Genomic DNA, 57,671 nt, shown 5'->3' with positions numbered 1-57,671 from the left:
GGGCGCCGGAGGCGTTGCGGGCACTGACTTCGCGCTCGAGGACCGCGGCGAGATAGTCCTCATAGGTCCAGCCTGCATCACGGGCCTGGTCGGCCAACCGGGCGGCGGCCTCGGTGATCCGTGGTGCCTTCAATGCAGCAGCGAGGTAGGTGATCTGCTTGACCGCCTCCGTGGGCCTCGGAGTGTTCTTGGTGGCGCCCATCAGCTGATCCCGTCTTGGTCGTTGAGCCCGAATGCGCGGTCGTAGTCGCTCAGATCCCGCGCGAGATCGTCTGCTGCGCCATCACCTGCGGCACCCGCAGCTGCGGCGGGGCGTGGCTGCTGGAACTGCTTGCGCAGCCAGGCGGCTGTCTCGACATGGACCGGGTCGGTGATGGTGGTTCCTCTGGCCCAGACGCGGGGGGTGCTCGGCCACGACGCGGCCCTCGCAGCGGACCCGGACCCGGTCGAGGTCTGCGGCGACGTCGACCATCCGGCCGATCACGGTCGGGTCGACGGAATAGTCGTTGGTGTCCAGGCGGACGTAGTAGTCGCGGCCCAGCCGGATCTTGTTGCGCCAGCCCAGGTGCAGCTGGATCGGCGGCAACGCCAGCATCGCCGCCCGGTCGGCGTCGACCAGGTCGGCCGGTGCGGCCTTGATGGTGCGCACCACCCGCGCGTTGGCCTTCGACAACCAGTCGGTGAACTGGGCGTTGAAGTCCGCCGGCGACGTGAACCTGCGGCCGGGCATGAACGAGGTCTCGAACCAGCCGTTGCGGCGCTCCACCACACCCTTGGACTCCGGGTCCCTCGGCGCAAGCAGCAGTACCAGATTGGTGGCCAGAGAGTGCCCATGAACGACGCGACGCCCTCGGCCCGGCGCCGGCCGCGGCCGATGCCGGGCTCGTTATCCCACAGCAGCCGTCGTGGGACTCGTCCGAGCTGCTGGATCAGCTCCCACGTGCCCAGCAGCAGGTCCTCGGTCTTCCGGGTCGGGATCATCAGCCCCGTCACGAACCGCGAGTGCGCCGCGGTGATCACCAGCACCGGCAACAGCTTCGCGGTGCCATCCTCGAGCGGGATCTTGCGCGGCGGGAACCACAGATCGCACTGCGCGGCGTCGCCGGGCGCCCACGCGATCCGGTCAGCCGGATCGACCGGCCGATGCTCGGGCCGCAGCCGCTTCACGTTCTCGCGGAACCACCGAATCGACCCCGTCCAGCCCACCCGCTCAGCCAGCACCGTCGCAGGCATGGCCGCGACCTCCGCCAGCAACGCCCGCACCGCCGGCTCGAACACCGTGAACGACGTCGGACCCGGTGACCGCTCATACTTCGGCGGCGAATCAGAGTTCACCGCCTTGATGACCGTGGTCCGCGAGATCCCCCGCCGCTCAGCGATCCGCGCCTTCGGCACACCCTCAGCCGCCAGCCTCCGGATCAGCGCCCAGTCCTCCAAAGTGATCACACTCCAATCGTCGAGTGCCCACTTTTCACCGCCGAAAGTGTTCAGGTTTCGAGCGCCGCCGACAGACGCTGGCCGGCGGTCAGCGGCTGCAGCCGCCCTCACTCCAGATCTCGACGCCACGTCGTGAACCGGCGCGCGAGTGAACCGCGAGAACCTCCGAACCGAGAAACCCGAAGCGTCGGATCAGTGCGTCTGGACGCCCGGGCGGAGCGCCTTGATCGGGCGGACTCGTCGGACGCGGACCCACAACCTGCGGATCAAGTCCGCACGATGGCGTCTCGTCTGCCCTGTCCAAGCGACACTGCTATCGCGCACCTCGCTGGACGCCTTCTCCACCACCAGTTGACTCCAGTTCACGTCACGAACCGTGGCACGTGGCCGAGGGCACCGCCGAGACTGCCAGAGGGGATCAGGAACGCTCTACGTCACTCTCGGTGGTCGTCACGGCCCGCAGTCGGGGCGAGGTGACGCCTCGTTGAGCCAGTACGGTAGCTTCAGACCCACAACCGGTGCTTCAGGAATGCCTTGTGGCGCCATGCTGCCTGCCCTTAACTCGAGTCTTTGGGCCAGAGGCTGGGTCAGTCCCGAGGAATGCCGAGCTCCCGCTTTACGGCAATTTGCAGTTCAGCCCAGATGTCTACCTGGTCCTCGCGATCAACGTTGTCGTACACGAATCTGTTGAAGTCATCCTGAACCTCGCTGCTCGCCAGGACGTAGGCTTCCGCAGCTAGGCTTGTCAAATTGGAATCATCCTCGGGCCGCTCCGATTTCACAGCGCCCGGGTCCTCCACGCGGCTGCGCACGGCTTCCAGCATGCGAGTGTACAGATCGGCCCTTCGCGTCCAGAGACGCTCCTCCCTGGCCATCGCAAGCGCGCTCTCGTGCTCGGCAAGCGCGAGTTTCTCAGCGTGTTGACGGCCTTCGCGACTCTCAGTCGCCTGCGCCTCCAAGGCCCTACGATTCGAGTGCCACTGAATAACCAGCGCGAACACGGCCACCGCCAGTCCAGCCCCACCGATCCAGTCCATGAGCACAGAGTTTACGTACCTGACGGCCGAGAGTGGCGCACCAATTGCCAGTCGTGGTGGGCTGCCCCACCCGGTGAGGACTGCTTAGGTTCCTCCAAGCGAGCTTCAGGCCAGGGCCACTCGATTCCTCGTTGCCTGACAAGTTTCTCTAGGTCTTCAAGACGTGCCCTCCTAGGCGCGAAAGCGCGCCGCCACCACAGGACCGGGAGCGCGGGCTCCCTCCGGCTCCTGCTTAAGCTAAGGGCTCGGATGCCCGCCTCCCGTTGGCTCGGCGCGCTCGCAGCCATGGGTGCCGGGTCGAACACACCAGAACTCGCCATCATCGATCGACACCCTGTCCACGTGGTTCCTCACTCTAACCTGACTTGTGCCAAGTTAGTGCGCACTGTCGTGGCCGTGGATCGTTCGCAGGATCTCGTGCAGGTCGTTGGGTAGCGGGTCGGCCGCGGTGATGGTGTGGGCGCCGGCCTGGATTTGGATGGTGCGGTAGCGGCGGGTGGTGCGGACGAACTTCTTGATCGACCAGCCGGTGGTGTCCTCGATCCAGCGTGAGACCGCGAGGGCGGCGAACACGATCGTCAGGTGGGCGTCGATCGAGTCGCGTTTGTGGTGGTAGATCGGCCGCGCGGCGAGGTCGCTCTTGGACATCCGGAAGGATTTCTCGACGTTGAACAGCCGGTGGTAGGCGTCGATCACGAACTCAGGCCCGGCGTCGAGGTTGGTCACGTAGCCCTTGATCCCGGCCAGCGCCCGGGCCTTGGCTTCGAGCTCACGGTTCACCTTCTTCGTCCCGCCGGTGAGGTTGACGAATCTGTTGCGCTTCACTGAGGCCAAGCCCTGGACGGCCCTCTCGGCCTTGGCGACTTGTTCGTCGATGCCACGCAGGGTTCGCCGGGCTCGGTCGGCGCGGTACTGGTAGTAGAAGATCTGGTTGCGGCGCTTGTCGCTGCGCGCGGCTGGCCATGGCTGGGTGAACACGTGCCCGTCCGGGATCTCGGAGTCGGGGTGGTTCTGTCGCCACTTCTTCACCACGTAAGGGATGTCGGGGACCCGTGCTCCAATGATGAACGACAAACCTTCGGTCTCCAGGGCACGTTTGTTCGCATCGGAGACCATGCCCGCGTCGGCCACGATCGTGACATCCGCCAGGTCGTGGGCTTTCATGAACTCGCGGATCACCGGCAGCATCGTGGTCGTCTCGGCGCGGTTGCCCTCGAACGCGTTCACCATCAACGGGAACCCGCATTCGTTGGTCAGCAGCCCGATAGTGATTTGCGGCTCCAGCCGACGTTCCTTGGAGTTATGCCGACGTCGGCATAACTCCAATTACGCCGAGGTCCCGGTTATGCCGAGGTTGTGGCGTCGATGGTGGTGTTCGTGCTGGTCAGCGGGTTCGGCGGGGGTGGCCGACGCGGCATAACCCGGTGCGGTGGGGCTCGGTTGTCATAGTTGTTCGAGGAAGGCGATGAGGTTATCGCCGGGCCGGTAGCGGCCTGGGGTTGTGTTGGTCGTGGGGACGCGGGCGAGGGCGCGCTCCTTGGTGCTCATGTCGGCGTGCAGGTAGATGTGGGTGGTCACCGCGCTCTTGTGACCGAGCCACAGGGCGATGACGGAGGTGTCGACGCCCGCGTTCATCAGCGCCATCGCCGCGGTGTGCCGCAGGGTGTGCGGGGTGACGTGCTTGGACGTGATCGACGGGCAGGCGAGCGCGGCGGTCGCAGCGTGTAGGGCGACGAGCCGTTGGACGGCGTCGGCAGACATCGGGGTTCCGCGGCGGGTCGGAAAGGCTGGGCCGCTGGGCGAAGGTCCGGCCTCAGGCAACCAGGTGCGTAGAACGTCCACGGTCTGCCGGGTCAGCGGGGTGGCGCGTTCCCTTCGGCCTTTGCCGGTGGTGTGAACGGCAGCGCCGGGCATGGCGGTGGTGACGTCCTGGATGGTCAGCCCGGTCATTTCCGAGAGACGGAGCCCAGTCTGAACAGTGGTGAGGAGCAGCGCGTGGTCCCGCCGCCCGTGCCAGGTCGTGCGGTCTGGCGCTGCGAGGAGGGCGTCGGTCTCAGGGCCGGTCAGGTAGGACACGATTGCCCGGTCGTGGCGGCGTTGCGGGATCGCCAGGACCTGGCTCGCGGTGTGGGCTCGGTCGGGGATGAGCGGCAGCGCATAGCGGTAGAAGGAATGGATCGCAGCCAGGCGCGCGTTGCGGGTCGCCGTGCTGTTGTGCCGTTCGTTGTCGAGGTGATCGAGAAACGCGCCCACGGTGAGAGCGTCGAGATCGTCGATCGTGAGGCCGGATGGGGCCTTGTTCGTCTTCTGTCCGGCGAACAGCAGCAGGAGCTTGATCGTGTCCCGGTAGGCCGAGACCGTCTGTGGGCTGGCCTGCAACTGCCTGCCCAGCCGTTGGGTGAAGAAACCTTGGAGCAGTGAGGTCACGGTCGGCGCGGTCATGACACCGACTCCGTCGTGGGACCGCCCGCTCGGGCCTCGAGGCGGCGCGTGGCGAGGGCGAGCAGTTCGGGCACTGCGTGCAGGTACCAGTAGGTCGAGGCGGGATCGACGTGCCCGAGCCAGGTCGACAACTGCGGCAGCCGCGCTTGAACGTCATGGCCATCGCGGTACCAATCGAGCATCGTGGTCACGGCGAAGGTGTGCCTCACATCATGCAGCCTGGGCGGCCTGTGACCGGGCGTGGTGGTGATGCCGGCAGCGGCCACGATCTGTCTGAAGGTGACGCCCAGCCTGTCCGGGTTGATCGCCTCACGCCGGCTGTTGACGAAGACGGCCGGGCAGGCACGTGCCGTGGTCCCGACCCAGTCGTGTCGAACCTGCAGATAGTGGCCCAGAACCGTGGCAGTGGTCGGGTGAATGAACACCAGCCTGGACTTGTCGAACTTCGTCTGCAGAACCTGCACCACGCCGTTGGCCAGGTCGATGTCGCCGATCGTGAGGCGGCACGCCTCACCGGGGCGCATCCCCGTCGCGGCGAGCAGGCCGATCAGCGTTCGCCATGTCACCGCCTTGAACAGTGGGGACAAGGTGTCGGTGGCTGCCAGGAGCGCGAGAACCTCCGCCTCGCTGAACACATTCGGTTCCTTGGGTCGGTATCGCCGGTTGCAGATCGACTCGGGAGGGACCTGGGTGGCCGGGTCCAACGCGTGCTGATACCGGGCGAAGATCCTCACCGCGTCCATCCTGCGGGCGAACAATGCGTCATTGACGGGAACCTTGATCGCCGCGGTGGCCCACCGCACCGCGAGGTCGTTCTGGACGCGGGTGGCTCCGCGGTCCTCGCAGAACGCCACGAAGCTCAACAGCAGCTTGCTCAGGCCTTCGACCTTGAAGCCCATCGCCCGGCGCGTGGCGAGGTAATCCGTGACGTTCTCGCGCAGCGTGCTCATGATCGAGCACCCGGCCACGGTCGAGCCAGACTCCGAGCAGCAAGATCACCACCGGTGACCCCAGGTGTCGTGCCTGGCCAGGGCCGGGCGAGTGGTCGCAGAGCCGCCTCATCGACCTTGGCATAGATCGCCGTCGACCTCGCGCCTTCGGTGGCGCAGCACCTGCCCCACCTCCGGCAGCGATGCCCCGGCGCGCAGCATGGCCGTGGCCAGCGTGTGTCGCAGACGGTGCGCGCCGATTCGATCAAGCCCCGTGTTCTCGCATGCGGTGCCCACGACATGGCCGATTGCCCCGGACGTCAGCGGCCGACCGGGTGACCTGAGGGTGGTGAACACCGAGCGCGTCTTGCACTCGGGTCGCCCATCGGTCAGCCACGCGACGATCGCTTCTCCCGGCTCGGCCGGCAGGGGCAGTCGTTCGACCCGGTTGCCCTTGCCGACCACGGTCAGTTCACCGGCACGCCAGTCGATGTCGTCCAAGCGCAGGCTTGCGACCTCGCCTCGACGCAGCCCGAGCCGAGCCAGCAGCAGCAACATCGCGTAGTTGCGCCGGCCCGTGGCCGTGAACCGCGAACGCGCGGCGCCCGCCAGCAGTCGCTCAAGGTCGGCCGCTGGCACCGACCTCGGCAGCGAAGCGAGATGCCAGGCCGCGGGCGACGGCACCGCCCCCCACAGTTCGGCCGCCGTCCGCCCCGTTGCGTGCGCGAACCGCAGGAACGAACGCACCGACCTCGCCATCGACTTCGCTGTGTTCGTGTTGCGATCTCGGCAGTACTCGACCATGAACGCTGTTACAGTCCCCGCGTCCAAAAGATTTACCGACACCTGCGTGGGCTGGGGCAGCGTGGTCAGGAACTGCTCGGCGTGCCAGCAGTAGTTGTGGACGGTGATCGGCGCCAGACCCCGTTGGCGGTCCAGCCACCCGCCAAACTCGACAAGCAGGTCGCTCACCGAAGTCGTGTCCTCGCGGGCATCCGTGATGGTTACCGGGTCCATGTGTTCCTCCTCTGATGGGCATACGACAGCACCACCAGACAGACACATCAGCGCACACGCCGCACCGGTTATGCCGCGTCGGCCACCCCCGCCGAACCCGCTGACCAGCACGAACACCACCATCGACGCCACAACCTCGGCATAACCGGCACCACGGCGTAATTGGAGTTATGCCGACGTCGGCATAACTCCAAAGAACGCCGAGTCGACCCGCAAGTGGTTGTTGGGCTGTTGGTCGACCGGCACGGGTTTCCACTCGAGATCGGCTGCTTCGAGGCCACCTTGACAGAGACGCTAACGATTGTCCCGATCATCAAGGCCTTCCAGGAACGCCACGGCCTGGCCGACATGGTCGTCGTGGCCGACGCCGGGATGTTGTCAGCGGGCAACCTCAAGGAGCTCGACGAGGCTGGCCTGCGGTTCATCGTCGGCTCCTGGGTCACGAAGGCACCCAAGGACCTGGAGTCCCACTTCCGGTGGCACGGTGACGCGTTCGTCGACGGGCAGGTGATCGACACCATCACCCCGAAGGACCAGCGCGGGACAGCGAGCAACGCGAGTGACCCCAAGGTGAAAGCCGAGCCGGTCTGGGACCCCCAGACCCATCCTCGATCATGGCGCGCAGTCTGGGCGTACTCCACGAAACGGGCGGTGCGCGACAACAAGACCCTGACCCTGCAGGAGAACAAGGCCCGAGCCGTCGTCGCGGGCGAGAAAACCGCGAGGACACCCCGGTTCGTCAAGACCCGCAACGGCGCCGCCGAGCTCGACGAGGCATCACTCGCGCGGGCACGCCGGCTGGTCGGATTGAAGGGCTACGTCACCAACATCGAAGCCAGCATCATGCCCGCGCCCGAGGTCATCGCCAGCTACCACGACCTGTGGCACGTCGAGCAGTCCTTCCGGATGTCCAAGACCGACCTACGCGCCCGGCCGATGTTCGCCCGCACCCGCGACGCGATCGAGGCCCACCTGACCATCGTGTTCACCGCACTGGCAGTGTCCCGCACCGTGCAGAACCGAACCGGCCTATCGCTGCGACGGTTCCTGCGCACCCTCAAGCCACTTCGCTCAGCCACCGTCGAGATCAACGGCGTGATCACCACGATCCCGCCCGCCCTCAATCCCGACCAAGAGGCGATCCTCGACGCACTGGATCGCCCGATCCCAAGGCACTAACCCTGGTCTTTCAGTAAGCGGTTGATTCTGCGCGGCGATGGTATCGGGGTGGCCGGGTGGGTGTCGGGCGTGATGGGTCGGCCGGCTTGCCGGCTGTTTCCTAGGTCCTTTGATCGTGGGTGGTCAGGGGGTGTCGGTGTTCAGTTGCGTAGCGGGTGTGGGATCAGGGCGAGGCGGGCGAACGCGGCGGCCAGGTCGCGGGCCCAGTGCCAGTGCTCCGCGAGACGGACGAAGATCTTGCGTTGGCCGCGGGTGATGCGGGCCGCGGCGTGGAGCAGCCGGTAGCGCAGCGCTTTGGGTTCGCACTTGGCCAGGTCGCCGTCCAGGAGCAGGTGTTGGGTCCAGGCGAGCAGGTCGATCCCGGTCAGGGCGAGTTCCAGCCAGGCGGCGTTGAGCGCGAACAGTCTGGAGGGGAACCGGCCGATGCCGGTGTCTTTGCCGCAGCGGATCCGGTCCTCGACGCGGGCATGGGCACGGTGTCTGGCTTCGAGGTGGGCGAGCTGGCCGTGGGTGGTGTCGGTCGCGAACGCCTGGTAGCGCAGCCCGTGGTGTTGATCGAACAGGCATAGTTGCGCGCCAGGATGGGGTCGTTCGCGACGCACGATGACCCGCATCGCGGCTGGCCAGCCCGCCGCGGTCAGGCCGTCCAGCAGGCCGGTGATCTCCGCGACATCAGCCCCGTGTCTGACTGACCCGTCGGCCTCGATCGCCGGTGTCCAGGCCTGGCGCGGTAGCGCGTCGATCGCGGCTTGGACTGCTTTGGTCATGGTGAACCCGACCGAGAACTCCAGGTCCAGGCCGTTGGTCTCCCGCAGGCCGTGCAGGTGCCTCAGCCAGTCTCTGGTGGCGCCGGCGCCGTCGGCGCGGATCAGGATCGGGCGGTCGTAGCGATCAGTCTCGGGGATCTGGGCCAGAGCCAACTCGGTGACGGTGATGTGGTCGGCCGCGGTGTTGCTGCCGGCGTTCCCGGGTCGGAGCAGCCCGGCCAGCGCTTCACCGGTGTTGTCGAGGAACGCCAGCAGCGGGTGATATCCAAACCCACCCTTGAACGTCGCCGCCGCAGACTCCTTCTCGCTGTGACAAGTCACCAGCGAGGCATCGACATCGATCACCAGCCCGGCCAGTTCACGCCCGCCAGCGGTCGCCGCGGGCACGTCTCGCCCGAGTTCGGCCCGGGCCATCCAGGCCCGATCCCGCGCCAGCGCACGCGCTTGCCGCAATCCGGCCAGCACAACGTCGTCGACACTGTCCAAGACCCGCCACGCCGTGGCGGTTGAGGCGACCGGTCCGAACAGGTCGGGCTGGTCGCGCAGCACGGCCAGATCCGAGATCGTTTCACCGCCGTCGGCCAGCATGACCGCTACATCGACCAGCACCCTGCCCGGGTCATGCCTCGACCGGCGCTCCCGCAGCCCCGCCAATCCGTCACTGAACGCTGCGGCCAGACCGGTGACCTCGGCCAGATCTGCCAGCAACCGCGACCCGGCATGCGAGGCGACACCCCACCCATCTGCCGTCACCGTGACCACCGGACGCGTCGTTGTATTCTGCACCTACGAAGTGCCTTCCCTCTCGGGTCATTCTGAGCTCTAGACAAGTCCAGAATCCCTTGCAGGTAAGGCACTTCGCTGCATCCAGGCCGAGCATCGACCCCTCGGGATCACATCGTTACCGCAAAGCCCGGGCTAACCCGATTGACCCAACTCAGGTCAAGGGCGCCGCCTTCGGCGTCGCACGGGATCGAGCAAGCTCGCCCTTGACCCGCGCCGAACCGAACCTGAGGTCGGCAGCTGTCGGGGCGATGCAATGCGGGGAATGCCCGCGCGCCTTGACACGTAGCAGTCAAGGCGCCTCAAACAGTTCTGGAATGCTGGGCTCTTCTCACGATGCTATCCAGCAGGCTTCGTTTGCGCCCCTCCATATCACCGCGACCTTCGTCGCTCAGACTGGCCCTACTCGTCAAGGTCTCGGAGATACGTGATACCGAAGGCCTTGAGCTCGCGGTACTTCTGGTACTTCGTGGCGAGGTCGAACGGGCTGTCCGACATGCGCTGGAAGATGTCGAGGCCGCGTCCGAGCAGAATCCTCCAGCCGGTGTCTGTCGTGATCGACCGGTCGTGGATCGTGTGCGGCTCGGCGAACTCGACATCGAAGACGATACCGAGCACGGCCGCGCTCTTCTTGATCTGCAGGAGGTACTCGTACTGCTTCTGCAGCTTCTCCGGGCCGTCCTGGTTCTCGACAGTGACGAGCTTCAGCGCGACCTCGTCGGCGGGGTCTTTGCGACGAGCTATCCCCTCGATGAGCTCCATAAGGTTCCTGGCCTGGTGGAACATGCGCACGTAGGGGTCGACGATCGTGATCTGCGAGGCGCCACGCAAGTACGGAACGAGCAGAGCGTCGTATGAGACACCGCGCTGGCCGCCTCGGTACTCCAGGTGTCCGTGGAACAGCTCGGGCTCAGGCGCCGGCTCTGCGACCTTGTCGGCACCTGCCGCGTCACTCGACGCTGCACGGCCTCCAAGCGGGTCGGTGTCTGCCGGCGCCTCCTCTGGTTCGGCATCCTTGTGCACGCGGTGGTAGTACGCGGGGTACTCGTCTTCCTCAAGCGTGGCGACAGCGTGCCAGCTGCCGTCCTTGTCGAGGTAGCCGAACTTGACCTCGGCCATAGTCGAGTCGATGCGCAGGATCTGGTCCTTAACGCGCTTCCGGCCCTCGATCGCGAACCGCAGGATCTCCTCGAGCTCCTCGCGGGTGGCCTCGCCGCCTGGGTAGAGAATCTTCATCAGACCGGAGAATGTCTTGTGGACTCCGTCGCGATCGCGGGTTGAGATGTCGGGCGACAGTGTGAAGTACTGCAGGTAGCGGTCGGAGTAGTCCTGCGATCGCATCGACTTGAGGACCTCGGCGATGTAGTCGACGACGAACCCGTAGCCGTCGGAGAACATCTCGCCCCGGATGATGTCGACTTCCCAGCCGGGGATGTAGTGGTGCAGACGGTCCAGGAAGGCGGGGTCATGGTAGGCCTCGGGCAGCTCGTCGAACAGGTCGGAGTTCTTGAGCATGTACGGCACGGTGTGCGAGGTGTTGCCCACGAAGACCATCGAGGCCTCGGCGCCGAGCGTCTCGACACCACGGGAGAACGACTTGTTCGCCATGTAGTTCTTCATGATGTCGACGAGCGCCTTATCGGTGCGCTTCTTCTTGCCGGCGAACTCGTCGAACGCGACGACGTCCCAGTACCCGACCAGGCCGATCCGCCCGTTGGAGTTGTTGACGAAAAGCTTTGGGACCGTGACCTCGCCACCGGAGATCAGCATCCCATGGGGCGAGAACTCCGAGAAGATGTGGGACTTGCCGGTGCCCTTGGGGCCGAGCTCAACGAGGTTGTAGTTGCGCTCGACGAACGGGATGAGGCGCATGAGCTGGAAGAACTTCCCTCGCCTGCTGAACATCTCGGGGTTGAACCCGATGGACTGCATGAGCAGGTCGACCCACTCCTCGGTGTTGAATCCACGACGGGCTTCGAGGTACTGGTCGGCGTCGAACTTCGACAGCTGGATGGGCTTGATCGAGCCGAGGATCCACGGCACAACCTGTTGGTCCTCGCTATGGAAGTACTCGATGTCGCAGATGCACCAGACGCCACCGACTAGGAGCTTGGGGTGCGCCTTGATCGTCGGTGAGTCGACGATCACGCCCTTGATGCCGAGGTTGGCGAACTCGGCCTCGTAGACGTCGGCCTTCTCATTGAGGGAGACGGTGACCTTGTCGATGACCCGGTGCCGACCGCGCTCTTTGATCGTCGACTTGACCAGCTCGGATTCGCTGCGATGCACGTAGTGCTCGGCGAGGATCTTGCGCACAGTGTCGATGCCAGCCTGGATGGTGGCCTCGTCGTCCGAGGCGGCGTACTGCCCGAGGAGGTACTCGAGGACGTATGACGGCACGATAGCGTTGCCCTTGACGGCCTTGACCAGGTCCTTGCGGACGACGACGCCGGGGAACAGCAGGTTGATCTTGAAGTCGAGGTCGCTCTGCTGCGGCGCACTCGGCTCGGGCGTCTCGTTCTCGGTCTCGCTCATCTCAGCCCCCTTCCCCTCAGAAGTCGAAGTCCGACGCGAACGAACGCTTCAACGTGTAGACCGCCTTAGCGAAGACCCGCCACTGGTTCGTGTTGGGGATGCGCTCCTCGAGGCGGAACTCCACGGCTCGGTTGTTGTAGTCGCTCGACTCCTGGCTGAGCAGCATCCGCGCGCTCTGGTAACGGTCGCGCTTGTCGGCAGAGGTCTGGTCGAAGGTCAGGTTGACGACGTTCGAGATCAGGGTCTCCCCGACGTAGAGCCCGGCCCGGAGAGCGCGCGGCTGAACCTTGTCGCTGACCGGCTCGGTCTGGAACAGCCGGACGACGACCTGCCCGGTCGTGATCTTGTCGGACTCCGGCCAGACCTCGACGTTGACCAATCTGGTATCGCTCTTGCGCTTCTTGTTGACCGCCAGCACGGGGACCACGATCTCCTGGAGAGTCGCCCCACCGTGCACGAACCGTGAGCCACCGCCGGCCAGCCGAAGTCTGTGGATTGACTTGGGGATCTGGACCTCTAGATCGCTCTCAAGCCCGAGCTGAGCGGCGGCGAAGGTGGCGAAGGCGCTGTCGACCTTGAGGCCCTTGCCCAATACGAAGCGCCGGTTGACCACCTGGATGTCGTCGCCCTGCGGCTGAGTCGACAGGAACAAGGTGTCGACCAGGGCGTCGTCCTGGAACAGGAAGCCGTGGTCGGCCGTGATGAAGATGTTGGTGGCGTTGGCGTTGGCCAGCTTCTTCACCAGGTCGACGATGTCGCGCAGCGTATCTTCGACCGCCTCGAAGACCTGGCGCTCGGTGCCGGGCTTGTCACCGGTGGCGTCGATCCGGTTGTGGTAGACGTACAAGACTCGATTCGCCTTGTAGAGCTCGCGCCGCTCCTCGGCGTTGAGGGCCTTGAAGTCCTCGGCCTGGATCGCCGATCCACCGACCCCCTCCAGGATCTTGCTGCGGAAGGCGGTGTTGTTCGTCGGCTGGTCGTCGGCCAGCACGGTCTTGGCGTCAGCCGAATGCTTGAGCGTCGAGTGCGGCAGCAACGCCGCCATACCGAGCTGGGTATAGCTCGGCAGCACCCCGAGGACGGCTTCCAGGTTGGCGTCGAAGCGGTCCTCCTGCCGGATGAGCGAACCAAGCTCGTCGGCCACCTCGTAGCGCATCGCGTCGGAGATGATGACGACGGCCTTCTTGTCGCCGTCGCGTACCAGTGGCTCGACGTAGCGTGAGTAGAAGGCGGTCTGCGAGCGGAGCGCGGTCGAACGCCACCTGGCGGCCAGGTCGACCTGCTGCTGCCAAGCGTTGCCCAGCTCGTACACATACTTGTTGGTGTAGCGCTTCTCGACCTGCTCCCGCAGCGCTTCCAAAGGCTTCGGGTACTCGGCAGTGCGGGCGGCGAAGGTGAACTGACGATAGAGCTGGTCGATTCGGAACCACTCGCGTCGGTAGCGGTCTAACCCGTCGTCGAACGACTGGATGCTGAGGTTCAGGGAGGCCAGAACGCCGAGCACCTCCGAGGCGCAGGCGATGGCTGAGTAGAGCTGCTTATAGCCGTCGATCCAGACGCTACTCTGCCGCGCCCGCACCACCTCGGCTACCTCGCGCGGGGTGACGGTCTGCTCGGCGACTGCTCGTGCCAGGTCGCTAATGATCTTCTGGTCGGTCTCCTCAAACAGGTCGACACCGACCATGTCGCGGAAGCTCGCGTCCTCGATCTTCGACTTGTAGTCCAAATTGCCGGCCGCCCGCTTGGCTAGTGTCGCCATGGCTTCCTGGCTGCGCCGGTCATTTCGCAGGCTGGCAAAGTCGAGCTGGATATTCTGGAGACCGCCCGGGCGGTCGGACTTGAAGCCCTCGATGGCCCTGCCGAAAACCCACAGCACGAGGTCGTCAATGCTCGGCGAGGCTGACGCGTAGCCGTAGATTCGCTCCACGCCCTGCCAGTAGAAGCCATCGAGGCCGTAGTCGACCAGGGCGTCGTACTTGGCGTGCTGGCCCTTGGCGTTCTCGGTCAACAGCGTGCGCGTAATCTCCAGCAGGCTGTGCGAGTCCTTGAGACCAAGAACCACTGCGGTCATCTTGGCCCGCAGGTCGGTCGCATCGTCCTCGGGGTTGAGGAGTGCCTTGAGGCTCTGGACGCGCTTCGCCGCGTTGAAAAACTTCTCGTGCGCCTGGACGACCTCGTCTATGCCCTTGCCGACTAAGCCCAGATCCTGCGCCACCAGGGCGGTGCGGTCGGCTGTGAAGACCCCGTAGGCCAGCTCCAAGTCGAGCAACCAGTTCCCGATGCCGCTCGGCAGCGCGCCAGACCGATAGACGAGGAACTTGCCCTCCGGTTCGTCGTGCAGCAACCGGTTCTTGACGGCGAACTCGTCGTTGGCGACACGGATCGTCTGGGTACCCTGCAGCTCGAGACCGTCCAGATCCGCGGCGTACTGGCCATCCGGGTCGTGCCAGAAGACGACCCGGCGGCTATCGAACCATCGCAGCAGGTGCGGACGGACCGTCGCGGCGTCACTCATCGCGGGCCTCAATACCGACGATCTTCTTCAGGGCGGAACCGAACTTCGGGTAGTTGGCCTTCACGCCGTCATCGAGATCGATCGCGAGCTGACGGGAAGCAAGCGGGTACACCACGTCGTGCTCGTACTCCTCGAGCTCCAGCAACACCTTCCGCAGCCGGTCGGCCTCCTTCTGGGTGGCTGCCTGCTGACGCGGCGTACGCCCACCAGCAGCCAGGCGCTCCTGCTGCTGCAGGCTCGACGAGAGCTTGGCCCGGAACTCGCGCAGGTACTCGTTGAGCACGGTCGAGACCGTGGACGGCGTGTAGCGGTGCATGTAGATCAGGGCGTTGAACGAACCCTTGGGACTGGAGAACAGCCAGTAGATCGGGCGCTTCTTGTACCGCTGGACGTGGTCCTTGTAGAACGAGTTCACGAAGTAGTCGCGGATGTCCTTCACACCGAGCGACTCGGTGACGAAGCGGAGGTTCTCCTCGAAGTGTTGCTCTCCGAAGGCCACGCGCAGGAACGAACGGAAGCGAGCAACGATGTCGTCCTCGAACCAGTCGCCATCCACGATGGGGATGACGTTGTCCTTGTCCGGAGCGAACGTCGGGCCCGGCACCTTCGCCAGGTAGTCCTGCACCGTGGAGCCGTGATCGGCCAGGATGAGGCCCGGCTCATCGAGGCTGTACCGCCCGAACATGCATCCAACTGCATATGACACGAGTTCTCTCGCGGCATCCGAGAACGCTAGTGATCGCAGATCATGGGCGTTCTCCTCAGTCGGGTACCGCCACCTGACGTTGGCTCTAAGAGACACGCGCTCAATCGGCACGTCCGCACGGAGCTCTTCCGTCAGTCCGAAGGCCTCGATGAAGGACCTGTTGTTTGCTTCCTCCAAGCTGCGCACACGACCTGTCGCCGCCTCGCGGTCGTCCGCGACCCTGGCCCAATAGTCAGCAAGCACAACGGAGGTCCCGCCCCCCTGCGGCACCCAAGGGAGGGCTTCAAACTCCCATGACACTTCAGCCGTGTTCCAATCGGAACGGGCCAGCGATTCGAGCTCGACTACGGTCGAAACGTCGATGCTCCGCCAATCATCCGGGAGGGGGATGTTGCTGAGAGCCGCGATCCTGAAGTCAAGAGTCGGACTCAGCGCTCCGAGCAAGTGCCGGACCACGACGCTGTTGAGAAGTCCCAACAGGACCCAACGGGATGCCTCGTCGCCGAAGATGGAGGGCGCCGTCGAATCATACGCAAACCCAGCGGGATGCGCTCGGAGCGAAAAATCGGAAGTACTAATCCTACTCCACGCCAGAGACGGTTGGAAGAAGTACGCCTTTCCCCGCATGGGCGCACCATTGGTCGAGAGCGGGACGCCGTGATACGCGTGGATGCCCGCGCCTTCGGACCCCCAGTCAAGAACATATTCCTCGTTGCCCGACCACTTCCGAAACGGGCCGCCCTTCTTGTGGGGAACCCACCGCTCGGACTTCTCTTGGTTCCGCATCCGATCGAACGAGATCTTGCCCGCTTCAACCTCCCACCAACGTCTCAAGAAGAGATCATTATTTCCAGTGTTGATTCCTTCACGAAGCGTGGCGATCGTGCCCACAGAGGTCGCGCCGACGAATGCATCACGAGTTGCGTCCGAGAGCCAGAATGCAATCGGTGCCCCCGGGATCAAACGAAGGACGTTGGGCACAAGGATCGAATGGCGCTCGTTCAGCACCGGAAAGCTTGTTGGCACCCCCTGGGAATCGGTCTCGAAGTAGCGGATCGACTGAAAGCTCGCGCGGCAGTCGACATCTATCCCCTTCTTGATGACCGTGGCAGCCGTCCCGAAGTTGATCCCCATGCTCGTGCTGCCCTTGCCAACGTACGGCATGTGGACCATGTCCCTGATGGAAGTGCTCGTCAACAACTCGCCGCGCAGATCTGCGTAGGTGCGCAGGAACATCCACGACTCCATCGTCACCATTGCTGAGTAGCCAAGATGGTTGAGAAGGTCGAAAGAGCGTTCGATGAACATCGCAAACAAATCGGCTTTGGATCGCGGGTAAGACTCCTGCGCGAACGCGGAAACCTGTGGATCCATGTTCCCGCTGCCCATATACGGTGGATTGGCAACCACCACGGAGTAGCGAGGCGAGAGGTACTCGGCCTGAACAACGACCCGCTCCGCCCGATCGAGTACGTCCGCCAAGATGATGTCCCCGCCGTCATCAAGCTGAGCGACGTGCTGCTTGAGGCGAGTCGTCAGCTCGGGATCGGGCTGGATCAGTGACCCAAGGGTGTCGGCGTGCTCGAACTGGTTCCAGAAGGTCGACTCCGCATACCGATCACCGCCTCGTGTCAGCAGGAAGTCGATCTCGTCCGAGGTGAAGCGGATTGGGTCGAGGACGCAGACGTTTGGCTCGACCTGCTTGTTGAAGAACGTGCGCTGCCTGGCGCGGGCCTTCATGGTCAGGGCGAAGGCCGCGAGCGCCCCGGCTCGCGGGTCGATCTCCACGCCGTAGAGGTTGTTGGTCAGGATCAGACTGGGGATCTCGGCTGGGGCGTAGCCCTCTTCCTCGTAGATGGCGTAGAGCAGGTCGAAGGCATAGGTGAGCATGTGCCCCGATCCGCAGGCCGGGTCGACGACCTTGAACTCCTCGGGGCTGGTGATCTTCAGGAAGTCGGTCTCCTCGTCGACTGGCGGGATGTAGTACTGCATCTGGTCAACGAGTTGCGAGGCTGGGCTGTTGAGCATCCACAGCCGACCAAGGGAGTTCTCGACCAGGTAGCGGACGATCCAGTGCGGCGTGAACAGCTGGGTGGCTGCGGGGATCTCGTCAGCGCCGGCCTTCTTGTTCTTCTTAAACCCGGCGAAGACCTCGTCCTTCCGCTCGGAGATGTAGAACTGGTACAGCCAGCCGATCACCTCGACGTCCTGACAGACTTCCTTGGTGAGCACCCTGACCGCGCGGCTCGGCACGGAGTCGTCGGCCAGCAGGTTGGCCGGGATCAGCAGCTCGGTGAAGTCGCCCTCGCGCTCGAACATGAACGGCATGGCGCGGTTCCAATAGCGGCAGTAGTCCGCGAGCAGCAGCGCGTAGGCCTCGCCCTGAGCATCGCCGCTACGGCGGGTGCCGTTGAGCAGCGCCGTCACAATGTCGCGGGTCTTGCCCCCGACCACCGTGGCGTCGATGTTGCCGCGCTTTGCCGCGGCCAGGATCTCGGGCTGACCCGTCTCGACGCCGGCCTGCGGGGAGACGACGCCGATGCCGGTGTAGCCGTTGGCGTCCATGAAGCGCAGGGCGATGATCCGGTTGAACCAGGTGTAGGCGACCTTGTCGGCGACCGCCGCCTTACCCTTGTCGCCCCCACCGGCTGCGCCGACGGCCTTCTCCAGGGCGTCGACGGCCTTGGGCTGCTCTACCCGCTCGGGCGAGGCAGGAGCCAGCACAACGGCGATCCGGGCGGTCACCTCGCGGATGAGCGAGGTGCGCGCCCAGGTGGCGAACGACTTCAGCGGTGCGGTTTCCATCAGAGAGAGATTCGCTTTCCGTCGTTCAGGGTCTTCACGAGCACGGAGCGCAGGGCGTCGAGGTAGCGGTCGACGTCCGCCTCCGTCTCCAGCACCCCGGAGATGCCGGTAGCGGAGATGGTCTTGACCGACACGGTCTGCTTCGGCGGCGGTGGCGTACCGCCATCCCCGTCACCGTCCGCCTGCTGCGAGCCAGCCAGCTGGTCGAGCAGGCTCGGGTAGACGCTCTCCTCGAAGCTCGAGCCGGTCTCACGAATGAGGGCGACCTGGTTCTGGGTGCGGACGCGGGAGATCGTCTGGTCGACCCGGCGCAGCACACTCTCCTGAGCGTCAGGGGTCGCCTTGGCGCAGAAGGCGCTCTGCTCGATCTCGGCCTTGCGCCCCTCGATGGCCTCGACGACATCGGCGCGGTTGCTGGCAACGACCGCCTCGATCTGGGCGCGAAGCTGGTCGGTGGCCTGCTTGAGCTGGGCCATCTTGCTGCCGCGGAAGGCGTTCGGGTCGTCCAGGGCAGCACGCACCGTGGAGTCGCTGCCGGAGGGCAGGTAGCCGAGGTTGCTGCTGTGGGTGGTCAGCAGGGCAAGGGCATCGTCGTAGATCGCCTTCTGTCCGCCGCTGAGGAACGCCTGGATCGGGTCGACAGTGCTCTCCTTGGCGTCGAGCAGGTCGTCGCCAAGGTTGAAGTCGGTCAGATACCAGTCGTCGGACTTGCCGACCACCTGGTCGAGCAGATCGATCGGGGCGGAGAGCTGAGCGACGAACGGGTACTTGGAGCCGGCGACGGTCGCCTTGAGCTCGTCACGCTTGGCCTTCAGCTTGTCGGCGCCGTGCCGGGCGAGCTCCAGCGGGTCCTTGGGGGTGTTGCCTTCGTCGAAGAAGTCGGTGCAGAACTTGCGGAAGGCGGCGACCGTGCGCCCGTCGAAGGTCTTCTGTGGCGAGACCACGGCGTGGGCGTGCTTCTGGGTGTTGCGCAGCGCCGTGGCGACCTCGGAGCGCCTGAGGACGTTGCCGTCGACCGTCAGCGTGACCTTGGAGGTGCCAATCAGGTACGCGACCAGAACTTCGATCGAGCCCAGGTCCCAGCCGTAGGGCTTGGCCGTAAAGCTGTCGACGATGGTCTTGACCGTGATCTGCTCACCGAGGGCTTCCTTGCGCAGCACAAACGACAGCACCTCCTCCGCCGGCGCGTAGAGCTTGCTGGCATCAGCGGCGTCGAACAGCCCGCTGTCGGGGTTGGCTGCTCCGGCTACCTGCTGCTCGCTGTACGTCCTGCCGTCGAGCAGCTTGAGCTGGGTGTAGGTGCGGCTGATCAGGTCCTGGAAGCCGTCGGCTACTCGGACCAGTGCGTCCTGCGAGCTGGAGGTGATGTCGGCGGCGTTGATGACCAGGGTGGACTTACCCACCGAGGCCTTGACCCGCTCGATCAGCTCCTTCTCGCGGTCGATGTTCTGCGCACCCTTGGTCTGCAGGATCTGGCCCTCGACGGCCGAGATCGAGGTGCTCTGCTTGCGCTTGATGTACTTCTCGGTCTTGATCAGCAACCGCAGGTCCGACAGAACCCGGGCGTCCGGCTCGAGGATGATCCGAAGCTCGTCCTTGCCCGCACTGTGCATGCGGATCTCTTCGGGCGAGTACGGGTACTCCGGCGAGATGAAATGGACCGCCAACTCCTTCTGGGAGCCGTGCGCCTGGTCGTCCAGCTTGAAGCCTAACGGGAAGTCCTGCCCGTTCTTGGCGTAGCGGAACTTGTTGGTCTTGATGACGTCGCCGGACAGGATCTTAAACAGCCGGCCACTGACCTCGGAGGCGTCGATTTCGACGTTCTTGATCTCCTCCTCGATGACCTGCTCTTCGTTGGTCAGGTACTCATAGGCGTTGCCGTTGCGCTCGATGTAGGTCTGGGTCTCCAAAACGGTCAGCGCCTCCTTGACCTGCTCAGACAGAGCCGGAAGGTCGAGGCCGAAACGGTCGTAGACCAGCACCGTGAGGTTGCGCGGGGTCGCCTGGAAGCTCTCGACGTACTTGACGAGGAACAGCGCCTTGAGGAGGCGGACCGCCAGCGGATTGTCGAGGTTGCGCTCGGCGACGTCGATCGAGCGCTGAGCGGCCGACTTCAGCGAGGCGCGGATGCCGGCGAACATGCTGTCGAAGGTCGCGAGCTGGCCGACTACGACATTGCCGATGTCCTTGGCGACCTGCTGAACGACGCCGAGCATCGAGCGCTCACCGACCGAGCTGTTCCGTCCCTCAAAGACGTTGTGGTCCGAAATGCCCTCGATCGCGGCCTGGAAAAGCGGGAACTGGTAGCTGACGAACGGGTAGGTCCCGACGAAGTGGGCCTCGTCGGTGTAGTTGCGGTAGGTCTTGGCCCCGTCGACGAAGTCGAACAGCATCTTGAAGTTGGCGTGCTGGCCGGCGTAGATCTTGCTCAGCGAGGCGGCGCCCGCATCGTTCTTCTCCAGTAGACGCTTGCGGATGACCTCCTCGACGTCCGCGCTGGTCAACTTCAGGCGGATCTTGAACCGAGCCTGGATCTTTGAGAAGTCGTTGCCCTGCTGCCTGGTGCGGTCACCGATGACCTTCTCCATGTCCTCCTGCGAGGTCACCAGCACCCAGGCCCGGCCAGAGCACTTGGTGTTGAGCGACTCGGCGATGGTCTGCAGGTTGAGCATCAGCTTGGTGTCCGAGCCGATGAACTGGCCGACCTCGTCGACGAAGAAGTTCAGGCGGAAGCTCGGGGCGCCCTGCTTGTCCAGCCACGCCTTGACCTCGTCCGCGAAGTCCTCGATCGAGACCGAGTACGACGCGCTGTACTGCTTGATGATGCCGTCGGCCATCCCATTGTTGACCTCGGCGAAGGCGCGGTCGATGCTCGGGCCTTCCAGGGCGCTCTGCTCACGCCCCTGAACCCAGGGGATGCCGGCGATGCGCTCGAACGCCTCCTTGAACGCCTCGTACTGTCCCCGGCTGTCGAGGTCGCGCTCGAACCGAGCGACGTGTCCCTGGTTGCCGTAGTAGCCACAGCTCTCGTCGAAAACCTTGACGAACACCTTGAGCAAGGCGTCGGTCTGGTCCTTGCTGATCAGGGTGGCCTTCTGGTCGATGTTGAACAGCAGGCTCTTGGCTGGGATGCGGTCTGCCTTGTTGAGCAGGCCGGGCAGGAAGGCATCCGGGCTCTTGGCCCGGAAGCTGTCCGAGACGTTCTGACGCGGGTAGTCCTGGCCTTCGACGTCGCCCAACAGGTGGGCGAGCATCTTGAGCATGTGCGACTTGCCGGAGCCGAAGAAGCCGGAGATCCACACGCCGTTGGCGTTGGTGTAGGAGGTGTACTCCTCGAGGAGGATCTCCAGACCCTTGGCGGCCTCGTTGGTCAGGACGTACTCCTCGACCTCCGTACCCAGGTGCGCGACGTCATCAGCCTTGATGACGCCTTCGATCGGGCGCTGGATGTCCTTGGCGAAGATCTCGCTGAGCAGCATCGAGCTCATGCCTCCTGTTCCAGGATGTTCTTGGCTCGGTAGTACTGGTCGTCCTTGAGCCGACCGAACAGCACGAGCGACGACCCCAACGTGTCGGACTGCTCGTAGCGGCCCGGGAAGTACATGAGCATCGGCTTGCCCTTGACCACCGACTGCAGGTTGTTCAGCACGTTGTGCGAGCGGATGTACGGAAAGACCTCACCGATGCCGGTGAGGAAGAAGATGTCGAAGTCCGCCTGCGCGAGCCGGTCGCGGATCGCTGGTGCGATGTGCAACTGCGGGTCGAGCATCCCCTGGAGCGTCTCGCGGAAGTCGTCCTTGTCCTGGTCCTGCTCGATCGCCAGGACCCGGTCCCACACGCCTCGCTCCTCGAGGAGCTGGACCGACAGGTCGTACAGGTTGATCTCAATCGCGGTGATCCCCGCGTTGGACAGCCGGTTCTTGATCCGCTTCTTGGCCGCTGCGACGGCTAGCGCGTCCTCCTGCGGGTACGGGTAGATGAAGAACGGGACCTCGTTGCTCAGGCCCTCCATCTGCAGGAAGCGCCGGCCGCTGAGCACAGCGAACAGGTGCTCCTCCTGCTCAGGCAGAGTCTTCGGAATCACAAAGCATCCCCCCGCCCGTCGGTCTGCTGGGTCGGGAAGAATCGCAGGTCAGTCGGTATGCGAGCACTCAGTACGGCGGCGACTCGCTCGGACAACACGGCGGGCACGATGTACCCCGCCTCCGACAGCAGCTCGGCCTCCTGCAGCATCTTGAACACGTTTGACCTCAGCCTCTGCAGGGTCGAGCCCTTGATCTCGGCCAGTTCCTCGTGCCATAGCGCCTTGGTCCGGACGAAGCTGTCGAAGTCCTGGTAACCCAGCGTCGAGGCGAGAACAAGGAACCGCTCCCGCAAGACCTCCTCGGCGAACTCGCCGATCAACTCGTAGCGTCGGCAGGCGGCGGCCCACATGAGGTACGCGCGCTCGGAAGCCGCCGCATCGATCAGGAACTCGACCTCCTCGTCAGCCAGCGCAGAGAGCCGCTTCACCGTCTCGCGAACCAGACGGATCCCCGAGCTGTAGGTCCGCGCCTGCAGGAGGTTGCCCGCCACGGCAAGATCCCGGACCCGCTCCCAGTCGTGCTGCTCGATGTACAGGGGTGCGAGCAGCGCGGCCTCACGCGCCAGGAGAGCGCCCGTCGTGAACGAGAGCGCGTATCGCCGAGGTACTGCCGCCAGTGCGTCGTTCATCGGTCCCGCCTCTCCGCATCTTGGCAAGTCGTTCAAGCTATCGCCAGCCCACTGGCACCCATGGATACTCACGCGCCGTTGGCAGTGGCACCCTCGCCCGACGAAGCTGCGCTACCCGTTCGGACCCACTCGTCGACCTCACTCGCCTGGAACTTCCAAAGCCGACCCACCTTGTGGGCGGGCATACCCTTCTCCGCGATCAACGCGTAGACCGTGTCCTTCGTGACACCGAGGTGGGCCGCAATGTCGTCGGCAGAGAGCCAGGGGTCAGACACGAGAGGGACCTCCAGCCGACTAGTGGTACGGAGCGCAGTGCGTCCCCGGTGATACCGAAGGAGACCCCGCTTCACCTGGTTTCACCGAGTATTGCAGGTAACACCATGTCCCAGACAGTCTGGTCCGGTCGCCGCAAGTCTCAAGGGTGCTTGGCGCGCTCCCGGAGGCTTCAGCACCGCCGGAACCAGCGGCGGCGGTCGGTTAGCTCGTCGCCAAGAACCGGGCGACGGTCGAAGTGAAGGGATCGTCGGGGGCCCGCAACCAAGTTCGCTGAGACCAGCCAGAGCTGCCGGCCATGTACGCACCGAGCGTTCTGCGCACGGGCCGGCGCCAGCCCACCGAATGGATCGGCGGCCACCAAGCTAATGGCGTCGCCGATCCGCGTCACGGCCGTCTCGCCCAGGCCGACCTTGGAGAGCAGTTCCCGCACAGGCGGAGCGCCGCCCCTGGCCCCAGCCGAATTCACCACCTGTCACCCCCATACATCTCGTACTCAGGGCTTGCTCCATCTCGAGGTCGGCCAGACGAAGTGCTTCCTTCCCATGATCCGGACGCCCCAGTTCCGCCACGCCCGACCTTCGATCGCTCGCAGTCTGGCTGTCGAGGCCCCGACGGCGCAGCGTCGACAATGCTGGCAATCAGGTCGATCGCCCGACGACTCTGGCCACGCCAGTTGGCAATGAGGACTGCGTCCCGCGCGACCATGCCTCAAGGTCGGGGTCGCCAACGAGTTCGGCATACGTACGCGCCGACCGCGCCCGCTCGTCCGCGGCATCCCACCCCGCCAAGTCAACGAGACGACCGAGAGCAGCCCACAAGCTTGCCCGGCCACTTGGTAGAGCTGCGAGGTCTGTGCCGCTCGCCGAGTCTTCTCGAGCAGCAAGTACGCGACATTGCGGATGTGCCATGCGTTGGTCAGGAGCTGCCACGGTGGATAGTTTTGGTAGTCGCGGGCAAGCTCAAGAACGGACTCCTGGAGCAACGAAATACCTGTGGAATCGACGGTTCCGGCGATTCGGGCCGCGTGTTCGAAACTCTCGTGGGCGGCCATGACTGCCGCTGCCTCCAACGATTTGACTTCAACGGACAGGCCGGGCGCGGCCGAAAGAATTCCACTCGGAGATTCGGCGTGATCTGCGCGTCAGAGAAGCGCGCTTCGAAGGAATCCACACCAACCGGACGGGTCAACTGGACCTGTGGCTGTAGTCTGAGTGGCCGCTCCCGGTGGCGGTCAAGCTGGCGCCCTCCAGCGTTCCGCAGGCTCTCGTCGACTGGGTCAGCCGCCAACTGAGAGATTCACTCCAGAAGTGCACACGGCGCGGCTTTGTCCTGATCAAAGCCTGACGGCGACCCGGTCTGACCGTGCTGTAACGGTGTGGGTACTACAACGATGATGATGACGTGGTGCGCGGACCGTGCAGCACGCTTGCGGCGATGACCGGAGGCCGCGCCGGCTGATGTAGTCCGCGACCGCGCCTTGTCGGTGATGCCGGGTACGGTGTGGCGAAGATTTGCCAGGGGTGGATGAATCTGGGGGAGACAGTGGATTCACAAGGAGTGGGCTCGACCGTGCCGGACGGGTCCCTGAACGATCGAGCCGCGCGGATCTTCGAATTCCTGGTCCAGCTGCAGCGGCTGCGGACGAGAGTGGTGCGCTCGGTCGACGCCTACCGCTCGGTGATGTGGTTCGGCCAGCTGCCGTTCGTCGAAGGCCTGCAGTTCGGGCAGGAGACCGACCCGGGCGTGTGGCTGACGATCGACCGTATCGAGCGAGTTCCGCCTCCGTCGCCACCGGACCTGCTTCGGCCGTGGATCACCGAGCGGTCGCTGCGTGACTCCGCGCAGACACTCCCGTCGTTGAGTGGGGTCGCGGCGCGGGCGGTTCAGGTCGTCACCCCTGAGGGCGATCTGGAAACCGTGACCGAGGAGTTGCTGCTCGAGGACCATCCCGAGGTAGCCGACGCGTTGAGGGAATGGGCCCCGGTTTGGCAGGCATGGGCGACGGATGATCAGCCGAGAGCTGCTATAGGCGAGGCGTACCACCATCTCTACGCGATGTACCAGGATTCGAGAGCTCTCGCCGAGACCTACGAGATCGTCCTTGGCTTCGGCTGCCTTGTCACCACGTCCGGCGGCCAGGACGTTCGGCGGCATCTCGTCACGACGGCAGCGACGATCGAGCTCGATCTCGACTCCGGGCGCCTGACTGTCGTGCCGTCCCCGGACGCACGGCCGCCCGCCCTCGAGGAAGACATGTTGGACCCGCAGGACACAGCGTCGGACGAGCTCCGTCAAGCGATCCGTGCTGGTCTTCAGAGCCTTGATGATCCCTGGGCCAGTGAACCCGATGGCGTGAGCAGCCTGCTCCGCTCCTGGGTGAATGGATCCGGGCCCGACGCTGCCTTCGTTCCTGACATCGCTCCTCCGGGCGGCCACGCCGGCCCGGACGGGCCGTCCGTCACGTTCGCGCCCGCGCTGATACTGCGTGAACGAACCAAGAGGTCGTTCGTCGCTGCCTGCGAGCAGATCATCGCCATGCTGCGCGCAGGTGTGGACGTGCCCTCAGGCGTACGGCAGTTCGCTGAAATCACCGACGGTCGCGTTTTCGACGCCGACCAGCATTCCTGGGAACAGGCCTACGCCGACGAGGAGGTGTACTTTCCGAAGGCGGCGAACGACGAACAGCGCCAGATCCGGGACCGGTTGGCCGACCATCAGACGGTGGTCGTCCAGGGCCCACCGGGGACAGGCAAGACGCACACGATCGCGAACCTGATCAGTGACCTCCTGGCCCACGGGCAGCGGGTTCTCGTCACCAGCACGACCACTCGCGCGCTAACCGTGCTCAAGGAGAAGTTGCCGAGCGACATCAGCGATCTCTGCGTCAGTGTCACCGACGACGCCGTAAAGGGTCAGGCCGATCTCGAGCAATCGGTGACGACCATTCTGGATCAGGCTGACCGATGGAACTCGACAGGTGCGGAGCGCGAGGCCGCGGACCTTCGGCGGCGTCTGGCAGATGCCCGCGATCGAGAGCAGACGGCCCTGACGGAGCTGCGCACAATCCGAGAGCTGGAGACCTACGTCTACGCGCCCGACGTCGGCGACTACTCCGGAACTTTGCAGGAGATTGCCGAACGCCTGGCAGAGGAAGAGAGCACATCGGAATGGCTTGGCCGGGTCACGTCGGACCAGCCTACTCTGAGCATGGCGGATGTGAGCCGATTCCTGGATCTGTTACGTCGAGCGACACGTGAACTGCGCGCATTGACCGGAACTGTCCCACAGCTCGGCGAGCTCGTGCCGCCGGCCGAGTTCGAGCAGCTTGCGGAGCGTCGTAGCGAGTTGAATGCGCGTGAAGCGGACTTGACCGAAGCCCGTGGTACGGACGAGTTTCTCGCGCTGGCCAACACGCAGGCGTCCGAGCGCGAGCAGATTCGCCGGGGACTGGGCGACCTGAGCCATCGTCGCCGCGAACTTGAGCGCCGCAACGAACCATGGATCGCCGAGGCCCTGCGTGACATAACGGGCGGCCGGGATCGCATGTGGCGACACCGACAAGAAATGACCGCTGTCGGCATCGACAGCGGTCAGTCTTGGCTCACGGGTGTTGATGGAAGAATAGTCGCGGGACTCGATGCGCTTGACTTCGGCGAGGCCGTGGGGCACGCCTCGGCGCTGTTCGATCACCTCAGCCAGGGCGGCAAGCTCAAGGGTCTGCTTGGACGCTCGAAGATCGCCAAGGCGGCTTCACCCTTCCTCGATCAGGTCCGTGTCGACGGCCGCGAGATCGAAGATCTGGACCACCTTCGGCCGGCGCATAGTCAAGCGATGGTCGAGAAGCTGTTGGCACCCCTGGAAGAGATGTGGGGCTACCGACAGCCGCACACTCTGCCGCAGGCCCAACGGATCGCCGTACTCGCGGACGAGAACAAGCTCCTCGCCGATGTCTTGTCCTTTGCCGATGCGGTCGTCGCACTCGGGCGACGCCTGCAGGCAGTGCCGGCGATGCCTGCCGTGGACCTGAACAGTACCGACGAGCTCACGCGCTTATTGTGGGCGCTGGATGCCCTGGATCTGATGTCGCTTCAGGTGGATGTTCGAGCTTCGGTGGACCGGACGAGGAGAATCCTGGTCGATCTGGCATCGGCACCAGGCTCGGTCGCGGCCGTCCGGCGAGCCGCGGATGCCCTCGGAGGTTGGGACCCGGCCGAGTACCGGGCGGCGTTCCATGCTCTGGAAGCAGCCCACGAGGCGAACTCGATTCTGGTGCAACTGGGGCATTTGCAACACAAAGTGGCAGCTGCCGCGCCGGATCTCGCCGTACGCATCGAGGAGACTAGATCGGATCTGAGCTGGGACGAGCGGCTGCCGAGGCTGTCCGAAGCATGGGCCTGGTCCGTGTGGGACGAGCGGTTGCGCGCCAAGACCGATCCGCTGGCCGAGCAACGATGGCGGGCGTCGCTCGATGCCGCGGAGGTGGATGCGCGGGCGGCGTTGGAGCGACTCGCGACCAACAGAGGTTGGGCACATGCACTGAGGCGGCTTACGCCGAGAGAGTCCACTCACCTAAAGATGTACGCCCAAGCTGTGCGCAAGGCGGGCAAGGGTACCGGGAAATACGTGAACAGGTATCGCGAGGACGCCCGTAAGAGCCTCCAGGAATGTCAGGGCGCAGTCCCTGCGTGGATCATGCCGATGCACCAGGTCTTCGACACCGTGCCAGTCGATCGGCCGAACCTGTTCGACGTCGTTATCGTCGACGAGGCCAGTCAGTCCGGACTCGAAGGACTGCTGTTGTCCTGGTTGGCACCTCGCATGGTGGTCGTCGGAGATGACAAGCAGGTCAGTCCGTCCAACGTCGGGCTGGACCACGAGGCAGTCTTCACCTTGCAGGACCGCTACCTGGCGCCGCTGGAGCACAAGGCTTTGTTCGGCCCGCTCAACAGCTTCTTCGACCAGGCGGTCGGTATGGCCTCGCGCATCATGCTCCGCGAGCACTTCCGCTGCATGCCCGAGATCATCGGCTTCTCTAACGAGCTCTGCTATCACGGCGCACTTGTGCCTCTGCGGCAGTACGGCGCGGACCGGCTACCACCGCTGCGCACTACCTACGTCAAGGGTGCCGTAGTGTCAGGCCGCCGGGACGTCGTCAACGAACCCGAAGCCGAGGAGATCGTCGCTCAGATCGAGAAGTGTTGTGCCGATCCGGCGTACGACGGCAAATCCATGGGCGTCATCAGCTTGCTCGGACACGCGCAGGACAAGCTCATCATGCAGCGGCTGGTGGATGCGCTGGGAGTCCGTGTCGTCGAGCAGCGAAAGCTACGCGCCGGCAACGCTGAGGCATTCCAAGGCGACGAGCGAGACGTCATCTTCATCTCGATGGTGTCGAGTCTGCAGTCGACCAGCGGCCCGGCCCGGATCGGGACTCTCAGCAAAGAGTCCGATCAACAGCGCCTCAACGTCGCCGCATCGCGGGCGAGGGACCAGGTGTGGCTGTTCCACAGCGTTCAGCCGGGAGATCTGTCCGGCAAGGACCTGCGTCAGCGTTACCTGCGATACCTGCTCAAGCCCTTGGCTGAGCAGGATGCCCTCGACATCGGCGACGTACTGCCGGATCGCCGACACTCGGCTTTTGACAGCTTGTTCGAACAGCGCGTCTTCCTCGCCGCTCGCGAGCGCGGATTCCGCGTCCGTCCCCAGGTCAAGGTCGGCGGTTACCGGATCGATCTAGTCATTGAAGGCGGGACCCAGAGACTGGCCGTCGAATGTGACGGCGATGCATTCCATGATGGTGAAGCAGCCTGGGACGACGCAGCCCGGCAGCGGGACCTCGAGCGGGTTGGCTGGACGTTCTGGCGCATCCGAGGGAGCGTCTTTTTCCGGGACCCGGAACAAGCCCTCGAGCCACTCTGGGAGCTGCTGGAGAAGCTGGAGATCCAGCCGACCTGGGGACAGCCGACTACCGAGGACACGACTGCTACACATGTCGCGGTCGAGGCGCCGGCGGTGCCCGTCAGCAGAGCCGCGGACGACTTGCTCGATGAGTACTCGCCTGGGGGCGACTCGAGCGAGGCAACGACGACCGTCTCGCCGGCCGCATCAGTGCAGACCGTCTTCCAGCAGCCCTCGATGGCGGATCGCCGGGCGCAGCGATTCAGCAATGGCAAGATGCTGTTGTCGTCGGCCGCGCGGAGAAGGGTTCGAGATGAGGCGGCAGCCATCGAGGAATGGCTGGCCGATCCGCCTCCTGTCCGCGCCGTGGACGGACGGTCGCACGACGTCGAGGTCGCGAACCGAGAGCAACATCGTGACGACCTGGACGCCCGGCTCCACTATCTCGAGCGGGTATTGTCACAGTCAATCGTGGATCCATCGAAAAACGGCGGCTCGTGGGTTACACCCGGCTGCATCACCTGGCTGCAGTACCCCGGCGAGGACGACGTCGACCGCTTATTCGTAACCATCATGCCGCATGCCGACGGAGTTCCGGCGGATACATCACCGGTCAGTCCACTCACTGATCTCGCCCAGGCCATCGAAGGCGCCCAACCTGGAGACACCGTCCACTTCAACACACCACGAGGCATCCAGCAGGCTGTGGTAGTCGAGGTTCAGGACTGAGCGAAGTCCCCCGCGATTCATGAAAATGCTCGGAGGCCAACTGCGGGTTATGTCGGTCCGATGTGAGTTCCATAATCGCCAGCCAGACGCAATGGGCTAGGAGGATAAGTTGCTCTAGGACCTGGTGGCGGTTCACGGCATGCTGGGCCTGACACTTGATCGGCGCACCTTGTTTGCGCCAGCATGATGAGGAGCGAGATGAAAGCGGATGCACTCAGCCCACGACAGTTGTTCGACGGGAAGATGCACTACGAAATCCCCGCATTCCAGCGCCCGTACGTGTGGAATGAAGAAGACCAGTGGGCGCCGCTGTGGGCCGACATAGTCCGAGTTGCAGAGAGCCGGGTCGTCGCCGGCGAAGGCCAGCCGACGGTACCTCACCACTTTCTGGCCGCGGTCGTCTACGAGTCGAAGCCCGCCGGTGGTCGGCGACGTCACCCGACATCTGGTCATCGACGGCCAGCAACGCACGACAACCCTTCAGTTGATGATCGACGCAGCTCAAGCCGTCATCGCCGAGCGCGGACACGACCTGTTGGCCGAGGATCTCGAGGAGTTGATCCTCAACAAGTCTTCGGCGTTCAAGGGAAGGCCCGAACGCTTCAAACTCTGGCCGTCGCGCCACGACCGCATGGCGTTCGCGCAGGCCATGGACCCCCAGGCAGGCTGGGTTGGCGAGCACCGAATCTTGGCAGCTCACGAGTTCTTCCGTGCCGAAGCCCGCACTTGGTTGACCGGCACGCCCGATGCTGACGGCAAGGAACCACCCGGCACAGAAGCTGATCGAGCTGGAGCATTGTCCGCGACGCTCCAGAACGGATTGTTCCTGGTTGCGATTAACCTGGCCGGCCATGACGACGCACAGTTGATTTTCGAGACCCTGAACGATCGCGGCACCCCCTTGCTGAAGGCCGACTTGATCAAGAACTGGGTCTTCCAGCACGGCGAGAAGGTTGGTGCCGATGTCGAGCGGTGGCCTGAAACCCACTGGGTGGACTTCGATGACGACTGGTGGCGAGCCGAGATCAGTCAGGGCCGCCACTCTCGCTCGCGAATCGACATCTTCCTGCAGTACTGGCTCACAATGCGTCTGTCCGACGAGGTCAAGACCGAGCATGTGTTCCGAGTCTTCACTGAGTACACGGGACCGCTCATGATGGACTCCGTAGGGGCCGAGCAACTGCTTGGTGAACTACGCAAGGATGCTGACACCTATAGGGCATTTGTCCAGCTTGATGAGGACACTGCTGAGGGAGCCTTCTACAATCGCGTCATCGAGACGATGGAGCTTGCCGCGACGAGCCCTCTACTCATGTGGATGTTGTCGGAGAATCACCAAGTGCCAGCCGGCCAACGCACGGTCGGGCTCAACGCGCTTGAGAGCTGGGTCATCCGCCGCACCCTCCTTCGACTCACCATGAAGGACATCAACCGGATGATGGTGACGATCCTGAAGCTCTTGGACAGGAGCACGGTCATAACCGCTGGCGACACGGTCCGGAGCTTCCTTGCCTCGCAAACCGCCGATGCCCGAGTCTGGCCGACAGACGACGCGATGAAGGCTGATCTCCCCGCGGTTCGGCTGTACGGAAATGTCCGGCAGGCACGGCTCCGGATAGTCCTTGGGGCGGTCGAGCAATTGCTCCGAACCGAGCGGCATGAGGCGGTTGCCTTACCTCCGAAGTTGGAAATCGAGCACGTAATGCCTCAGAAGTGGCACACCTATTGGGACCCGGAGCCAAAGCTCACACCTGAGGACGCGACGGCTCGGGACAGGCGGATCAACACGCTGGGTAACCTCACCTTGGTCACCAAGAGTCTCAACGGGTCGCTGTCGCACCGACCCTGGACGGACAAGGAAGCTGACGGGCTCAAGGCTGGCGGCGACGCGAACCTCGGAAAGCGCAGCCTCCTCGACAAATACAGCCTGCTCGTCTTGTCGAAAGACCTCATCCACAATCACCCCGATGCTTGGACGGATGCAGCCATCGAGGCCCGGGCCATTGAGCTGACGGCGTACATCTGCGACGTCTGGCCCGGGCCACCTGCTGGTGTCGCACCGATGGACCTTACTGTTGAAGTCGTAGGCTCGCCCGACATGGCGAGACTGCAAGAAGTCCCGTGGGCGGAGGCCGACCTCTCCGATTTCGCTGCATCTTCGACCGACTTGACTCTCGAATTTCTTGACTACGTCGCTGCGAACAAACCCGGCATGCTCTTCACAGGCGCGGATCTTGAAAATCAGGGGTACGTCGTCGACCAGATCTCTGGCATCAGTGGTGCCATGGCGCGCAAGGTCTATCAGAACTACGGCAGATCGAACCCACCGATTGAGTTCATCAAGGCCAACGGCCGCTGGCACTACCGCATGCATCCTGAGGCTGCCGAGCGGTGGCGGACACTCCGCAATCTCATCAATACAACTGAGACGGTTGAGCCACAACCCGACTCGCGGCCACCTGCTGGCCAGCAGGTGGTACACACGGGGAAGTATGAGCCGCTGTGGCGCTGGCTCCGGAATTTCGACGGGCGCGAAGCCCGTCTGACATTCTCGGAGATCGAGCAAATCCTTGGATTCTCTCTACCCGACTCCAGCCGAAATCACCTGCCCCACTGGTACAGCTACGAAGGCAGTGCCGTCGCTCGGGCGATCATCGATGCTGGTTGGAAGGCGACACAGGTCCAGCTTGCAGCGGAGACAGTTACCTTGGTTCGCGTCGACTACTGATCCCTGTTCCACGATGACTCCGCAGCGTCGCACTCAAACTTTCGAGGGGAGCAGCCCTGTCAGCGGCCCACGACGAGGCTGAACGGTCTCGGCGGCCGCCAATGATGAGCCGGACTGGATGTACTTCTACGGACACGCCTGGTTCACCGCCCAGCGAGGCAGAACTTGAACTCGGCCTCGGAGAGTCGGCTGTATGCCTGCATGGCCAAGCCTTGGACGGCGTGCCAGCGAACCCCCGGAGCGACTGCGCTTGGTACCCCGCGTAGCTTGCGAACGCTCACTCCGTCGCCGGTAACCTCGACGCCGCGTCCGACCTCGTAGGCCAAAGCCGCCCCAGACTCGCTCGCCCTCAATCGGTTAGCGATGGGCGAAATGCGAGAGGTCGCGGCAGCCATAAGCGCCCGGCTTCCCGTGCAGGCCGCCACCTCTCGGACGCCATAAGCGCCCGGCTTCCCGTGCAGGCCGCCACCTCTCGGACGCGCTTCGAATGACATCAGGACGCTACTCGCGGGGACCGCAAGCCACTGACCGCTTTACTGACCGGAATGAACGGCCAACAGTGGTTGACGACGCAAGCCAACGACAAGCGCCATCGGACGTTTCCGCAGGTCACGGGCATGCTGGCAATTGTTGCGAGATGACGGCACAGCAGGGAAGGCAATGCGCTTTACAGCACAGCCCGCCCTCTATGGAGTCTGGCGTCCCCGATCACGAGATGCGAGTTGCTCTCCACGCTGAGGCCAAAGTCGGTGGCATCCGCTACGCCGGCGACGATGGCGCCCAAGAGGGTAGTTGGTACGTCCCCGGCCAGGTCAGCCAACGCGAGGAAGTCTTCTATTACTACGCCGGTCACGACCATGGTTGGCCACAAGACTCTGAGGTCAGCATCGAGCGGGTCCGGCAAGCGGTGCGCGAGTTCGTGACGGGCGACGGGGTCCGACCGGGATCGTTCGAGTGGCGCGCCTGGCCTGAAGGCGTCAGCTGAGCGATCTCCGACATCAGCAGGAGAGGCGCATGACCCATGCCAGTCCTCACAGACCGCACGGGACTGATGTGAGTCGTCTAGCGGCCCCGGAGCCGTGCGAGGAGAGGACCGCTGATGCTTGCCCGACATGGCGGCGTCCGCGGTGGGCCGCTCCAACAGCTGCGGCAGCGCCGCAAACCCGATAGATCACTCAGCCCCACACCGACAGCTCAGTTTCGCCCCTGACCTTGTGTGACGGACCAACTCTTGAGAGCCTAAGCATCCGAATCTAACGCGCACGGCGGGGGGAACCGTCCGGGCATCCACACCTGAAGGAACGCGTCGACCGCTATCGAGCGGTCACAACTCAGCAGAACCCATGGGGGGGAGATGCCGGGAGAGAGTATCGGCAACCTAATCAATCGTTTCAGAGAGGCGCAGACCGAAGGCCGGCGGCGCGCTGCAGCTGAGTACGCATTTGTCATTGCCCAGCGGCTTCGAAACGATCATCGTCTGGAGGAGGCATCAGCCTATGCACGGAAATGCATCCAGATTCTTGAGACACTGCCTTCCGAAACGCTCGAAGACGTTATTAGTGAGCATCAGGCGATAGGCGGCATCGCGATGCCCGACTATTTCCATGCAGGCACCGCGCGAGCCAGACTCGAGGCGCTCCTGCGCCCCTAAGCGTCCAACAACACAACAACTGAGGATTCATGGAAAGATACTTTGAGTCTACCCTACTCCTATTGAAGCCAGATGCCGTCCGCCGCAGCCTAGTCGGCGAAATATTGCGACGAGTGGAGCGCACAGGCCTCTCAATCGCCGCTCTGCAAATGCGTCAGGTCGACATTCATTTTGCCCGTGGACATTACGCCACCACCGACGCCCAGTTAGCACAGATGGGACGGAAAACGGTGGCGGCCTTTGAAGAGGCTGGTCTCGATCTTCGCAAGGAATTCAACACAGAGGATCCGATTACCCTTGGCCGAATGATTCACGAGTGGAACTGCGACTTCCTTGCCTCTGGACCGCTGGTCGCCGCGGTCGTCCAGGGATATCACTGTGTTAAGAAGCTCCGGTCCCTAGCCGGCCCGACGATGCCACTGACCGCTCCACCTGGGACGATTCGTGGCGATTTCGCGAGCGTCTCCTCACTTGTCGCCAGCACCCGAAAGGCGGCTGTCCGAAACTTGGTTCACGCATCAGACAACGAGCTCGACCCTGACGAACCTCGGCGCGAGATTGCATACTGGTTCGATCCGAGATCGATCAATAGTGTCAATCCTGAGCCGGACCTTGCCTAGGGCAAGCCATCCGCATCCAAATAGATATTGCGCTACAACTGCGGTCATGTCATAGTGTAATTGACAATAGATGGAGACGTGTTTCATGAAATTAGTCTTGGCCTCTGGGTCACCCCGCCGCAAAGAAATCCTTTCCGATATGGGACTCGAGTTCACAATCAACCCGAGTCACTGTGACGAATCCGTAGATCCTGGCACAAGCCCCTCCGACGCCGTCTGCGAACTCGCCATTCGCAAAGCATCTACGGTTGCCGCAGGTCTTCCTGACAGCCTCGTGATCGGCTCGGATACAGTAATCGACCTCGCTGGTGAGATCATCGGCAAACCGCATACACCTGAGCAGGCAGCCGCCACTCTGCGCGCACTGAGCGGCAGGACGCATATTGTTCGAACCGCCGTTGCGATGGTGAATTCAAATGACATGCGTTCCGAGGTCACTGCTGCAGAAGCTCAGATCGAGTTCCGTGATCTATCCGACGACGAGATCAACGCCTACGTCGCTACAGGCGAGCCAATGGACAAGGCTGGCGCCTACGCAATCCAAGGAGAGGGGAGCTCGCTCATTGCCAAATTTTCCGGCGACGAAGACACCATTATTGGACTGCCAAGGCAGGCCGTTAAGGAATTGCTGGCGCGATTCTGAATCATGACTACCGAGCAAGACGTTATTTGACATGACCCGGGGGGAACATGGCAACACTTGTGCTCAAGGTGTCTGGTGTCGCTTTCGAAGATCGGCCAGACTTGCATGGCGGCCAAGAAGACTACGCTCGGCGGCTGGCGGCCTCGATCTCCGAGCTCACGGCGGCCGGCCATAACATCGCATTAACGATCGGCGGGGGTTCCTTGGCCAGACGATCCATTGATCGCGCTCGGCGCCTTGGCCTAGAGCCGGTAAGGGCGAGCTATCTAGGTGCCGATGCCGGATTGATGAACGCCAGAATTGCCATCGCAGCGCTGCGCGGAGGCGGAATACCCTGCAGCGCCGAACCTATCACGGCGTTTGATGCAGCTGCCGAGGCGATGCGCAGCGGACTGACTCCTGTCTTGTTCGGGTATTGGCACGGTTTGACGTCCGACGCCGTTGCTGCGCTCTTCGCGAGCTATATCGCGGCCGACCTGGTTGTTAAGTTGTCGCAAATCGACGGTGTCTACCCGAGTGACCACGAGGCCAAGTCGGGAACCAATCGCCACTCCTGCCTGCCACACCGCGAATTGGCTCACCTCGCGCTCGAATTTGATAGCAGGACCCCCGGCGCCAGCTTCGTACTCGACGTTGTCGCGGCGAAGTCACTGGCTGATACCAAGATCCCACTTCTAATTGACCATTGGCGTCACTTAAACACGCTAAAGTCTGCGATTGAGCGGGCGCATTCAGCCTCCTTCGAGGAAGAGTCTGGCACCATTGTTAGGTCCGACTGAGCTGGCAGCATCGATATATCCAATGATGGAGCAGGGGGCTGTCAATGAATCGATCGCCATGGGTCGATGCATCTCCACAATCAATCCCCAGTACCCTGCGTCCCAGCGCCTGGCTTCAGGAGATCCTCGAAGTATCCCGAGTTGGGTTGGATCTGGGTTGCGGTTCACGATCAGTCTGGGACATTACCTCGGCCCCGGGGTCTCGAAAGCTCTATCTCCTCGACGTCAACAAGGCGGCGATGGTGAGCAACCCATCGCTATGGGGCGCCAGGGTGTGCGGCGACATTCGGCAGCTCCCGTTCGGCGACGGAACATTTGATACCGTCACCGCAAATGCAGTTCTTACGGCTTTGTCGAAGAGAAGCGAGTACGTCGCCGCTTTTGCCGAGCTGAATCGCATCGTGATGGCTGACGGGCACCTATACGTCGGAGACTTCCTCTATGAACCTACCAACTCTGCCTATCGTCTGAGGTATCTGCAAGAGGAGCGAGGCAGCTTTTATTCAGAGAGTCAGCATCCGGGCGACATATCCTATTTCGCAAAGCACTGGACGCTGGAGGAGCTGGACAGCATGCTGGACAGTTTCGACCGCAAGAAGTTCGGGACGCGCCAGGCCAAATCCAGAACGGGCCATCAAGTCACCTGCTTCGAAGCCTTATACGTGCGCAAACGATAAGGAATAGGATCAACTACTAGCCGGAGAGAAGATGTCAGACCAGCGACCGACCGTCTGCCTCATCGGTGACGCGAACGTGGACATTCTTCTGCCAGTCGAGGAGTACCCCCGGATTGGCTCTGAGGCTCTCGCGTCGAGTCGTGCGACACTAATTGGCGGGTCTGCGGCTAATAGTTCAATTTGTCTGGCACGGCTGGGGGCGCACGCGAAGCTTATTGCGACTATCGGCACAGATTCCTGGGGCGAATACATCGCGAGCGGGCTGGAGGAAGTTGGCGTCGACATAGGGTTTCTCGAGCGCAGCCCAGACAAGGCGACTCAACTTAACGTAGTGGTCGTCGACATGCACGGAGAGCGGACAATGTTTAGCTACCGCGGAGCGAGTAGTGAGACGTCCGCCACTCGCGGACTTCACTGGTTGCCCGGCGCCCGTGCGCTACATGTGTCCGGCTACGCACTGCTCGCACCCCCTCAAAGCGAGGCCGCTCTGCAGGCACTCAATTCCGCCAGTGAGTCCGGGACGCACACCTACCTCGACCTACCGACCGTTGCACCAATCACAGCAAAAGGAACGGTCCTTTCAGCGTTACCAGCGGTCGGTACGCTGATCTGCGCACCGCGCGATGTGCGCACGCTGACCGACCACTTAGATCTCCGGGAGTCCGTAAGGTCGCTATTTGCGAGGGGCGTCAGGCGAGTCATACTGAAACGCGGCGCATCCGGCACACGACTCCTTGAGCCGTCGCTCGACATCCGGTATCGCCCTGCCCGTGTCCAAGCGCTCGACACCACTGGCGCCGGAGACTGCCTTTGTGCCGGGCTCATAGCGGGTCAGCTCTTCGGCCTCCGTCCGCTGACGTCTCTGGTACTTGGGAGCACACTAGGCGCACTCGCAGTGACTCGGATTGGAGCCGGCCAGGGTTTACCTGGCCCCCTTGACGTGCTTGAGCATCTCAGAGTCACGCCACAGTTCACTGGAGCTCTGGAGGAAGTCGGGCATGAGCTCCGAACGTTTCTTACGACAAGTGAGCAGCTCAGTCCTCCAGAACCAGCCGGCCATCCCTGACACTCAGGGTAAAGACCTGCTCCGACGCTGGCCAAAGATCGATCCTTGGGTCGCGCGTCACAGAGGCGAGAACGAGGTTAATGCCCCGAAAGCCCTCAGCCGGAGCATTCGGCCAAAACTCGCCTATCACTCTTTCGCCCAGATCAACTTTCGTGCTCAGAGATTGAAGACTTCCGCCGCGGAGCCTGAATATGATCGGCATTTCCTTTGCAGAGCTGATCTGGACTTTCTGAGTGATGATGCCCGGGGAACGAGATGACCGCCAATTTCGGGGAAGGAGGTAGGTTTCATAGAACCTACGGTCGATCTGGATCCAGCAATATCGGCCATCGTAGGGGCCTAACGATGCGTGGAAGACAGCACCACTTGTAGATCGTTCAACAGCCACAAGTCGGCGTCGGCCCATCTCATTTCGGTGGGTCAAGTCAATATGTGGGCCGCGTCCGACTGCTCCGCGCTGCTGCTTTAGCCAATCCGCAAGGGCCGGCCAGTGATCCATCAATGCTTCGTGGACTAGCTCCACGTACGGTTCTCGACTTGCATTCGCAGAAGCAGTCAACAGGCGCTCTACAACGAGGTTTTCAATTGCACGTCGCTGGAGGGCTGAGAAATCTTCGCGGTCTAGATATACACGTCGCTTTACAGCCGATCCATCCCCCTGGATGCTTACCAGACGAGCAAAGAGCGGCGCAAGGGTGACTCCGCTCAGCTCCAGCGAAGTGAGCGCCACAGCAGCACGACGGGCGAGCGCACCGTGCACACCACCTATCTGCTCATAGGCCTCATAACTTATGGATCCCGATCCGATACACGACGGCTCAAGCTCTGACAATGCATACGCCAGCAGGGGCAGCGACCCACCGGTTGCAACGGCGTCTCTGACGATGACCTCTGCTAATCCCGGTTGGAACTCAAGTCCAGCCAGTGCCGCCGGCCTCTCGACGACCTCGGCGAGCGCACCTGTATCGAGTCCTCCCAATGGAATCAGCCTACTCTGGACGAATTTTGCTAGTGATCCGATCGACAGCATGTTAGCTAAGAAGTCCGAGCGAATCACAAGTACCAATGATAATCGATCGAGCTGGCTAGCAACCCGTAACACCTCAACAAATATCTCTGCATTGGTTGCCGATGCGAGCGTAAGGAGCTCCTCGAATTGGTCGATCATCCAAACAACCCGAGACCATTCGGGGCGAGTGGAGAGAATTTGATCAATGATCGAGACCAAGCGCCGTGGATCGTCCCTCAACGCATCTAGCAGTACACGTGGCGGCTGATCGCGCTCCGGAAGGAGGGAATGGAGCCTGTAGGCCAATGGGATTACAGGGTCATCGCCAACCTCTGCGGGGCTCATGCGCACATACAGCCAGTCAGATGATCCTGGGATCAAGTCATTGTCGAGCATAGGCACGAGGCCGGCGCTGACCAGTGATGACTTTCCGCTCCCGGAAGCGCCAGCGACCAGGATGGGACCCGACTTGCGATCGAGCTCTGTGACGATCAGGTCGGCTTCACCGTCCCGCCCAAAGTACACGCTGCGATCGTCCGACCGGAATGACCGTAGTCCTGGATACGGCCATATTGCGACGGGCTGTATGACGCGCCGGCTATCCAGGCGTCGATTCGGCTTATGATCGATCAGCTTTGCCTTGCTATTTTCCTTGATCAACGTCCGCAAAATATCTTCGACACGCGATTCCATCGTAAGGCGATCGGCGTAGGAAATTACGCGGACTTCATCTCGATGCTGGTGAACAACGCGCCGCGCGACTTGATCTTGGCGGATTCTTTGTAGGACATGAGGGTCGGTGGTCGATACCATGCTCGGAGCCTGGCTGTTCAGTATGTAGGTGCGGGGCTGATCTCCCGCCGCTCCGCGTTCTTTCAGAACCCACTCGGCAGCACTAAGCTCGTCGGTCCCAGCCCCGACCGGCGGACCCGGATCATCCCAAATTATGACGATCACCAGCTCGCAGTCAGACGGTCGTCTCAGGTTGCGCGTGTCCGCATCGGATTGCGTGTAGAGCGTCTGGCTCTCATCGTGCGTGAACGGTTCCGTCCAAGTAACTATGTTTAGGCGTGCCAATCCACGCACAATCGGATCAGAGTTGATCTTGGCGACGAGGCGTTCGATGAGTCCAAACTCGTGATGCGTGTGAGGCGCTGAATATACGAACACGTTCAGCTCGACCGGCGCGAACAGATCGAACGAGGGTGCCGTGATGGGCAACGCCTGTGACGTTCTCCTTCTTAGCGGTGTCCACGCGTTGGCGATCTCGGAGACTGGAAGCATGAACCCACCGCGGACTTCTCGCTTGCGCTCCCGCGATACAACGATACCCAAGATCGTTCCGGTGTCATGGTCGAAGACTGGACCCCCGCTGAATCCATTCTCAATTTGATACCCGGTCTGGCTTTCGGCCTCGAGGGCTATCAATCCAGATGTGGTAGGACCCAAAATGCGGCCCGTCGCCCAGACTCCTGTATCGTGGCCCGGGGGACAGCCGAAGGCGGCGAACTTGCGATGCCACGGGGCCTCTAGGCTCAAAGGTGCGCTGTCCTTTATCGCCATACCATCTGTCCGATGCACGAGCCTCAACACTGCTAGATCGCGGGGGGCACCGAGAACCGACGTGAACTCCACAACGACCTCGGCGGCCACGGTCTTTGCGGTTCCTGCCGCGAATGGCATGTCGACCTTTACGACAGCGCCACGATCGATCGAGGCTGACCCGACGTCCGTCGCGTCTTGGACGACATGGCGGCAAGTCAGGACGATATCCGGGGCGACATATGTTCCTAGGCCTACGACAGTGTGCTGATCGTCCAGAATCCGCACGATTGATTGTGAAGCGCTCCCCGCGTCCATAGTCTCGCCTCTGATCAACCTGAGCGATTCCGTTTGTGCTCTAGTGCCCAGCGCAAGGTCACCTCCAGATTGCCCTCTGCGCTAGTCTTGGCAATGATCGCTCCTGCTTCGGCGGTGAGCTTCACCCCCAGCTTTAGCTCCACCTCAGCTGGGTTGGCCGTGCGCGCCCATGTCTCGATGTGCTGGGAAATCACGCCAAAGGCGGGGGTCAGTTTGTCCAGGGCATCCTGGAGATTTAGAGCGAACGTCGGGATCTCGGCGTCGCGACGACTCACCGGCGCCGATCCGTACCCGTCCTCTGCCTCGTCGGCTGCTGCCTGAACATACACAATGACATTGGCTGATTGAGACTCGTCCATTGGTTCCTCACTTCGCAGATTCCCGCCTCGACCTAGTCTCTGCTAACCCGTGACAAGCTGGGTTCGAAGGCGTGGGCTCTGGCGATGACAGACGAGGAACAGCCGTAGATCCGCGATTGAGACGCCCGGTCAGGCGTAAGCCTCGCATTGGCCGGCTCTAAGACGTCCAAAACTCCCCCAGCGACACAACTCCGCGCGACGTCACATCCACAGCCTGGTCGAGGCCCCCCTCGCACCCCAGGAAGTGGCGCCATGGCGATCTTGGGCTGACGCGCACGGAAGATATTCCCACCCCTGAGCGTAGGATCGTACCCGCTACAAGCCAGTCTGGCTATGCCTTCGCACGGATCGAAGCTCGCCTTCGCGGACTGGGCCGGCTTGGAGCGGTCGCGTCGTTCTCGCGGAACTCACAGCTCGTCTCCACCGCGGTCTGGCAATCGTATCGTCTCGATTCATCCTGAGAATTGGGCGATGCCGGGAGGTGAGGAAATGGCAAGTGGTCCTCGGCTTGCGCCACAACTTCCGATTCATTTGTCGAGGAGGCGAGCGCACAGCTCTATCAGCGCAAATCTCGGTCAGACAGCTCCGAGCACGAGCTTGACGTTGATCCGCCGACCTGATCGTTGGCCATCTCGGCCAACTCCTGAGCAGCGGTGGCGGCGTCGTTCCGGACAAGCAACGATCGTTCGAGCTGGCAGAGATCTGTCGAATCAGAGCTGAATATCGACTGCTTCGTCAGTTCGTTCGGCTCGAGAGGACAGACGATGGCATCAAGGGCGCGGAAGACGGCGGTCGGCCGGCTCCGCCGTCTCTCTTGTCAAGGATTCGGCACGGGCCTCGGACCGTATCTTGCTAGGTGACCGTGGTGAAATCGGGTTGGGTTGCGTGTGACGACGAGGTTGTCCGCCGGGCGGAGGGCGCGACGGACAACAATGGCGAGGCGTTCGCCGACGGCTGATGAAGGGCAGCCGCAGATGCTTGGGTGGTCCTCGAGGACCCGAGCAGCGGCTTGGCGGATCCTAAACTCGTCGTCGTTGCCGAGGTTGTAGGCTATCGTGATCGCGGCCCCGATGCACTCTGCGGTGTGCTGTGCCAGCTCGTATTCGAGTTCGAGCTCCACCATGTGGGCTGTAGCTTCGCCGAGATCGATCTCGAGGTCCTCGGTCGCGGTGACGGCACCGCTCGACGCGAGGTCCCCGATTGCTTCGGCGACGCCTGGAGGGCTGATGATCTCGTAGTTCACGCCTGAGCGAGATTCGTGCAGCCGGGCGATGTCCTCGACGATGTTGGAAGCATCCCTGCTTGGTCTCGCGGTCGGCGGTCAGCTTTGCACGTTGCGGGCCGGGGAACAGGAGGTCGGCCGGCAGTGACCGATATGGCAACTGCCCCGTCGTGCGGCGCACACGCACGTTAGGAGGGCGTCCGCAGCGAGGAGCACATCAGATAGTTGGCCGCCACTCTCTCGCAGCCACTCGCCGATCTGAAAGGCTCGGTCGAACTCCTCCTACTCGACCACGCCCCGATCGGTCCACAGAGCGACGTCGCGGGCTGCGGCGAGGGCGAGATTCGGGGCACGCACCGTCGCAGGGAACTCCGCCTCATCAGCTGGCAGCATCTGCTCCAGCCGGCGCACGATCTCCCGTGCCTCGGACGCAGCCTCACAATGAGTGGGATCGGCATACCGCTGCATCTCGCGGGCGGCGCGGGTGTAGTTGAGTCCCGTGATCTGCTTGTACGCACGGATCTCGCGTTGGCGCTTGTCGGCCATGACACATTCTCTCTGCGAGAGAGCACGCCCATGTCGTTGCTCCGCCGACGGTGCCAAAGGCTGGACTTAGTTCGCTACGGCAGATCAACAGGTCCCACGTGATGCGGAGCTTCTTGTCCTCGTTGCCGCATGACATGGGCACTGAGGCTCGGAGCCGGGCAGCGGGGCGACCTGAGTTCAGGATAGCCGCGCTCGGTACATGACGCGATGCAATCCGCCGGTGCGTCGCGTCGACGTGGCGAGGCTCCCCAAGCCGGACCGGTCAGCGGCTGCGCTCTCCGATCGCGGTGCGCTCCGCCGCGATGGTGTCGGCGAAGCGTGCGCGAAGTTCGGAAACTGAAGCGTGGTCATCGGCGGCGAGGATCTGGAGAGCTTGGGTGAGCGTCCAATGGACGAGAGAACCCTCGTACGCGTGGTAGACACCGACGCTGTCCACTGCACCGGCGTCATCGGATTCGGCGAGCGCACAGCCCAAAACCTGCCGCAATGTGCGGGGAAGCGATTCCTCAGGGCGCCGTTCACACTTGACCTCGATCACCGTGTGGCCGACTAGCAGGTCGCCTACGGCGAAGCATGACGCGAACGACGGTCTGATCTTCACCGGTTCACCGAACCCGGACAGCGTCGCCTGTGCGTAGGTGGCGTACCGGTGCCACAGGTTCAGAAGCACGTTGATCGTTTCGTCGGGCGCCTCGGGGTGTGGACACTGCGACCAGAACGTTGCCAGGGCGTCGCTGGAGTTCATCGAGGTCTTCGGCAGTTCGAACGCAACGGTCTCGATATAAGCCATTTGCCAGCAGAGCTTGGCGGCCGCGATCTGCCGGTCGCGCTCGTCATCGAGCTCCCTGGCTGGCGGCGAGCCGACCTTGCGCCATGTGGACAGTTCGTCGCCAAGACCGGCGTTGACGGTCGGCTCGTAGCCCAGTGCCTTGATCGCACCGTGCCCGGTCGTCGAGCAGACGGCCGCCGCCAGGTCGGCGTACGGCAGGACCTGCGCGAGGTCGAGACCGATTCGAATCTCGATAGCTGCGCCAACAAGGTGAGGTGCGTTGGAGGTCGATGCGACTCTCCTCATCGCACGCTGTCGAAGTGTTCTCTCCCACGGGCGGATCAGCGGAAGATGGTGCGGGAGATGTTTATCGAAGAAGCCGTTGATCAGGCTGGTTGGGTCGTCCACTGCGACAGTCAGAGACATGCCAGACGATTCCCACCTCGGCGCGACCCAGCTCGGGTACCCGGATGCGGCATGCCCTCAGTGTCGCAGGACAACCGCATCGGCGGGTGGATTCGCGGCGTCAGCCGTACCGCACCTTGAGATCTGCAGATCACTGACCGTTTTACTGACCGCTTTGAACGGCGAATGTGGGCAAATGGTGCATGTCAACGGCAACTGAAAATCTACGTTTCCGCAGGTCACAGGCAACCTTGGCAAACGTTGCGATGTGTCGGGACAGCGGGATTGGTGAAGCGGTGGTTAGGGGTTCGAGTCCCCTCACCGGCTCTCAGCAGGGGTTTCTTACCCACGCGTGCTACGCAGCGCTCCCACCCACCCACCCGACCCTTCCTTGCGGGGTACGGCCCGCGCCTGCGCGCTACCGCGCGATCAACTACCGGAGTCCGCGCCTGCCTGAAGACGACAGGTCGTCACGCCAACTGTCTACGACACACGACCAGTGCAACTGCGACGCAAGGTCTTCCGGCGTTCGCCGGTCGTGTTTGATGAACGCCTCTCAACGCCTCGTCCAAGAGCAGGGCTCCAACAGCGTTGCCCGCTGGCGCCCGCTCAGCCCGTAGGGCTCCTGCGCAGGCCTCCACCAGGATCAGGCCAGGCTCTCAATGTGTTCGAAGATGTCGGCGTCCGTCTCCTGCTGCCAGCTAGGCAGATCATTCCAGTCGGCGACATAGCTCGGCTTGGGGTCGGGGATATGGCGGTAGATCTGCGCAATCCAGCACAGCGCTACGAACCGCCCCTTCTGCTCGCGAGTGAGCTTGCTGGTGTTTCCCTCAGACACATCAACAAACATCCGAACATGGTCGTAGACAGCCGCGGCGCTCTCCCGCTCCCAATTTGGCGTCTCTTCCCACGGTGCGACCTACCCAGGCTTCGGCTCACCTGGGTAGTGCTTCGTCACGCCGGCAATCCAGGCCTCACGGAAGACGCGGCCTTGTTCATTCGACAACGGTTCTGCTCCTTCAGACGTCTTGGCGATGCTCAGAGCTGCGCACGCACGACGGACAAGCGTGCTGACTCGCCATCCAGACTTCCAGAGTTAGCCCCGGTCCGGCTCCATTCCCGAACAGGCAGAGGCAGGCTCAACGTCTGGGCTCAGACACCATCGCGATCGCGAGGACGCTCCCGGCGGCGGACCTCGTTCACCTACTTCGTTCGCGCGGGCCGCGAAGGATCCTAGGGGGCGGGGAATCCCGGGGCGATTCGCTGAAGCATCGCCCGAGTGCGGCGGACGAGCTTGGTATCGTTGTCTTGGTCTGCGCAGATGGCCAGGTGGCCGAGCAGGGCGACCAGTTCGCGCGCTTCCTGTCTTGGCAAAGCAAGAGTGTCGCCGATGGTGTACTTGCCGGCGACCTAAGCCAATGTCGCGGCATGGATGGCTCTGACTTCAAGCGCCCCTGTGAAGAGCAGATCACGCAGAACCGAGGTGTTGGCGGCCGCGACTTCCTCAGCCGTACGGAGGCCGGCATCGGCGAGCAGGGCGAGAAGCTCGTAGTGCAGCACGCCGTTGAGCCGACTGAGTGGACTGTGCTCCGAGGGAGGCGGTTGCACATCACCAGCAAGCGCAGCGCGGATGATCGCAAGCGACGATTCACCGATCTCTCGCACCTTGAGCAGATCAGCATCGCTAACAGCGGCAACGTCCGCGACGGTCTTGTATCCCTCTCGAGCGAGCAGGTTGAACAGCGTGCTCGGTAGCGGTGGATCGAGGTGTGCAAGCAGGCGCCTATGGGCCTCGACAGCCTCGTCGAGAGCTGGGCTGGTGCTCGGCTCGGTAGTGGTCATCAGTGGCCGGTCCGTTTCTGTCCGATGCCTCCGGCTATGCAGCCCTGGGTCCAATTGGTCGCTTCCGCGTAGGTGTCGGGCCATTGATAACAAGGGACGACGCCTGGGCCCACGAGACACTGTCCGGGGAACAGAGATCGGATCTCGTCGACAGTGCGGAACCAGCCGGTTCCGGCGCTGCTGTCGAGGAGTCGCTGCTCGATCCGGCGTACCGCACCACTCACGACGTCTTGTGGATCGAGAAAGTGGGAGATCACTGTGCAGGAGCCGGGTGCCGCGGCGTCGACGTAGGTCTGCATGATGCGGGCAATGTCGCTGGCGGGGCCGGGGTGGTGGTGAAGGGTCGCGGTCTGGATGATCGCCACCGGATTGGTCCAGTCGATGAAGGTGCTGACCTCTTTCGGACTTGAGCAGTACGTCGGGCGCGAAGATATCGCCGTCCACGACGCGTACGTGCTCGTTCGCAACCACAAAAGAGCGAGCGTGGGCCAGCACTTCCGGGTCGTTGTCGACGTACAGCACTTTCGCGGTGGGGTTGATTGCCTGGACGATGTCGTGAACGCGATCGCCTACTGGCAGCCCAGCACCGCAGTCGACAAATTGGGTCATGCCGACAGTGCCGGCCAGGTACTCGCAGGCGCGACGCAGGAACTCCTGGCTAGCGGCCGCCATGTCGCCGGACGGAGGGGCGATCTCCTTGACTCCGACGATGAGCCTGCGATCGACCGCGTAGTGGTCCTTACCGCCCTGCGCCAGGTTCCAGAACCTGGCGCTGCTCGCCCGGGTAAGCAGGTCCTGCGCCACGGTGCCGCCCCGCAAAGCCGGTTCGCCGTTGGTCATCGTCGGTAGTCGGCCCTTTCGGTCCTCGGTGCTCGATCGACACGGAGTGGTGGCCGGTGAGCATCTGCGCGGAGGACGCCAGGCACTCACCGACCCTTTTCTGGAGCCCCGGCTTCCCGACCACGGGCTGGACTCAATCCACTCGACAAGGGAGAGCGGATCGCGCCGGGACTCCAAGTCGTGGCGGCGGAGCGGAGGCGTTCGGCCCGGTAGTGCCGAACCCGAGGAGTGGAACCTCGGGCGCCTCTGGCGCCAGCTTCGGCCGACTCAAACCGACGGATAGAGGTCTTCGTCGCGCCAACGGCGGAACTTGCCATTGAGCCGCTGCAGGCACTCCTCGAGCAGGCGCCGGGCGGCACAGCGCGTGGCGTGGTTGTGGATGAGGCTGACTTGTGTCGGCGGCGCGACCTGCCGAGTGATTTCTGGGTCTGTCAGCTTCGAGGGACGTGCCAGTGTCGTCATCGGTTTCACCGCTCCATCACTCTGTGATGTCGAGGCATTAGTGAATCAGCGAACGTCTCATCATGCAACGTTTCACAGCGGGGCGTTTCGTTCTAACATGTCTCCAGACAGGCGCGGACAGCGCCTGGTCTGCGGAGGACCGTTGTAGTGTTTGGTCGCTCAGAAACGAGGTCAGATGAGGCTGGAATCAGCCACCGGTTCGGTGGTCCCGCGGTACCTGCTCGGTCGGCACCTGCGGGAGCTTCGGGAGGCGGCCAGTCTGTCCCTCCGGCAGGCGGGATTGAAGCTGGAGATGTCGGCATCAACGGTGTCGCGGCTGGAGAACGGCGAGTCTCCGGTGCGCAGCCTGGACGTCGAGCAGGCGTGCAAGGTGTACGGCGTCGACGACGCCGAGCTGATCCGTGCATTGATGGACCTGGCCAAGGAGACCAGAGCGACCAAGGCGAAGAACTGGCTGAGCTCCTACGCCGACCTGGTCTCGGACAACTTCGTCCTGTTCACCGGCTTGGAGGCTTCCACGTCGTCGCTCGCCCTCTACGAGACGGACCTCATCCCTGGCTTGTTGCAGACCCTCGAGTACGCGAAAAGCATCATGGGAGACGAGCGCTTCACCGGGACCCAGCTCGATCCGGATGTGCTCGAACGCCGGTTAGAGATCCGGCTGAACCGGCAGCTGATCCTCGACCGAGAGTCAGGCCCGCCCAAGCTCGACGTCGTACTTAGTGAAGCAGTGGTTCGCCGGCGCATCGGTGGTGCGGAGACGATGGCCGGGCAGCTGATCCACCTGCTGGAGATGGCGCAGCGGCCGGACATTGCGATCAGGATCATGCCGCTCGACGTTGAGGAACACGCTGGGCTGACGACTGGGCCGTTCGCCCTGCTGGACTTCCCGCCGCGCGGTCCGCTGGTCGAGCGGTCCGGTGTTTACGTGGACGGCTTCCTCGGGTTCTTCTGGGCGGACAAGCCCGACGAGGTCGGACTGCTTCAGAAGGCCTGGGCGAATCTGTGGGAGATCGCGCTCAGCGACGAGGAGTCGGCCGACTTCATCAAGCAGAGGCTCAACGAGTTGCAACAGCTCGCCTGAACCCAGACGGGCTCAGCTCTGTTCGCCGGGCGCGAAGTAGTCCGTAAGCATGTGGGTGGTCCAGGCCGGCTGGTGGGTCTCGCCCCGGGGGCCGAACTCGTCGAACCAGGGTTTGATGTCGATGACGGGAGTGCCGTCGACGGCGTCGAGATCTTCGACGTGCAGGTCGAGTCCATCGACCTTCAGCAGGCGGCAGCGAGAAATGCCGAGCCAGTTGATCCGGCGCATGTTGCGATGGCCGAACGCACCGACCTCGGGCCAGGCCGGGTTGTCCCTGGGGCGGCGAGCACCGAGGTTCAGGTCGGTCTGGTCGCTGAGGTGAAAGAAGAACACGACCTCGAGGTGAGAGAAGGCGTCCAGGCCGGCGGTGGATCGTTCGTCGAATCGCTCACTGTCGATGCGCAGGATGGAGCGTGTGCCGCCCCAGAAGTCATCGGTGGGTTCGCTTCGACCACCGATGACCTGGGCAACGGGTTCGACCGTGACAACGCTATGCATCATGGGAGAGATCCTCCGATTTGTGACAGTGACGGGGCAGGGTTGGTCATCTTGGCGCGGAGGCGAGGTAGCGGGCGGCGCGCCGGTCGAGTTCGGCAGCGGCAGGGATGCCGCGGGCTCGGAACGGCGACAGCGCCGCACGCATGTCGACGACAGTCTGACGCGTGCGGCCGGAGTGCACGCCGTCCATGACGTCAAGAGCCGTCGACCAGGTCGAGCAGGCTTCGTCGATCGCGCCCTGACGGGCCTGAATTGCGCCGAAGTATCCAAGGGTCACGGCGTGCGTGCGGGTAAAGGTAGCCGACTTGCGGGTGCGGACGCTGTGTCTGAACTGGGTTGTCGCCGCGGCCAGATCGCCGAGGTCGCGCAGAGTACACGCGGTTTCGTGGGCGAGGCTGGCCTCGCCGAAGAAGAACACCCGGTGGGGCTCGTCGTCACCGGCGCCGATGGCGGCCAGGTTGTCCTCGGCGCGTAGCAGAGCTTTCGCGGCCGCGCCGCCTTGACCGTCGGCTGCCAGTGCCCTCGCGTGGACGACCTCGAGCAAGGCCCGCTCGCGGAGACTAGCCAGGGTCGATCGACGCCCGGAGAGCGACGCCTTGGCCAGTTGCACGGCTTGTCGTGAATGGCCGAGATCGACGGCCTGGTGAGCCATCGCACGCAGAACGTGGCCGGCCAGGGGTGGGTCGTCGGCCTCGGCGGCGAGCTGGACGGCTACCGTGAAGTACTTCTGGGCGGTCGCGTGCTCGGCATTGTCGAACGCCATCCAGCCACTGAGATACGCAAGCTCGCCGGCAGTGGAGAACAGGCCGCGGCGAATGTCGGCGCTGGCGTGGGCGGCTCTGAGCGTGCTGGCGACATCGGATGTCAGATACTGCACCACTGCGGTGCGCGCATGTCCGCCGCCGCGGCGCTGATCGATCCGGGTGAACATCTGCGCCATCTCTCGCTTCCAGATCACCGGCGCCGATCAACCGGCCGGTCCGGGCAGAGCGCTGAGCCCCACGGCGCGCCATGGTGTCCCACCAGGCCTGAGAGGGCACCGCCAGTGCGGCCACGGAGTAGCCGGCGGCCCGCATGACAGACCTGCGCTCGATGTCCACGTTGCCTCTTCCCAGATCGGCGAGCGTCGTCAGCGTATCCGCGGACCAATCCAGTGCTGCAGGTGACCGCGGACCGGACAGGCCGATCTCGTGGACGGTGACGACCCTACCGAGGCGGCGAGAAAGTGCCTCCACCAGGATCGCCGGCGCGTCACCCGACGGCGTCGACCCTGCGACCCAGTGCGAGACATGGGACCTGCCCACTGAGACAAGGCGCTGGTTGCCGGTTTCGGCCGCCACCCGACCCACTGCCTGCGCAAGTTGGGCATGCGACCAGCCCGCCTCGGCGATGACCGCCTCGAGCTTGGCGTTACGGCGCTGTCCAGCGCTCGACTTCCCCGTTCGCTCGTTCCCCACTTTCACCACTCTCGGCCTCATAACCGCTGTCCCACCCACGGTAGCCAGTGATTCGCTCATCGTATCCACACCGACGTCGCAGGGAGACCGAGAATGCAGCCAGATTCGTGGGCGCTGAACGCGATCGCGCGCGTCTTCTACGCCTTCGTGGCGCGGGATCTGGGCCGCGAGATCCGGGACCTGTGATGGCCACGGCGACCGAGTACGCTGCGCGGCACGTGGCGCGGCCAGATCCGCAGTGGTGGACGTCGGGTGTGCACGAGGGCCGGCCACTGCGTGATTCCCTGGCTGAGCAAGACATCCGGACGCTGTTCTTGTTTCTGAGGGATCACGGCTACAGCAGGAGCGCGCTCGCGGCTGCGTCCGGTCTCGCGGAAACCCGGGTTCGAAGTATCTCCCAGGGCAAGCAGATGGTGACGTCGTACGACGTACTGGTGCGAATCGCGGACGGTTTCGGCATCGACCGCGGCTTGCTGGGTGTGGGGTCGCATGCGACTAGCAGAGAAACCAACTGCGATGGCAGGTTGCGCGACCCCGGTGCAGTGCCGGGGTTCGTCGGATCTCTCGCTGCCTTGGCGGTTGGTCCTGTCCCGGCCGAGCTGAACGGGTACGTCGATGCCAAGCATCCCAACGCGTCCGGCCTTCCAGCGCGAGTGACTGCCGCCCACGTCGATCTGGTCCGCGCGGTTCGTGACGAGCACCGCCAAATCGATGCCGCGCACGGCGGCGGATCCTGCCGGGACTCCGCGGTCAGCTACCTCGCCTTCGCCAGTGGCATGCTTGCCAGCCGTTTCGAAACCGAGCAAACCGAGGCGGACTTCAAGGCCGCGCTGTCCGACATGTACCAAGTCGCCGGGTGGGCCAGTCACGACCTCGGCGACCACGGGGCGGCCCGTCACTACCTGACCGCCGGGCTCGTCCTCGCCCGGGAGATCAACGAACTCGCGCTCATCGCCGGTGGCTTCTACCGCCTCGGGCGGGTCTCGATCCACAAGGGTCGGGCGCAGGAGACGCTGCGGCTATGGCAGCTCGGGCAGATCGTTGCCCAGGACAGCGGAAACCTCGCCGCCGTCGCTGTCCTGCACGCCAACGAGGCCTGGGCGTACGCCATGCTCGGCGCCGCGGACAGGGTGTCCGACTCGCTGGCGCGGGCTCAAGACGAGCTCGGGCGGGTCGACGAAGGCACGGTCCCGGCGTGGGCACGGTTCTTCCTGGCGCCGGCAGACCTGGACGGCATCTCGGGGGTGATCTACGCCAGCCTGGCCTCCCATTCCGAGCATCGGATCCGGTTCGCGCCGCGGGCAATCGAGCATGCTGAGCGCTCGTACACGATCAGGGGCGTGGGAGAGGAGCGTAGCCGGACGTTCGACGCGATCAGCCTCGCCACCGGCTACCTTCTCGACGCCCAACCCGACCGTGCGGCCGCCGCCGGGCATCTGGCCGTCGACATGGCCTTGGCGACGGACTCGGTTCGTGCTGCCGATCGGTTGCAGGCGATGGCGTCACTGGCCCGTCCCTACTCCGCCCACGACGGTGTGAGCGGGGTCCTTGAGCGGGTTGGTGCGTTGGCCGGCGGCTAACTTCTACGGCGTGACAACTCTCAGCAGCGGCGAACACGACCGCCTTGATACTGCTCTGCGCGACATTGCCAGCGCAGCAGGGCTCGACCCCGCTGGCGCCGTACTGCTCCGCTACACGATGAACGCCGTCTACAAACTGCCTGCCGCCAACCTGGTACTGCGCATCGCCCCCGCAGCCAATCGTTCCACCGTCTACCGCGTCACCAAGATCGCCCACAGGCTGGCCGAACTCGATCTGCCCACCGTCCGGCTCGCGCCCGGACTGCAGGAGCCGATCGAGACCCCAGACTGGGCTGCCACCGCCTGGACATACCTCCAACAGATCCCCGGGAAACGCCACCGGCAAGCTGAACTCGCGCGGCCGTTGCTGGCGTTCCACTCGCTCAACGATCTCGGATTCCCGCTCCCGCAGTGGGATCCCATCAGCCGCGCGCAGTCTCGCCTCGAGACCGCCGCGGCAGCTCGGGACGGGGAACTGGAGTACCTGCAGACGTGGGCCTCAGGTCAAGTAGGGCTTGATCTGAGCGACCTCGTCGACTGGCTGCGGAGACGCTCCCGCTCCGTCCGGGCCGCTGCGGCGTCCACTGACTGGCTGCTGCCCACGTCGGTCATCCACGGCGATGCTCACGCCGGCAACCTCCTCACCGACACTCGCGGCCAGTCCGTGCTCTGCGACCTGGACTCGGTCAGCATCGGCCCTCCCGAGTGGGACCTCGTCCCAGCTGCCCACGGCGTGGAGCGGTTCGGAGATCCACGTGAGCAGTACGACGAACTCAGCGCAGGGTACGGCTTCGACCTGCTCTCGTCACCCACCTGGCCGACCCTACGGTCGGTCCGCGAGCTCCAGATTGTCACCAGCGTCATCGACGGGCTCCCCGGTCGTCCGGACGTCGCCCACGAGCTGGCTCACCGCCTCCGCAGCCTGATCGCTGGCGACACCGCTACCTGGCATCGCTACCGGTAGCGACGAGGCACTGCGTGGGGGTCCATCGTGGACCCCCACGATGGACTGAACAACCCTGCGCGGGCAGGTCGAAACTCGGTGATGTAGGCAACGAATCGCCTGCACGGCAAAGACTGGGGCTCCAGCCCACAGCCCTGGCACGAGATCCAATCGACCGAGAAGCGGGGATGGGTTCATGACTGGTTACTGGCTCTTAACGCAATCGCACACGACGGTCCTGCAGTGCCTGATCGGCGTCGCGGCTCTTGCGTACGTCCTGATGCTCCGTGACATCGCGCAGGAAGTCCGCGGCTGATGACCATCACCGACCCTGCAGCCGATCCCATGCCGCGACATCGCGTGCGGGTTTGGTTCGGCGATCATGTGATCGCTGACTATCTGGTCAGGCACGAGCTGGCTGAGCGGTACGCCGCGGCATCGTCCAGGCGGTTCGGCCTACCGGTGACGATCGACGCGATGCCAAGGGCGATCCGGATCGACGGCGAGGAGCAGTGAGGTGAGCGTCGCCGCCCGCCCGGGGATGCTGGGCTACTTCGTCGAGACCTTCCTGATGACACCGGCCGAGCAGGACCGCGCTCGCAAGCTGCTACTCGAGTTGGCTGACCGCGCGGGCTTACAGATGACGGCGATCTACATGGAGGCGCTCGACTCACAGCCCGCGGCGCTCGAGGCCTTGATCGAGGCAGCGCGCCGAGACGGCGTCTCGACAGTCGCGATCACCGCCGCCGATTCAATCGCAGACCAGTTCCGCCGTGAACTCGAGGCTGCCGGAGTCCGGCTCCTCATCGCAGACGATCCGCCCTGATTGGGCGGGACTGAGCACTCCACCTTGAACCCGGCTGGCGCCCGTTGTGAACACGGCCTGCGGGAGCCAGCCGTTCCAATCCGGGGTCGGGCGGGATCCCGGGGCGCCCGCCCGTCCCTCGTCACCGGGTCTGACGGCCTGAGTCGCGAGGGACGGCGGGGCGGGGACCACGGCACCACCCGGCCAAGTCAGTGATCACCGAGTGCACCCTCGTCCTGGGGCGCGTGAGCGAAAGGAAGCAAATGACCGATCTCATCGACGCCGCCTGGCGCAAGGCCACGCGCAGCAACAACAGCAACAACTGCGTCGAGGTCGCGCTCATGCCGGACGGCGGAGCAGCGGTCCGCGACAGCAAGGAACACGGCCACGGTCAGATTCTGCGCTTCACCGCCGGCGAATGGGCGGCGTTCACCGAAGGCATGAAGGCGGGGGAGTTCGATCCTCGTACCTGACTGGTCTGCTGTCAGGTCACGACGTACCCGAGTCCCCGGACTCCACACAAGCGAGCGCAGTGTCCAGCATGGCGTTCTTGCGTCGAACCATCTGACCTGCCGTCCTCCCGTCTCGAGACCATCATCGCCGCGCAATCATGCGGCTTGTCGCTCCGGATCTGCGATCGCTGGCAGTCCGGACCAAGTGAGGAACAACTATGTCCCAAGTCGAACAGCTCAAAATGCAGCTCCACAGTCTGGCCGACCAGTCCCGGCAAGGCGCTGGCAGCTTGGCCGGATTCAAGCAACGCTTCGAGCAGTCCAGCCAGCATGTCCAGGCTCTGATCCGTGGCACTGCGACGCGGGCCGATCAGGACATCGCGACGATGCTCGAGGCGGCGGCCAAGTCGGTCGACCAAGCCGTCCAGGCGCTGCAGATCGCCGAGGCGGGCTGCCGCAGCTATGCCAACCAGATCTAGCCAGCGCGCTTTCATCTCAGATGCCGTCCGAACTGCAACGGGTCGCCCAGGAGCTTCTCAACGCACTGGACGAGATCCCGCGCGTCGTGTCGTACCTACATGATCGAGCCAGCAAGTATCGCGAGGCGGCCGCGTGGGTGGGCGGCTTGAGCAGCAACCCCAATGCCCGCATGGCCGCGATGCAGCTAGACGAAGCTGCCGGGCGCTGCGAGGAAGCCGCGCACTACCTTTCGATGGCACCGCCGCGAGCGCGTGGTTGGGTCGAGCAGATGGTCAGCGGCGTGCGGACGGCCGAGCCAGCGGCAGATTCGACGGCCCGAAGGCCAGACGGCGCAGGCGGAAGCGCGCAACCCGCGGAAGGCCGGCGAGGTGACGAGCAGGCTGAGCCTGAAGCCAAGCGGTCGGGCAAGCCTGCGGACGCTGGCGACGAGGCGCGCCCTGAGGACGGACCTGTCGGCCGGGATCGTGAGCAGTTCCGGCCGAGGGCGAGCGAGATCCTGAACCGACTGCCGGTCCGCGGTCGCCGAGACAAGACACGCGGCGCATGGGTCGACGCCGACGGCCAAGAGCACGACCTCATCAGCGGAGTCGACGAGTACTCGACCGACGCCGACCGCTTCATGAACGAGAACAACATCCAGATCGCACCCGGAGATATCACTCTCGGCTCGCACGTCGAGGTCAAGTTTGCCATGTTCATGCGCGAGCGCGGTCTGACGGATGAGATCATCACGATCAACAACTGGCCGTGCCCCGGGCCGTACGGCTGCGATGAGAACCTACTCCGGTTCCTGCCCGAGGGCGCCCGGCTGACCGTGTTCGGACCAGCAGGCTTCAAGCGAACCTATCCACGACAGGACGAGGACACCTGATCATGACCTACACCATCGAGGCCTACTACCGACATGAGCACGACCGCAACCCGGTGATCCTGACGTCCGACGAAGACGTCGACCAACTGATCGATGCACTGCTCGGTGAAACCTTCGACCACACCATGGCCGCGTTATACATCCGCGAGCGCCCCAAGACCAAGCAAGGACTGCCCGACCACAACTTCCGCATCGGCCTCGACTCAGAACGCAAACTCGGAGGCATCAAGTTCGCCGGCACAGCCGACGGAGCGAACGGTGTCTGGTACGCCGTCGGACAAGGCCCACAGCACGATGAGGTCTTCTACGAGTACGCCGGCCACCCGGAGGACTTTCCACTCGACTCTGAAGTCTCCCTCGACCTGATCCGCGCGGCGGTCAAGAATTTTCTGGCCAGCGGAGGCGAGCGCCCGGGCTCGATCGAGTGGAAACCGTGGCCGGCAAACGTTGCCTAGCCACTCGCGAGATTCGTCGAAGCGTCGTCCGAGTGCCTCCGGTGCCGGTCGTGACCTTGTTAGCTCGACGCCAGAGGATCGCCTGCTGTGATCGTAGTGCGCCCTGCCGCCTCCGATGACGTCGACCAACTGCTCACGTTGGCTGAGGAGATGGACCGCTTCTACGGGACCTCCCAGGTCGGCTCGCTTGAGTTCCGGCGCCAGCAGATCCATGACGCCCTGTTCAGCGACTTCCCTGCCGCCAACACCACGCTGGCGTTCGACGGTGACACGGCGATCGGCTTCGCCGCGTACTCCTTCCTCTGGCCGGCCGTCGGCCTGACTTGCTCGCTCTACTTGAAGGAGCTATTCGTCTCGCAAGCCCACCGGCGCCGGGGTCTCGGCCGTGTGCTGATGGAGTCGCTGTTCGAGGTCGGCCGCAGGCACAACTGCAGCCGCGTGGAATGGACGGCCGACCGCGACAATGAAGATCCACGGCGAACGACTGGTCGACGACACCCGACGGCTGCAATTGAGCATCGCGTTGGTGGAACTAGACAGTGTGCAGATCGAGCAGCACGTCCCACGGATGCCCAAAGCCGCATGACCAGCTCGCCCGGGTGACCAACTGCTTCACGGTCATGCTGGACGACCATGCCCGAGCCGAAATGCTGCAGGTTGAGGAAGACGCTCGGTTCCATCGCGTCGCGAGCGAGCCGGGGGGTGCGTTCCACCCGGTAGGCAGTGGTCTGCCCGGTGCACACGGTGAGGTCGCCGATATCGGTGATGACGCGGCGAGCTTTGACCCCGTCATGGTGCTGGGGCCAGTACAGGTCGATGGGCACCATCGTCATGCCGAGGGCTGTGTGAACGAATTCCTGTCGGTCGCGTTCGTTGACCTCGGTGGTGTTGAGGATGAATGTCACGTTCTGACTGGTTTCGACTAGAACCTGATGGCTGCGCGGCCTTCTGATCGACGCCGGCTCGCTTTCCCCGGGCGCCACATAGTTCGTCATGGAGTACGACGTTTGACGCTACTCGGCAACGGGTCGTTCTCGAAGCTCGTGGCCATATACGGACACGGAATGTGTCACCGCCGCTCAAGGTGGGACGACGTCGCTCAGGGTGGGTCAAGGAGGGTGGGCGCGACGACGACGTCGACGCCTCCGGTCCCCACGTCGTACACCAGTCCGGAAACCAGTGTGTCGGGGGCGTGTTGATGGGCGCGGAGCACCTCGACATCGACGCGCACCGCTCCGTACGGGTCACGGACGGACTTGGTGTCGAGCTGCCCGCTGGGTATCTGGAAGTACTCGGCGAGGACGTCGGGAAAGTCCGCCAGCGCGGACATGCCGCAATCGGTGTGGTGAAGGAGCACGAGGTTCCGGGTCCCCGCGACGCTGGTGGCGGCGTTGGCGTGCCGGACCTTCGCAAGCATGGCCAGCGTCTGCAACGTCGCGGGTGTCACGCGGCCGCCGACGTTGCGGATGACGGAGGCCTCGCCGTTGCCTAGGCCGAGGACGTAGGTGGGGTCGACTCGGGAGTCGACGCAGCCGATGACGGTGATGTTGCCCCATGCGTTGATCGTCAGGTCAGCGGAGTAGCCGTCGGCGGCGAAGCCGGTGTTGCGTTCGACGAGGTCGTCGATGCTGGTCATCTATGGAACCAATCTTGAGACGCGGACGTGGTGATGCGTCGCATGCCCGCGGCCGCGGGGCGCTCTCTCTGTCTGCTCGGTCGGGATTGCGTGGTCGACGTCGGCGTTGATGGTGGCCGCCTCGGTGGTCGGCATGCCGTGCGGGAAGCCGGGATAGATCTTCA

General features: G+C 63.7%; 46 protein-coding genes and 5 pseudogenes (2 of these 51 running past the window's edge). 22 read left to right on the top strand and 29 right to left on the bottom strand.

The window, feature by feature from the left end; genetic code table 11:
• The 7 genes and pseudogenes from istB to OG555_RS18945 form a co-directional block, all read right to left on the bottom strand.
• On the bottom strand, nt 1-202 hold the 5' end (the start) of the coding sequence (gene istB, locus OG555_RS18975; RefSeq protein WP_329484235.1) for an IS21-like element helper ATPase IstB. The gene continues 608 nt to the left of window position 1, outside the view; only the first 202 of its 810 coding nucleotides appear in the window; the start codon lies at nt 200-202; its stop codon lies off the left edge, out of view.
• A pseudogene (gene istA / locus OG555_RS18970) lies at nt 202-1,446 on the bottom strand (IS21 family transposase). Before istA ends, istB begins: the two are co-directional and overlap by 1 nt.
• A 578-nt stretch (nt 1,447-2,024) precedes the next feature.
• Nucleotides 2,025-2,474, bottom strand: a complete 450-nt coding sequence (locus tag OG555_RS18965; RefSeq protein WP_329484234.1) for a hypothetical protein — start codon at nt 2,472-2,474, stop codon at nt 2,025-2,027.
• 375 nt (nt 2,475-2,849) lie between these two features.
• Nucleotides 2,850-3,773 (bottom strand): annotated as a pseudogene (locus tag OG555_RS18960) (IS1634 family transposase); the annotation flags it as partial.
• 144 nt (nt 3,774-3,917) lie between these two features.
• Nucleotides 3,918-4,916 carry a tyrosine-type recombinase/integrase gene (locus OG555_RS18955; protein WP_329484233.1) on the bottom strand — a complete coding sequence of 333 codons (999 nt, stop codon included), beginning with the start codon at nt 4,914-4,916 and terminating at the stop codon, nt 3,918-3,920.
• Complete coding sequence (locus OG555_RS18950; protein WP_329484232.1) at nt 4,913-5,866, bottom strand: tyrosine-type recombinase/integrase; 954 nt, start codon at nt 5,864-5,866, stop codon at nt 4,913-4,915. Before OG555_RS18950 ends, OG555_RS18955 begins: the two co-directional genes overlap by 4 nt.
• A 108-nt stretch (nt 5,867-5,974) precedes the next feature.
• A complete protein-coding gene (locus tag OG555_RS18945) occupies nt 5,975-6,862 on the bottom strand; it encodes a tyrosine-type recombinase/integrase (protein ID WP_329484231.1) in 888 nt (295 codons plus the stop codon).
• Nucleotides 6,863-7,051: 189 nt separating this feature from the next.
• Here OG555_RS18945 and OG555_RS18940 point away from each other — a divergent pair.
• Nucleotides 7,052-8,041: pseudogene (locus tag OG555_RS18940) on the top strand (IS1634 family transposase); the annotation flags it as partial.
• 140 nt (nt 8,042-8,181) lie between these two features.
• Here the strand turns inward: OG555_RS18940 and OG555_RS18935 are convergent.
• The 8 genes from OG555_RS18935 to OG555_RS18900 all read right to left on the bottom strand — a co-directional run bounded on the left by OG555_RS18935 (nt 8,182) and on the right by OG555_RS18900 (nt 23,140).
• A complete protein-coding gene (locus OG555_RS18935; RefSeq protein ID WP_329484230.1) occupies nt 8,182-9,594 on the bottom strand; it encodes an IS1380 family transposase in 1,413 nt (470 codons plus the stop codon).
• 399 nt (nt 9,595-9,993) lie between these two features.
• A complete protein-coding gene (gene brxL, locus OG555_RS18930; protein ID WP_329484229.1) occupies nt 9,994-12,126 on the bottom strand; it encodes a BREX system Lon protease-like protein BrxL in 2,133 nt (710 codons plus the stop codon).
• 16 nt (nt 12,127-12,142) lie between these two features.
• Nucleotides 12,143-14,641 (bottom strand): BREX-1 system phosphatase PglZ type A, encoded by a 2,499-nt coding sequence (gene pglZ, locus OG555_RS18925; RefSeq protein ID WP_329484228.1) that lies wholly within the window; start codon nt 14,639-14,641, stop codon nt 12,143-12,145.
• Entirely contained in the window at nt 14,634-18,152 is a 3,519-nt protein-coding gene (pglX, locus tag OG555_RS18920) for a BREX-1 system adenine-specific DNA-methyltransferase PglX (protein WP_329484227.1), read from the bottom strand. The genes pglZ and pglX overlap by 8 nt, the downstream gene beginning before the upstream one ends.
• Nucleotides 18,152-21,640, bottom strand: a complete 3,489-nt coding sequence (gene brxC / locus OG555_RS18915; RefSeq protein ID WP_329484226.1) for a BREX system P-loop protein BrxC — start codon at nt 21,638-21,640, stop codon at nt 18,152-18,154. Before brxC ends, pglX begins: the two co-directional genes overlap by 1 nt.
• A complete protein-coding gene (locus OG555_RS18910) occupies nt 21,637-22,236 on the bottom strand; it encodes a DUF1788 domain-containing protein (RefSeq protein ID WP_329484225.1) in 600 nt (199 codons plus the stop codon). Before OG555_RS18910 ends, brxC begins: the two co-directional genes overlap by 4 nt.
• Nucleotides 22,233-22,865, bottom strand: a complete 633-nt coding sequence (locus tag OG555_RS18905) for a DUF1819 family protein (RefSeq protein WP_329484224.1) — start codon at nt 22,863-22,865, stop codon at nt 22,233-22,235. The genes OG555_RS18910 and OG555_RS18905 overlap by 4 nt, the downstream gene beginning before the upstream one ends.
• A 68-nt stretch (nt 22,866-22,933) precedes the next feature.
• Complete coding sequence (locus tag OG555_RS18900) at nt 22,934-23,140, bottom strand: helix-turn-helix domain-containing protein (RefSeq protein WP_329484223.1); 207 nt, start codon at nt 23,138-23,140, stop codon at nt 22,934-22,936.
• A 1,525-nt stretch (nt 23,141-24,665) separates the two neighbouring features.
• Between OG555_RS18900 and OG555_RS18895 the strand changes: the two genes are divergently transcribed.
• The 10 genes and pseudogenes from OG555_RS18895 (at nt 24,666) to OG555_RS42870 (ending at nt 37,932) form a co-directional block, all read left to right on the top strand.
• Nucleotides 24,666-29,768 (top strand): AAA domain-containing protein, encoded by a 5,103-nt coding sequence (locus tag OG555_RS18895; RefSeq protein ID WP_329484222.1) that lies wholly within the window; start codon nt 24,666-24,668, stop codon nt 29,766-29,768.
• Between the two features lie 183 nt (nt 29,769-29,951).
• Nucleotides 29,952-30,116 (top strand): annotated as a pseudogene (locus OG555_RS42875) (GmrSD restriction endonuclease domain-containing protein); the annotation flags it as partial.
• A 73-nt stretch (nt 30,117-30,189) separates the two neighbouring features.
• A complete protein-coding gene (locus OG555_RS18890) occupies nt 30,190-32,496 on the top strand; it encodes a DUF262 domain-containing protein (RefSeq protein WP_329484221.1) in 2,307 nt (768 codons plus the stop codon).
• Between the two features lie 715 nt (nt 32,497-33,211).
• The gene (locus OG555_RS18885) at nt 33,212-33,481 is read left to right on the top strand and encodes an Imm1 family immunity protein (protein WP_329484220.1); all 270 of its coding nucleotides are present in this window, start codon (nt 33,212-33,214) and stop codon (nt 33,479-33,481) included.
• Nucleotides 33,482-33,850: 369 nt separating this feature from the next.
• Complete coding sequence (locus OG555_RS18880) at nt 33,851-34,147, top strand: hypothetical protein (RefSeq protein ID WP_329484219.1); 297 nt, start codon at nt 33,851-33,853, stop codon at nt 34,145-34,147.
• A gap of 29 nt (nt 34,148-34,176) precedes the next feature.
• Complete coding sequence (locus tag OG555_RS18875) at nt 34,177-34,767, top strand: nucleoside-diphosphate kinase (RefSeq protein WP_329484218.1); 591 nt, start codon at nt 34,177-34,179, stop codon at nt 34,765-34,767.
• Nucleotides 34,768-34,852: 85 nt separating this feature from the next.
• Nucleotides 34,853-35,410 carry a Maf family protein gene (locus tag OG555_RS18870; protein ID WP_329484217.1) on the top strand — a complete coding sequence of 186 codons (558 nt, stop codon included), beginning with the start codon at nt 34,853-34,855 and terminating at the stop codon, nt 35,408-35,410.
• 47 nt (nt 35,411-35,457) lie between these two features.
• Nucleotides 35,458-36,189, top strand: a complete 732-nt coding sequence (locus tag OG555_RS18865; RefSeq protein ID WP_329484216.1) for an amino acid kinase family protein — start codon at nt 35,458-35,460, stop codon at nt 36,187-36,189.
• 44 nt (nt 36,190-36,233) lie between these two features.
• Entirely contained in the window at nt 36,234-36,866 is a 633-nt protein-coding gene (locus OG555_RS18860; protein ID WP_329484215.1) for a class I SAM-dependent methyltransferase, read from the top strand.
• A 31-nt stretch (nt 36,867-36,897) separates the two neighbouring features.
• Nucleotides 36,898-37,932: a carbohydrate kinase family protein gene (locus tag OG555_RS42870; RefSeq protein ID WP_442914508.1), complete on the top strand. Its 1,035-nt coding sequence runs from the start codon at nt 36,898-36,900 to the stop codon at nt 37,930-37,932.
• On the opposite strand, the gene OG555_RS18855 is transcribed toward OG555_RS42870, so the two are convergent.
• From OG555_RS18855 to OG555_RS18810, 10 genes and pseudogenes are all read right to left on the bottom strand, one after another.
• Nucleotides 37,901-40,801: a S1 family peptidase gene (locus OG555_RS18855; protein WP_329484214.1), complete on the bottom strand. Its 2,901-nt coding sequence runs from the start codon at nt 40,799-40,801 to the stop codon at nt 37,901-37,903. The genes OG555_RS42870 and OG555_RS18855 overlap by 32 nt on opposite strands.
• A gap of 14 nt (nt 40,802-40,815) precedes the next feature.
• Nucleotides 40,816-41,160 (bottom strand): CU044_2847 family protein, encoded by a 345-nt coding sequence (locus OG555_RS18850; protein ID WP_329484213.1) that lies wholly within the window; start codon nt 41,158-41,160, stop codon nt 40,816-40,818.
• A gap of 817 nt (nt 41,161-41,977) precedes the next feature.
• Nucleotides 41,978-42,403 carry a hypothetical protein gene (locus OG555_RS18845; protein ID WP_329484212.1) on the bottom strand — a complete coding sequence of 142 codons (426 nt, stop codon included), beginning with the start codon at nt 42,401-42,403 and terminating at the stop codon, nt 41,978-41,980.
• Between the two features lie 261 nt (nt 42,404-42,664).
• A complete protein-coding gene (locus OG555_RS18840; RefSeq protein WP_329484211.1) occupies nt 42,665-42,928 on the bottom strand; it encodes a hypothetical protein in 264 nt (87 codons plus the stop codon).
• A gap of 262 nt (nt 42,929-43,190) precedes the next feature.
• The gene (locus tag OG555_RS18835) at nt 43,191-44,123 is read right to left on the bottom strand and encodes a hypothetical protein (protein WP_329484210.1); all 933 of its coding nucleotides are present in this window, start codon (nt 44,121-44,123) and stop codon (nt 43,191-43,193) included.
• Between the two features lie 625 nt (nt 44,124-44,748).
• Nucleotides 44,749-44,952 carry a hypothetical protein gene (locus OG555_RS18830; protein WP_329484209.1) on the bottom strand — a complete coding sequence of 68 codons (204 nt, stop codon included), beginning with the start codon at nt 44,950-44,952 and terminating at the stop codon, nt 44,749-44,751.
• Between the two features lie 560 nt (nt 44,953-45,512).
• Complete coding sequence (locus OG555_RS18825) at nt 45,513-45,944, bottom strand: DNA-directed RNA polymerase subunit alpha C-terminal domain-containing protein (protein WP_329484208.1); 432 nt, start codon at nt 45,942-45,944, stop codon at nt 45,513-45,515.
• On the bottom strand, nt 45,944-46,309 hold the full coding sequence (locus OG555_RS18820; protein ID WP_329484207.1) for an SAM-dependent methyltransferase: 366 nt from the start codon (nt 46,307-46,309) through the stop codon (nt 45,944-45,946). The genes OG555_RS18825 and OG555_RS18820 overlap by 1 nt, the downstream gene beginning before the upstream one ends.
• A 103-nt stretch (nt 46,310-46,412) precedes the next feature.
• Nucleotides 46,413-46,784: pseudogene (locus tag OG555_RS42865) on the bottom strand (SAM-dependent methyltransferase); the annotation flags it as partial.
• Between the two features lie 267 nt (nt 46,785-47,051).
• A complete protein-coding gene (locus OG555_RS18810; RefSeq protein WP_329484205.1) occupies nt 47,052-47,246 on the bottom strand; it encodes a hypothetical protein in 195 nt (64 codons plus the stop codon).
• Between the two features lie 175 nt (nt 47,247-47,421).
• On the opposite strand from OG555_RS18810, the gene OG555_RS18805 reads away from it, so the two are divergent.
• On the top strand, nt 47,422-48,330 hold the full coding sequence (locus tag OG555_RS18805) for a helix-turn-helix domain-containing protein (protein WP_329484204.1): 909 nt from the start codon (nt 47,422-47,424) through the stop codon (nt 48,328-48,330).
• Nucleotides 48,331-48,342: 12 nt separating this feature from the next.
• Here OG555_RS18805 and OG555_RS18800 read toward each other — a convergent pair whose 3' ends face one another.
• Complete coding sequence (locus OG555_RS18800) at nt 48,343-48,831, bottom strand: SAM-dependent methyltransferase (protein WP_329484203.1); 489 nt, start codon at nt 48,829-48,831, stop codon at nt 48,343-48,345.
• A gap of 43 nt (nt 48,832-48,874) precedes the next feature.
• On the bottom strand, nt 48,875-49,768 hold the full coding sequence (locus OG555_RS18795) for a hypothetical protein (protein ID WP_329484202.1): 894 nt from the start codon (nt 49,766-49,768) through the stop codon (nt 48,875-48,877).
• Nucleotides 49,769-50,470: 702 nt separating this feature from the next.
• On the opposite strand from OG555_RS18795, the gene OG555_RS18790 reads away from it, so the two are divergent.
• From OG555_RS18790 to OG555_RS18745, 10 genes are all read left to right on the top strand, one after another.
• Nucleotides 50,471-51,865, top strand: a complete 1,395-nt coding sequence (locus tag OG555_RS18790; RefSeq protein WP_329484201.1) for a hypothetical protein — start codon at nt 50,471-50,473, stop codon at nt 51,863-51,865.
• Between the two features lie 10 nt (nt 51,866-51,875).
• On the top strand, nt 51,876-52,829 hold the full coding sequence (locus OG555_RS18785) for a phosphotransferase (protein WP_329484200.1): 954 nt from the start codon (nt 51,876-51,878) through the stop codon (nt 52,827-52,829).
• A 294-nt stretch (nt 52,830-53,123) separates the two neighbouring features.
• Entirely contained in the window at nt 53,124-53,324 is a 201-nt protein-coding gene (locus OG555_RS18780) for a hypothetical protein (RefSeq protein WP_329484199.1), read from the top strand.
• Nucleotide 53,325: 1 nt separating this feature from the next.
• Complete coding sequence (locus OG555_RS18775) at nt 53,326-53,634, top strand: hypothetical protein (protein WP_329484198.1); 309 nt, start codon at nt 53,326-53,328, stop codon at nt 53,632-53,634.
• Between the two features lie 242 nt (nt 53,635-53,876).
• Nucleotides 53,877-54,086 carry a DUF397 domain-containing protein gene (locus OG555_RS18770; protein WP_329484197.1) on the top strand — a complete coding sequence of 70 codons (210 nt, stop codon included), beginning with the start codon at nt 53,877-53,879 and terminating at the stop codon, nt 54,084-54,086.
• Between the two features lie 197 nt (nt 54,087-54,283).
• Complete coding sequence (locus tag OG555_RS18765) at nt 54,284-54,544, top strand: hypothetical protein (RefSeq protein ID WP_329484196.1); 261 nt, start codon at nt 54,284-54,286, stop codon at nt 54,542-54,544.
• Nucleotides 54,545-54,564: 20 nt separating this feature from the next.
• On the top strand, nt 54,565-55,416 hold the full coding sequence (locus OG555_RS18760; RefSeq protein WP_329484195.1) for a DddA-like double-stranded DNA deaminase toxin: 852 nt from the start codon (nt 54,565-54,567) through the stop codon (nt 55,414-55,416).
• 2 nt (nt 55,417-55,418) lie between these two features.
• Nucleotides 55,419-55,871 carry an Imm1 family immunity protein gene (locus OG555_RS18755; protein ID WP_329484194.1) on the top strand — a complete coding sequence of 151 codons (453 nt, stop codon included), beginning with the start codon at nt 55,419-55,421 and terminating at the stop codon, nt 55,869-55,871.
• Between the two features lie 87 nt (nt 55,872-55,958).
• Entirely contained in the window at nt 55,959-56,474 is a 516-nt protein-coding gene (locus OG555_RS18750) for a GNAT family N-acetyltransferase (RefSeq protein WP_329484193.1), read from the top strand.
• Nucleotides 56,471-56,797 carry a hypothetical protein gene (locus tag OG555_RS18745; protein WP_329484192.1) on the top strand — a complete coding sequence of 109 codons (327 nt, stop codon included), beginning with the start codon at nt 56,471-56,473 and terminating at the stop codon, nt 56,795-56,797. The genes OG555_RS18750 and OG555_RS18745 overlap by 4 nt, the downstream gene beginning before the upstream one ends.
• Before the next feature lie 173 nt (nt 56,798-56,970).
• On the opposite strand, the gene OG555_RS18740 is transcribed toward OG555_RS18745, so the two are convergent.
• Complete coding sequence (locus OG555_RS18740; RefSeq protein WP_329484191.1) at nt 56,971-57,507, bottom strand: carbonic anhydrase; 537 nt, start codon at nt 57,505-57,507, stop codon at nt 56,971-56,973.
• On the bottom strand, nt 57,508-57,671 hold the 3' end of the coding sequence (locus OG555_RS18735; RefSeq protein WP_329484190.1) for an alpha/beta fold hydrolase. Its footprint extends 736 nt past the window's final position; the window shows 164 of its 900 coding nt (coding positions 737-900); the start codon falls outside the window, past its right edge; it ends in the stop codon at nt 57,508-57,510.

This window comes from Kribbella sp. NBC_01484 (assembly GCF_036227145.1).
Lineage (GTDB): Bacteria > Actinomycetota > Actinomycetes > Propionibacteriales > Kribbellaceae > Kribbella.
This window is presented reverse-complemented; position numbering and strand designations above follow the sequence as displayed.

Coding starts and splice junctions, on each gene's coding strand:
- OG555_RS18965 (WP_329484234.1), bottom strand. CDS start 2,474: ATGGACTGGATCGGTGGGGCTGGACTGGCGGTGGCCGTGTTCGCGCTG.
- OG555_RS18955 (WP_329484233.1), bottom strand. CDS start 4,916: ATGACCGCGCCGACCGTGACCTCACTGCTCCAAGGTTTCTTCACCCAA.
- OG555_RS18950 (WP_329484232.1), bottom strand. CDS start 5,866: ATGAGCACGCTGCGCGAGAACGTCACGGATTACCTCGCCACGCGCCGG.
- OG555_RS18945 (WP_329484231.1), bottom strand. CDS start 6,862: ATGGACCCGGTAACCATCACGGATGCCCGCGAGGACACGACTTCGGTG.
- brxL (WP_329484229.1), bottom strand. CDS start 12,126: ATGAGCGAGACCGAGAACGAGACGCCCGAGCCGAGTGCGCCGCAGCAG.
- pglZ (WP_329484228.1), bottom strand. CDS start 14,641: ATGAGTGACGCCGCGACGGTCCGTCCGCACCTGCTGCGATGGTTCGAT.
- pglX (WP_329484227.1), bottom strand. CDS start 18,152: ATGGAAACCGCACCGCTGAAGTCGTTCGCCACCTGGGCGCGCACCTCG.
- brxC (WP_329484226.1), bottom strand. CDS start 21,640: ATGAGCTCGATGCTGCTCAGCGAGATCTTCGCCAAGGACATCCAGCGC.
- OG555_RS18905 (WP_329484224.1), bottom strand. CDS start 22,865: ATGAACGACGCACTGGCGGCAGTACCTCGGCGATACGCGCTCTCGTTC.
- OG555_RS18895 (WP_329484222.1), top strand. CDS start 24,666: ATGAATCTGGGGGAGACAGTGGATTCACAAGGAGTGGGCTCGACCGTG.
- OG555_RS18885 (WP_329484220.1), top strand. CDS start 33,212: ATGCGAGTTGCTCTCCACGCTGAGGCCAAAGTCGGTGGCATCCGCTAC.
- OG555_RS18880 (WP_329484219.1), top strand. CDS start 33,851: ATGCCGGGAGAGAGTATCGGCAACCTAATCAATCGTTTCAGAGAGGCG.
- OG555_RS18875 (WP_329484218.1), top strand. CDS start 34,177: ATGGAAAGATACTTTGAGTCTACCCTACTCCTATTGAAGCCAGATGCC.
- OG555_RS18870 (WP_329484217.1), top strand. CDS start 34,853: ATGAAATTAGTCTTGGCCTCTGGGTCACCCCGCCGCAAAGAAATCCTT.
- OG555_RS18865 (WP_329484216.1), top strand. CDS start 35,458: ATGGCAACACTTGTGCTCAAGGTGTCTGGTGTCGCTTTCGAAGATCGG.
- OG555_RS18860 (WP_329484215.1), top strand. CDS start 36,234: ATGAATCGATCGCCATGGGTCGATGCATCTCCACAATCAATCCCCAGT.
- OG555_RS42870 (WP_442914508.1), top strand. CDS start 36,898: ATGTCAGACCAGCGACCGACCGTCTGCCTCATCGGTGACGCGAACGTG.
- OG555_RS18855 (WP_329484214.1), bottom strand. CDS start 40,801: ATGGACGCGGGGAGCGCTTCACAATCAATCGTGCGGATTCTGGACGAT.
- OG555_RS18850 (WP_329484213.1), bottom strand. CDS start 41,160: ATGGACGAGTCTCAATCAGCCAATGTCATTGTGTATGTTCAGGCAGCA.
- OG555_RS18840 (WP_329484211.1), bottom strand. CDS start 42,928: ATGGCCGACAAGCGCCAACGCGAGATCCGTGCGTACAAGCAGATCACG.
- OG555_RS18835 (WP_329484210.1), bottom strand. CDS start 44,123: ATGTCTCTGACTGTCGCAGTGGACGACCCAACCAGCCTGATCAACGGC.
- OG555_RS18830 (WP_329484209.1), bottom strand. CDS start 44,952: ATGTTTGTTGATGTGTCTGAGGGAAACACCAGCAAGCTCACTCGCGAG.
- OG555_RS18825 (WP_329484208.1), bottom strand. CDS start 45,944: ATGACCACTACCGAGCCGAGCACCAGCCCAGCTCTCGACGAGGCTGTC.
- OG555_RS18810 (WP_329484205.1), bottom strand. CDS start 47,246: ATGACGACACTGGCACGTCCCTCGAAGCTGACAGACCCAGAAATCACT.
- OG555_RS18805 (WP_329484204.1), top strand. CDS start 47,422: ATGAGGCTGGAATCAGCCACCGGTTCGGTGGTCCCGCGGTACCTGCTC.
- OG555_RS18800 (WP_329484203.1), bottom strand. CDS start 48,831: ATGATGCATAGCGTTGTCACGGTCGAACCCGTTGCCCAGGTCATCGGT.
- OG555_RS18795 (WP_329484202.1), bottom strand. CDS start 49,768: ATGGCGCAGATGTTCACCCGGATCGATCAGCGCCGCGGCGGCGGACAT.
- OG555_RS18790 (WP_329484201.1), top strand. CDS start 50,471: ATGGCCACGGCGACCGAGTACGCTGCGCGGCACGTGGCGCGGCCAGAT.
- OG555_RS18780 (WP_329484199.1), top strand. CDS start 53,124: ATGACCATCACCGACCCTGCAGCCGATCCCATGCCGCGACATCGCGTG.
- OG555_RS18770 (WP_329484197.1), top strand. CDS start 53,877: ATGACCGATCTCATCGACGCCGCCTGGCGCAAGGCCACGCGCAGCAAC.
- OG555_RS18765 (WP_329484196.1), top strand. CDS start 54,284: ATGTCCCAAGTCGAACAGCTCAAAATGCAGCTCCACAGTCTGGCCGAC.
- OG555_RS18760 (WP_329484195.1), top strand. CDS start 54,565: ATGCCGTCCGAACTGCAACGGGTCGCCCAGGAGCTTCTCAACGCACTG.
- OG555_RS18755 (WP_329484194.1), top strand. CDS start 55,419: ATGACCTACACCATCGAGGCCTACTACCGACATGAGCACGACCGCAAC.
- OG555_RS18740 (WP_329484191.1), bottom strand. CDS start 57,507: ATGACCAGCATCGACGACCTCGTCGAACGCAACACCGGCTTCGCCGCC.